The organism is Streptomyces sp. NPDC102270 (assembly GCF_044766405.1).
Taxonomy (GTDB): Bacteria; Actinomycetota; Actinomycetes; order Streptomycetales; family Streptomycetaceae; genus Streptomyces.
Genome location: NZ_JBIWLX010000006.1, coordinates 171,183 through 224,914, shown reverse-complemented (window position 1 = coordinate 224,914; position 53,732 = coordinate 171,183). Strand labels below are relative to the sequence as shown.

At 70.8% G+C, this 53,732-nt stretch carries 57 protein-coding genes and 4 pseudogenes (1 of these 61 only partly in view); 28 read left to right on the top strand and 33 right to left on the bottom strand.

The window, feature by feature from the left end; translation table 11 throughout:
• Positions 1 to 376 precede the first annotated feature (376 nt).
• Positions 377 to 721 carry an ANTAR domain-containing protein gene (locus ACIRP7_RS13740; RefSeq protein WP_403657703.1) on the top strand — a complete coding sequence of 115 codons (345 nt, stop codon included), beginning with the start codon at positions 377 to 379 and terminating at the stop codon, positions 719 to 721.
• Between the two features lie 22 nt (positions 722 to 743).
• On the opposite strand, the gene ACIRP7_RS13735 is transcribed toward ACIRP7_RS13740, so the two are convergent.
• Entirely contained in the window at positions 744 to 1,223 is a 480-nt protein-coding gene (locus tag ACIRP7_RS13735; protein ID WP_403657700.1) for an ATP-binding protein, read from the bottom strand.
• A gap of 150 nt (positions 1,224 to 1,373) precedes the next feature.
• Between ACIRP7_RS13735 and ACIRP7_RS13730 the strand changes: the two genes are divergently transcribed.
• The 3 genes from ACIRP7_RS13730 (at position 1,374) to ACIRP7_RS13720 (ending at position 3,542) form a co-directional block, all read left to right on the top strand.
• Entirely contained in the window at positions 1,374 to 1,751 is a 378-nt protein-coding gene (locus ACIRP7_RS13730) for an STAS domain-containing protein (protein WP_403657697.1), read from the top strand.
• Between the two features lie 731 nt (positions 1,752 to 2,482).
• Positions 2,483 to 2,887 carry an ATP-binding protein gene (locus ACIRP7_RS13725; RefSeq protein ID WP_403657694.1) on the top strand — a complete coding sequence of 135 codons (405 nt, stop codon included), beginning with the start codon at positions 2,483 to 2,485 and terminating at the stop codon, positions 2,885 to 2,887.
• Between the two features lie 391 nt (positions 2,888 to 3,278).
• A complete protein-coding gene (locus ACIRP7_RS13720) occupies positions 3,279 to 3,542 on the top strand; it encodes a hypothetical protein (protein ID WP_403657691.1) in 264 nt (87 codons plus the stop codon).
• Between the two features lie 123 nt (positions 3,543 to 3,665).
• On the opposite strand, the gene ACIRP7_RS13715 is transcribed toward ACIRP7_RS13720, so the two are convergent.
• From ACIRP7_RS13715 to ACIRP7_RS13705, 3 genes are all read right to left on the bottom strand, one after another.
• Positions 3,666 to 5,246 carry a hypothetical protein gene (locus ACIRP7_RS13715; RefSeq protein WP_403657688.1) on the bottom strand — a complete coding sequence of 527 codons (1,581 nt, stop codon included), beginning with the start codon at positions 5,244 to 5,246 and terminating at the stop codon, positions 3,666 to 3,668.
• A gap of 285 nt (positions 5,247 to 5,531) precedes the next feature.
• Positions 5,532 to 5,723, bottom strand: a complete 192-nt coding sequence (locus ACIRP7_RS13710) for a hypothetical protein (RefSeq protein WP_403657685.1) — start codon at positions 5,721 to 5,723, stop codon at positions 5,532 to 5,534.
• Positions 5,720 to 5,929: a hypothetical protein gene (locus ACIRP7_RS13705; RefSeq protein ID WP_403657682.1), complete on the bottom strand. Its 210-nt coding sequence runs from the start codon at positions 5,927 to 5,929 to the stop codon at positions 5,720 to 5,722. Before ACIRP7_RS13705 ends, ACIRP7_RS13710 begins: the two co-directional genes overlap by 4 nt.
• 146 nt (positions 5,930 to 6,075) lie before the next feature.
• On the opposite strand from ACIRP7_RS13705, the gene ACIRP7_RS13700 reads away from it, so the two are divergent.
• On the top strand, positions 6,076 to 6,666 hold the full coding sequence (locus ACIRP7_RS13700; protein WP_403657679.1) for a helix-turn-helix domain-containing protein: 591 nt from the start codon (positions 6,076 to 6,078) through the stop codon (positions 6,664 to 6,666).
• Between the two features lie 78 nt (positions 6,667 to 6,744).
• Here ACIRP7_RS13700 and ACIRP7_RS13695 read toward each other — a convergent pair whose 3' ends face one another.
• Positions 6,745 to 8,259, bottom strand: coding sequence for a recombinase family protein (locus tag ACIRP7_RS13695; protein ID WP_403657676.1), 1,515 nt, complete (start codon positions 8,257 to 8,259; stop codon positions 6,745 to 6,747).
• An 18-nt stretch (positions 8,260 to 8,277) separates the two neighbouring features.
• Here ACIRP7_RS13695 and ACIRP7_RS13690 point away from each other — a divergent pair.
• From ACIRP7_RS13690 to ACIRP7_RS13675, 4 genes and pseudogenes are all read left to right on the top strand, one after another.
• Positions 8,278 to 8,463 (top strand): annotated as a pseudogene (locus ACIRP7_RS13690) (MBL fold metallo-hydrolase); the annotation flags it as partial.
• A gap of 300 nt (positions 8,464 to 8,763) precedes the next feature.
• Positions 8,764 to 9,648 carry an ABC transporter substrate-binding protein gene (locus ACIRP7_RS13685; protein WP_403657673.1) on the top strand — a complete coding sequence of 295 codons (885 nt, stop codon included), beginning with the start codon at positions 8,764 to 8,766 and terminating at the stop codon, positions 9,646 to 9,648.
• Complete coding sequence (locus ACIRP7_RS13680; protein ID WP_393599010.1) at positions 9,645 to 10,535, top strand: amino acid ABC transporter permease; 891 nt, start codon at positions 9,645 to 9,647, stop codon at positions 10,533 to 10,535. The genes ACIRP7_RS13685 and ACIRP7_RS13680 overlap by 4 nt, the downstream gene beginning before the upstream one ends.
• On the top strand, positions 10,532 to 11,284 hold the full coding sequence (locus ACIRP7_RS13675) for an amino acid ABC transporter ATP-binding protein (RefSeq protein WP_403657669.1): 753 nt from the start codon (positions 10,532 to 10,534) through the stop codon (positions 11,282 to 11,284). The genes ACIRP7_RS13680 and ACIRP7_RS13675 overlap by 4 nt, the downstream gene beginning before the upstream one ends.
• Before the next feature lie 36 nt (positions 11,285 to 11,320).
• Here ACIRP7_RS13675 and aroQ read toward each other — a convergent pair whose 3' ends face one another.
• Positions 11,321 to 11,794 carry a type II 3-dehydroquinate dehydratase gene (gene aroQ, locus ACIRP7_RS13670; protein ID WP_403657666.1) on the bottom strand — a complete coding sequence of 158 codons (474 nt, stop codon included), beginning with the start codon at positions 11,792 to 11,794 and terminating at the stop codon, positions 11,321 to 11,323.
• A gap of 84 nt (positions 11,795 to 11,878) precedes the next feature.
• On the opposite strand from aroQ, the gene ACIRP7_RS13665 reads away from it, so the two are divergent.
• Positions 11,879 to 12,925 (top strand): S66 peptidase family protein, encoded by a 1,047-nt coding sequence (locus ACIRP7_RS13665; protein ID WP_403657663.1) that lies wholly within the window; start codon positions 11,879 to 11,881, stop codon positions 12,923 to 12,925.
• 29 nt (positions 12,926 to 12,954) lie between these two features.
• Here ACIRP7_RS13665 and ACIRP7_RS13660 read toward each other — a convergent pair.
• From ACIRP7_RS13660 to ACIRP7_RS13630, 7 genes and pseudogenes are all read right to left on the bottom strand, one after another.
• A pseudogene (locus ACIRP7_RS13660) lies at positions 12,955 to 13,121 on the bottom strand (ionic transporter y4hA); the annotation flags it as partial.
• Between the two features lie 138 nt (positions 13,122 to 13,259).
• Positions 13,260 to 13,562 carry a hypothetical protein gene (locus tag ACIRP7_RS13655; protein WP_403657660.1) on the bottom strand — a complete coding sequence of 101 codons (303 nt, stop codon included), beginning with the start codon at positions 13,560 to 13,562 and terminating at the stop codon, positions 13,260 to 13,262.
• 131 nt (positions 13,563 to 13,693) lie between these two features.
• Positions 13,694 to 14,695, bottom strand: a complete 1,002-nt coding sequence (locus tag ACIRP7_RS13650; protein WP_403657657.1) for a TerC/Alx family metal homeostasis membrane protein — start codon at positions 14,693 to 14,695, stop codon at positions 13,694 to 13,696.
• 225 nt (positions 14,696 to 14,920) lie between these two features.
• Positions 14,921 to 17,017, bottom strand: a complete 2,097-nt coding sequence (locus ACIRP7_RS13645) for a TerD family protein (protein WP_403657654.1) — start codon at positions 17,015 to 17,017, stop codon at positions 14,921 to 14,923.
• Between the two features lie 50 nt (positions 17,018 to 17,067).
• A complete protein-coding gene (locus tag ACIRP7_RS13640; RefSeq protein ID WP_403657651.1) occupies positions 17,068 to 17,646 on the bottom strand; it encodes a TerD family protein in 579 nt (192 codons plus the stop codon).
• A gap of 133 nt (positions 17,647 to 17,779) precedes the next feature.
• Entirely contained in the window at positions 17,780 to 19,915 is a 2,136-nt protein-coding gene (uvrB, locus tag ACIRP7_RS13635) for an excinuclease ABC subunit UvrB (protein WP_403657648.1), read from the bottom strand.
• 73 nt (positions 19,916 to 19,988) lie between these two features.
• Entirely contained in the window at positions 19,989 to 20,858 is an 870-nt protein-coding gene (locus tag ACIRP7_RS13630) for an MHYT domain-containing protein (RefSeq protein WP_403657645.1), read from the bottom strand.
• A 280-nt stretch (positions 20,859 to 21,138) separates the two neighbouring features.
• Between ACIRP7_RS13630 and ACIRP7_RS13625 the strand changes: the two genes are divergently transcribed.
• Both ACIRP7_RS13625 and ACIRP7_RS13620 read left to right on the top strand, forming a co-directional pair.
• On the top strand, positions 21,139 to 22,008 hold the full coding sequence (locus ACIRP7_RS13625; protein WP_403657642.1) for a glycerophosphodiester phosphodiesterase: 870 nt from the start codon (positions 21,139 to 21,141) through the stop codon (positions 22,006 to 22,008).
• Between the two features lie 56 nt (positions 22,009 to 22,064).
• Complete coding sequence (locus ACIRP7_RS13620) at positions 22,065 to 22,619, top strand: methylated-DNA--[protein]-cysteine S-methyltransferase (protein WP_403657639.1); 555 nt, start codon at positions 22,065 to 22,067, stop codon at positions 22,617 to 22,619.
• Between the two features lie 210 nt (positions 22,620 to 22,829).
• Here the strand turns inward: ACIRP7_RS13620 and ACIRP7_RS13615 are convergent, their stop codons facing one another.
• A complete protein-coding gene (locus tag ACIRP7_RS13615) occupies positions 22,830 to 23,258 on the bottom strand; it encodes a VOC family protein (protein ID WP_403657637.1) in 429 nt (142 codons plus the stop codon).
• A gap of 99 nt (positions 23,259 to 23,357) precedes the next feature.
• Here ACIRP7_RS13615 and ACIRP7_RS13610 point away from each other — a divergent pair, with 99 nt between their 5' ends.
• Both ACIRP7_RS13610 and ACIRP7_RS13605 read left to right on the top strand, forming a co-directional pair.
• Entirely contained in the window at positions 23,358 to 24,266 is a 909-nt protein-coding gene (locus tag ACIRP7_RS13610) for a pseudouridine-5'-phosphate glycosidase (RefSeq protein WP_403657635.1), read from the top strand.
• Positions 24,263 to 25,201 carry a carbohydrate kinase family protein gene (locus tag ACIRP7_RS13605; RefSeq protein WP_403657632.1) on the top strand — a complete coding sequence of 313 codons (939 nt, stop codon included), beginning with the start codon at positions 24,263 to 24,265 and terminating at the stop codon, positions 25,199 to 25,201. The genes ACIRP7_RS13610 and ACIRP7_RS13605 overlap by 4 nt, the downstream gene beginning before the upstream one ends.
• 171 nt (positions 25,202 to 25,372) lie before the next feature.
• Here the strand turns inward: ACIRP7_RS13605 and ACIRP7_RS13600 are convergent, their stop codons facing one another.
• Positions 25,373 to 26,167, bottom strand: coding sequence for a methyltransferase domain-containing protein (locus ACIRP7_RS13600; RefSeq protein ID WP_403657629.1), 795 nt, complete (start codon positions 26,165 to 26,167; stop codon positions 25,373 to 25,375).
• Positions 26,168 to 26,420: 253 nt separating this feature from the next.
• Here ACIRP7_RS13600 and ACIRP7_RS13595 point away from each other — a divergent pair, with 253 nt between their 5' ends.
• Positions 26,421 to 27,548 (top strand): magnesium and cobalt transport protein CorA, encoded by a 1,128-nt coding sequence (locus tag ACIRP7_RS13595; protein ID WP_403657626.1) that lies wholly within the window; start codon positions 26,421 to 26,423, stop codon positions 27,546 to 27,548.
• A 22-nt stretch (positions 27,549 to 27,570) separates the two neighbouring features.
• Here the strand turns inward: ACIRP7_RS13595 and ACIRP7_RS13590 are convergent, their stop codons facing one another.
• Together ACIRP7_RS13590 and ACIRP7_RS13585 are read right to left on the bottom strand one after the other, a co-directional pair.
• Positions 27,571 to 28,002, bottom strand: coding sequence for a CBS domain-containing protein (locus ACIRP7_RS13590; protein WP_403657623.1), 432 nt, complete (start codon positions 28,000 to 28,002; stop codon positions 27,571 to 27,573).
• A 158-nt stretch (positions 28,003 to 28,160) separates the two neighbouring features.
• Positions 28,161 to 28,793 (bottom strand): uridine kinase, encoded by a 633-nt coding sequence (locus tag ACIRP7_RS13585; RefSeq protein WP_403657620.1) that lies wholly within the window; start codon positions 28,791 to 28,793, stop codon positions 28,161 to 28,163.
• Between the two features lie 82 nt (positions 28,794 to 28,875).
• Between ACIRP7_RS13585 and ACIRP7_RS13580 the strand changes: the two genes are divergently transcribed.
• The 3 genes from ACIRP7_RS13580 (at position 28,876) to ACIRP7_RS13570 (ending at position 31,862) form a co-directional block, all read left to right on the top strand.
• Entirely contained in the window at positions 28,876 to 29,583 is a 708-nt protein-coding gene (locus ACIRP7_RS13580) for a DUF2293 domain-containing protein (protein WP_403657617.1), read from the top strand.
• Between the two features lie 144 nt (positions 29,584 to 29,727).
• On the top strand, positions 29,728 to 30,207 hold the full coding sequence (locus ACIRP7_RS13575; protein ID WP_403657614.1) for a DUF1772 domain-containing protein: 480 nt from the start codon (positions 29,728 to 29,730) through the stop codon (positions 30,205 to 30,207).
• A 167-nt stretch (positions 30,208 to 30,374) separates the two neighbouring features.
• Positions 30,375 to 31,862 (top strand): glutamate synthase subunit beta, encoded by a 1,488-nt coding sequence (locus tag ACIRP7_RS13570; protein ID WP_403657611.1) that lies wholly within the window; start codon positions 30,375 to 30,377, stop codon positions 31,860 to 31,862.
• A gap of 72 nt (positions 31,863 to 31,934) precedes the next feature.
• On the opposite strand, the gene ACIRP7_RS13565 is transcribed toward ACIRP7_RS13570, so the two are convergent.
• Positions 31,935 to 32,414, bottom strand: coding sequence for a carboxymuconolactone decarboxylase family protein (locus ACIRP7_RS13565; protein ID WP_403657608.1), 480 nt, complete (start codon positions 32,412 to 32,414; stop codon positions 31,935 to 31,937).
• Between the two features lie 46 nt (positions 32,415 to 32,460).
• Between ACIRP7_RS13565 and ACIRP7_RS13560 the strand changes: the two genes are divergently transcribed.
• Complete coding sequence (locus tag ACIRP7_RS13560; RefSeq protein ID WP_403657605.1) at positions 32,461 to 33,885, top strand: PLP-dependent aminotransferase family protein; 1,425 nt, start codon at positions 32,461 to 32,463, stop codon at positions 33,883 to 33,885.
• A 98-nt stretch (positions 33,886 to 33,983) separates the two neighbouring features.
• Here ACIRP7_RS13560 and ACIRP7_RS13555 read toward each other — a convergent pair whose 3' ends face one another.
• Both ACIRP7_RS13555 and ACIRP7_RS13550 read right to left on the bottom strand, forming a co-directional pair.
• On the bottom strand, positions 33,984 to 34,238 hold the full coding sequence (locus tag ACIRP7_RS13555) for a DUF397 domain-containing protein (protein WP_403657602.1): 255 nt from the start codon (positions 34,236 to 34,238) through the stop codon (positions 33,984 to 33,986).
• Positions 34,239 to 35,099, bottom strand: a complete 861-nt coding sequence (locus tag ACIRP7_RS13550; protein WP_352382661.1) for a helix-turn-helix transcriptional regulator — start codon at positions 35,097 to 35,099, stop codon at positions 34,239 to 34,241.
• 269 nt (positions 35,100 to 35,368) lie between these two features.
• On the opposite strand from ACIRP7_RS13550, the gene ACIRP7_RS13545 reads away from it, so the two are divergent.
• From ACIRP7_RS13545 to ACIRP7_RS13535, 3 genes are all read left to right on the top strand, one after another.
• The gene (locus ACIRP7_RS13545) at positions 35,369 to 36,028 is read left to right on the top strand and encodes an ATP-binding protein (RefSeq protein WP_403657599.1); all 660 of its coding nucleotides are present in this window, start codon (positions 35,369 to 35,371) and stop codon (positions 36,026 to 36,028) included.
• Positions 36,019 to 36,474, top strand: a complete 456-nt coding sequence (locus ACIRP7_RS13540; protein ID WP_403657597.1) for a hypothetical protein — start codon at positions 36,019 to 36,021, stop codon at positions 36,472 to 36,474. The genes ACIRP7_RS13545 and ACIRP7_RS13540 overlap by 10 nt, the downstream gene beginning before the upstream one ends.
• A gap of 183 nt (positions 36,475 to 36,657) precedes the next feature.
• Positions 36,658 to 38,601: an ABC transporter ATP-binding protein gene (locus ACIRP7_RS13535; protein WP_403657595.1), complete on the top strand. Its 1,944-nt coding sequence runs from the start codon at positions 36,658 to 36,660 to the stop codon at positions 38,599 to 38,601.
• Positions 38,602 to 38,603: 2 nt separating this feature from the next.
• Here ACIRP7_RS13535 and ACIRP7_RS13530 read toward each other — a convergent pair whose 3' ends face one another.
• From ACIRP7_RS13530 to ACIRP7_RS13515, 4 genes and pseudogenes are all read right to left on the bottom strand, one after another.
• Positions 38,604 to 38,789: a hypothetical protein gene (locus ACIRP7_RS13530; RefSeq protein WP_403657592.1), complete on the bottom strand. Its 186-nt coding sequence runs from the start codon at positions 38,787 to 38,789 to the stop codon at positions 38,604 to 38,606.
• 172 nt (positions 38,790 to 38,961) lie between these two features.
• Entirely contained in the window at positions 38,962 to 39,651 is a 690-nt protein-coding gene (locus ACIRP7_RS13525; protein WP_403657589.1) for a DUF899 domain-containing protein, read from the bottom strand.
• 329 nt (positions 39,652 to 39,980) lie between these two features.
• Entirely contained in the window at positions 39,981 to 40,196 is a 216-nt protein-coding gene (locus ACIRP7_RS13520; protein ID WP_403657587.1) for a hypothetical protein, read from the bottom strand.
• Positions 40,197 to 40,311: 115 nt separating this feature from the next.
• Positions 40,312 to 40,521: pseudogene (locus ACIRP7_RS13515) on the bottom strand (amidohydrolase); the annotation flags it as partial.
• On the opposite strand from ACIRP7_RS13515, the pseudogene ACIRP7_RS13510 reads away from it, so the two are divergent.
• Positions 40,520 to 41,430, top strand: a pseudogene (locus tag ACIRP7_RS13510) (endonuclease/exonuclease/phosphatase family protein); the annotation flags it as partial. The pseudogenes ACIRP7_RS13515 and ACIRP7_RS13510 overlap by 2 nt on opposite strands.
• Before the next feature lie 3 nt (positions 41,431 to 41,433).
• Here ACIRP7_RS13510 and ACIRP7_RS13505 read toward each other — a convergent pair.
• Positions 41,434 to 43,350 (bottom strand): FUSC family protein, encoded by a 1,917-nt coding sequence (locus ACIRP7_RS13505; protein ID WP_403658420.1) that lies wholly within the window; start codon positions 43,348 to 43,350, stop codon positions 41,434 to 41,436.
• A gap of 219 nt (positions 43,351 to 43,569) precedes the next feature.
• A complete protein-coding gene (locus tag ACIRP7_RS13500) occupies positions 43,570 to 44,334 on the bottom strand; it encodes a nucleotidyltransferase domain-containing protein (protein ID WP_403657584.1) in 765 nt (254 codons plus the stop codon).
• 107 nt (positions 44,335 to 44,441) lie between these two features.
• Here ACIRP7_RS13500 and ACIRP7_RS13495 point away from each other — a divergent pair, with 107 nt between their 5' ends.
• The 3 genes from ACIRP7_RS13495 to ACIRP7_RS13485 all read left to right on the top strand — a co-directional run bounded on the left by ACIRP7_RS13495 (position 44,442) and on the right by ACIRP7_RS13485 (position 45,929).
• Positions 44,442 to 44,984, top strand: a complete 543-nt coding sequence (locus ACIRP7_RS13495; RefSeq protein ID WP_403657581.1) for a hypothetical protein — start codon at positions 44,442 to 44,444, stop codon at positions 44,982 to 44,984.
• Positions 44,985 to 45,069: 85 nt separating this feature from the next.
• Positions 45,070 to 45,483, top strand: a complete 414-nt coding sequence (locus ACIRP7_RS13490; protein WP_403657578.1) for a RidA family protein — start codon at positions 45,070 to 45,072, stop codon at positions 45,481 to 45,483.
• On the top strand, positions 45,480 to 45,929 hold the full coding sequence (locus ACIRP7_RS13485; protein ID WP_403657575.1) for a GNAT family N-acetyltransferase: 450 nt from the start codon (positions 45,480 to 45,482) through the stop codon (positions 45,927 to 45,929). Before ACIRP7_RS13490 ends, ACIRP7_RS13485 begins: the two co-directional genes overlap by 4 nt.
• A gap of 8 nt (positions 45,930 to 45,937) precedes the next feature.
• Here ACIRP7_RS13485 and ACIRP7_RS13480 read toward each other — a convergent pair whose 3' ends face one another.
• Both ACIRP7_RS13480 and ACIRP7_RS13475 read right to left on the bottom strand, forming a co-directional pair.
• Complete coding sequence (locus ACIRP7_RS13480; protein WP_403657572.1) at positions 45,938 to 46,657, bottom strand: aspartate/glutamate racemase family protein; 720 nt, start codon at positions 46,655 to 46,657, stop codon at positions 45,938 to 45,940.
• Between the two features lie 2 nt (positions 46,658 to 46,659).
• A complete protein-coding gene (locus ACIRP7_RS13475; RefSeq protein ID WP_403657569.1) occupies positions 46,660 to 48,132 on the bottom strand; it encodes an NCS1 family nucleobase:cation symporter-1 in 1,473 nt (490 codons plus the stop codon).
• A 175-nt stretch (positions 48,133 to 48,307) separates the two neighbouring features.
• On the opposite strand from ACIRP7_RS13475, the gene ACIRP7_RS13470 reads away from it, so the two are divergent.
• A complete protein-coding gene (locus ACIRP7_RS13470) occupies positions 48,308 to 48,976 on the top strand; it encodes a GntR family transcriptional regulator (protein WP_403657566.1) in 669 nt (222 codons plus the stop codon).
• Here ACIRP7_RS13470 and pip read toward each other — a convergent pair.
• Both pip and ACIRP7_RS13460 read right to left on the bottom strand, forming a co-directional pair.
• Complete coding sequence (gene pip / locus ACIRP7_RS13465; protein WP_403657563.1) at positions 48,973 to 49,941, bottom strand: prolyl aminopeptidase; 969 nt, start codon at positions 49,939 to 49,941, stop codon at positions 48,973 to 48,975. The genes ACIRP7_RS13470 and pip overlap by 4 nt on opposite strands.
• 9 nt (positions 49,942 to 49,950) lie before the next feature.
• Positions 49,951 to 50,682, bottom strand: coding sequence for a uracil-DNA glycosylase (locus ACIRP7_RS13460; protein ID WP_403657560.1), 732 nt, complete (start codon positions 50,680 to 50,682; stop codon positions 49,951 to 49,953).
• Positions 50,683 to 50,814: 132 nt separating this feature from the next.
• Here ACIRP7_RS13460 and ACIRP7_RS13455 point away from each other — a divergent pair, with 132 nt between their 5' ends.
• Positions 50,815 to 51,498, top strand: coding sequence for an RNA-binding S4 domain-containing protein (locus ACIRP7_RS13455; protein ID WP_403657557.1), 684 nt, complete (start codon positions 50,815 to 50,817; stop codon positions 51,496 to 51,498).
• 122 nt (positions 51,499 to 51,620) lie between these two features.
• Here ACIRP7_RS13455 and ACIRP7_RS13450 read toward each other — a convergent pair whose 3' ends face one another.
• From ACIRP7_RS13450 to ACIRP7_RS13440, 3 genes are all read right to left on the bottom strand, one after another.
• Positions 51,621 to 52,088: a DoxX family protein gene (locus ACIRP7_RS13450; RefSeq protein WP_403657554.1), complete on the bottom strand. Its 468-nt coding sequence runs from the start codon at positions 52,086 to 52,088 to the stop codon at positions 51,621 to 51,623.
• A 110-nt stretch (positions 52,089 to 52,198) separates the two neighbouring features.
• Positions 52,199 to 52,912, bottom strand: a complete 714-nt coding sequence (locus ACIRP7_RS13445; RefSeq protein ID WP_403658417.1) for a class I SAM-dependent methyltransferase — start codon at positions 52,910 to 52,912, stop codon at positions 52,199 to 52,201.
• Positions 52,913 to 52,974: 62 nt separating this feature from the next.
• On the bottom strand, positions 52,975 to 53,732 hold the 3' portion of the coding sequence (locus ACIRP7_RS13440; RefSeq protein WP_403657551.1) for an acyltransferase domain-containing protein. Its footprint extends 142 nt past the window's final position; 758 of the gene's 900 nt are visible here — the last part of the coding sequence; its start codon lies beyond the right edge, outside the window — the gene reads right to left on this strand; the stop codon is at positions 52,975 to 52,977.

The window sequence follows — 53,732 nt, the reverse complement described above, 5'->3', positions numbered from 1 at the left end:
CCAGCCAAACGCGGCGCTCGGATCTGTGCTTCGCAAGAGCCCCCGAACGGGTGGCCTCCCCTGGGGCACGAGGTGAAGGCCCAGCCCCTCTGGAAGTGCTCATGCCTGAAACGGGGCAGTTCCTGATCGGCGACAACCCGGCAGTGACCATACGCACGGAACCGCCACCCAAGGCTCATATCTGCGCTTGATTGCCCCAGATGCAGGTGGTGACTCGTTCCCAGTGGGGTTGGGAAGCAAGCCCCGCCGCGGGGTCCTCCGGAAGCAACTGCCGGGGGGCTCACGCGTTGAAGCGCTGGAACTGGTTGGATGCCGACACGGAACGAGGGCAGGCGTTTGAAAGTGCCCCTGTCCGCTGTCTTTCTCGGTGATTGCCTTGACCTCATCCGTCCATCCCCGTCCGCAGTCCCCGTCGACGGCGGCCGATGAGCTGGTGGAAGAGCTGGAACGGCTGCGCTCGGAGAACCGGCAGCTGCAGCAGGCCCTCGCCTCGCACGCCGTCATCGACCAGGCCATCGGCGTCCTGACCGTCCTGGGGCAGATACCCCCGGCCGACGGCTTCGCGGTGCTGCGGGAGATCTCCCAGCACACCAACATCAAGCTGACCCAGGTCGCCGAACACATCCTCGAACACGGTCAGGGCGCGGCACTGCCCGATGTCCTGCTCGGGGAACTGCACTCCGCGCTGGCCCGCCATATCGCGGGCTCGCGCCCAGTCTGACCGGGGGCGGCCCCGAGTTGTCCTACCGGGGCCGGGGTCCGGTGAGGGCGTCGCCGGGGTCGTCCTGGAGGGCGATGCGGGCGGTGATGCGTTTGCCGACCGGTTCCCGCTGGGCTTCGAAGCCCTGGGCGATGGCCATGACGATCTCCAGGCCGTGCTGGCCCACCCGTCCCGCGTCGGCGGCCCGGGCCACCGGCAGTACCGGATCTCCGTCCCACACCACCACCTCCACCGCGTCGCCGACGATGCGCAGGTCCAGCAACACCGGGCCCGGCGCGTACTTGCGGGCGTTGGTGACCAGCTCGCTGACCACCAGCTGGGTCAGGTCCATGGCACGCTGCGAGACCGGTATACCGTGCTCAGCCTGGACGCGCGTGAGGAAGCCAGCGGCCAGGTGGCGGGCGCGGGCTATGCATCCGCCGTCGCCCTCCAGGGCCACCGTGGTCTGTATGACCTGCTCATCCGGTACCCAGCTGTCCTCACCCACCGGGGCCGGTTCCATCGCGGCTCGCTTCTGTTACCCCGTTCACACCCCCGCGCCTACCCACGCATGGGTGGTACACGCTTTTACGCCCTGCTCGCGAGGGCATTACCTACTCTGTGCCAGGGCAGCACTGCAGGTGAGGGGTCGTGGTGTGCCAGTATCACCGACATGACCGAGGGAGAGATGGCGGACACCGGACACGCCATGCAGCCGGGCCCGCTGTCGGTCGTTTCCACCGCCACCGACGGCATCCGTGTGCTGACCCTGGCGGGAGAGATCGACCGCGACACCGGTCAGACGCTCCGTGAGGCCCTGGACGCCTCCGGCATCCCCCGCCCCCGCATCGTGGTGAATCTGAGCCGGGTCACCTTCATAGACTCCACCGGCATCAACATCTTCATCGCCGCCCACCGCAGCCTCACCGGGGCCGGCGGCTGGATACGCCTGGCCGCACCGACCGAGGCCGTGCTGCGCACCCTGCAGATCGTCGGCGTCGACACCGTCATCGACTGCCACGAAACCCTCCACCAAGCCCTCAGCAACTGACCGACCCGGGGGACCGGCTGGCCTGCCCGACCGGCTCAGTGCTGACGGTGATCGCGCTGGGACAGGTAGAGGGGACTGAGCCGGCGCCAGTAGCCGTGCACAAGGTCTTCGGCCTCGCGCACAACCCGCTGAGCACGTGCCGCGTCCGCCAGCCAGCCCTGTGCGGTCGGGGCCCCGGCTGAGCCTGTGCGCAGACCATCCCTCAGCGCCGTTCGGCGCAAGGCACGACGGGATACCCCAGCAGTACGCGGCCTGCCACGTCGGCCCGCCAGGCACCATCGCGTGAGCAGTACCGCGGCCACCACCGACAACGCGCTGGCGGCATAGATCTCATGACCGGCCACTGGCTTCCTCCTGCCGGACACCCGCATGGACCGTGCCCGGTTCATCTGCCCCGGCATCCCAGCGGCAACGTCACCACTGGGCTAAGAAACCCTCACAGGCCATTACCGCGTGGTGAGGAGGCCAACCCCGAGACGGTGCGGCCCGCTCACCCCGGAACGTCACGCTGGCGGAAAGGTGCCGAGTTTCCTGCTCAACCGGCCGGTCTCCTCGGCGTGGTCGTCAGGAGGGTGAGGGGAAGCGGACGGCCTTCACAGGATCAACCCGTCCCCTGAGGGACACAGAAGGTTCACCACGCAGGCAGGGGTAACCCGACAGACGACTGCCACCGGTTGTACAGAATCGGTCGGCGGCAGAGCAGGGCCGCCACCCCAGGCTGGAGGAACCTCGTGAACGGCGAACAGACCACCCCATCCTGCGAGTCGCGTTTCTCCCCTGTCACGGCGAGCATCGCGGCCGCCCGTCACTGGGTCCACGACTGCATCGAAGGATTCGGCAGCCCACTGCGCCGGCACCCGATCATCCAGACCGCCGAACTGCTCGTCTCCGAACTGATCACCAACGCCATCCGCCACGGCACCGGCCCACCCCTGATCCGGCTCTCCTGGAACGGCCGACTGCTGCGCATCGCGGTCAGCGACGACAGCGACCACCGGCCGTGCCTGCGTGCCACCAAGAACACGGAGCCCGGCGGCTTCGGCCTGCAGCTCCTCGAACGGCTCGCGTACCGCTGGGGCGTCACCCCACGCCACCCCGGCAAAACAGTGTGGGCCGAACTCAACCTCACCCCCTGAGACCGTCAAAACTGAGCTCACTGTCCGCATGAGCGGACCACCTCTGATCACCGGCAGGGTCCGGCCGTGTTGGATGGGCCCATGAGCCAGACAGCTGCCCTGGCCTGCGGCAGGCTATCGCCCGGACCGAAGACGCAACACGAGAACGTATCCCCATCGGGCGCCGCCCAGAGGAAGCCGACGATCTACTGGGCACCTTCGCCACCGACGGGGCACTCGGCTTCGATCCCTTCCCCTTCCTCCAAGCGATCCATGCCGCCGGTTCGCGCGCGGTCGTCATCGGTCAGGTCGCCGGCATCATGCACGGCTCCACCGAACTGACCGGGGACCTCGACCTGCTCTGGGAGGGCACCCCTGACGAGGCGCACACCTTGCGCGACGCCCTGCCCCGGTGCGGTGCACCGAACTGCCCGATCTCGCCCGATCACAGGTGGGGTACCGGGTCACCTGTGCCAGCGGAGACCTGTGCACTCCCGAGCTGCGCTGGGGTGCCATGGATGTCACCCCCTGCCTGACCTCGGCGGAGACCACCCGTGACCCCGCAGGGTTCACCATCCGCTACGCCGCACTCGACGACCTGATCCATATGCGGTGGTCCCTCGGCCGCCCGAAGGACCACCGTCGCGCAGACGAACTCACCCGGCTAAGCACCTGACTTGGTACGACCAGCTCTCACAGCCGTGCTAACAGGACGCCGTCTGCGTGGCCCGAGACCCGGGGGCCGGGACCGTCCTTGTGCGGGCCACAGGCTCCGCCTGCGGGCGAATCCGGCAGGGTCCTAGAACGGGACGGCGGTGGTGCGGGCGGTCTTGGCTGCCGCGATAGCGGCGCGTGCCTCGTCCAAGAGCTGGTCGGCGGCGGGAGCGGTCGGGTACCGGGCGCCGCTGCCGTATCCGGCGAGCGCCCTGTTCTCGGCGGGGATCCGCTCCCGGAGCCGGACCGTCTCGGCTGCCTCGGTCGCGAGGCGGTCAGCGAGTAGGCGGGCCTGCTCCTCGTCCTCAGCTGCTGCTTGCTGCTGTCCCTGGCCGGCCAGGGCGGCGGCCTCGGCGGCCCGTTGGTCGGCGCGTTCCTGCTCCTCGGCGGCCCACTGCTCGGTGAGGGCCTGGAAGGCTGCGGCGGCCTCGGCGGTGCACCGAGTGCATACGGTCCCCTCCGGGGTTCCGGCCGGAAGGGGGCGCTGGCAGTCGGCGCACTCCACGATCGGGGCGTGCCGGGTGGCGCGCCCGGTGGGTACCGGCAAGCCCTTGCGGCGGGCGTCGCGGCGGTCGCGGCGGCGCATGACGCACGCGGTGCACTCCGCCTTGCCGCCGAGGTGGCCGTCCTCGATGCCGTCCTCACAGGACGGGTCTGGGCAGTACGGGGTGGGGGCAATCAGCTCCAAGGCGACGCCGACCGGGGAGCGCAGGCGCTCGTCGTGGAGGGCGACTTCGTAGCGGTAAGTCAGCCAGCGGCGGGCCGCGCGGTGGGCAAGCTGCTGCGGGGTCCGGGAGTCGAGGGCATCCAAGACCGCCTTCCGGTTGCGCTTCGGGATGTGCCCGTACGGCAGGAGAGCGACGAGGGCGGCCGGGAGACCGGCCTCCACCTCACGGCAAGCCGCGGCTTTGGCAGCGGCCTGGGCGTCACGCGGTCCCGGTACGCGCGCCTTCCTACTGCCCTTCCCCGATGACGAGCTGGCCTCTCCCGTCGCGGCGGAGCCGCTTTCCGTCTCGCGCGCGCTACTACCTGCACCAGTCCTACGGACGTCAGCGGCGCTACGCGCCGAAGGCGCTGTGCCGTCTGAGGAAGTTTCGTATGGGTGAGGTTCGTCTGTAGAAGGACCCCCATTTTCGGCGGGCTGGTGTCCCCCATTTTCGGGGGCCTCGTGTCCCCCAGAAATGGGGGACACGGACTGACCTACGGCTTTGCCCTTCCTCCGGGCTTCCTTCTCCTGCCGCTCCGCGATCCGGACCGCACGCGCCGCCCGCCGCTCCTCTTGCCAGTCCTGGACCCGGAGGTGACCGGCGAAGCCGGGCGGAGGGTTGAAGCGGACGACGTAGCGAGTGATCGGGATCTTGCGGACCGCGTCCCACTCCTCGATCACACTGACGGCCCCCAGCTCCTCCAACTCGGTGATGTACCGGCGGACGCGGTACGGGTGGGACGCGAGGCCGACGACGGCCGCGAGGTCGGCCTGAGTGATGACCCCGGTCAGCCGCGTTCCGGTGTCCCGGCGAAGGTGTGCAGCAAGAACGCTGTAGATCCGGTGCGCCCTGTCGCTGAGCACGGAGAAGGTCACCCACTCCGGGACCATCGTGAAGAAGGTGGGCCAGTCCTCGGAGTCGACCCGGGTCTCTCCCTCTACCTTGGGGCGCTTCGTCATCGGCTACCCCCGGCGAGGGAGGCGCCGACCGTGGCGGCGGGGTGGAAGGCGGGCAAGTGCGTCATGCTGGGGGCCTCCAGTAGGAAGCCGCTCGGCCTGATCCCCAGGCCCCCGGAGACGATGGGCCGAGCGGTGTTCGTACCGGCGGCCCAAAACCAGCCCGGATTGTTGGCGCGGACTACGGGGCCCGCTAGGGTGTGGCGCATTGAAGGCGCTCCTGCGGAGTGCTTGGAGAGGCCCGGCGACTGTGAGAGGGAGCCGGGCCTTTCGCATGTCTGCGTGCGGTTAGGCGGCATCGGTGTCCGCCTCGGAGGCCGCGCACTGCGCGACCTTGGCCAGGGCGGGCCGGAAGATCGCGCGCAGTTCGGTTATCTCCGCTCCGGTGAGCGGGGGCCGGGACGCGACGAACTCGGCGATGAACGCCTCGGGACCCTGACCTGCGGCCGGTGAGCACCAGCCATCCGGGGTGACGTTCACGCGGCGACCGCCACACCCAGCAGGGCCTCGACGTCCGCGCGCCGGTACCAGATGCGGCCGGTCGGGAGCTTGATGTAGGGCAGGCCGATCCCGAGGGAGCGGTTGTTCGCGAGCGTCTGGAGGGCGTAGTGCGTCGCCGCCGACACCTGGCGGGGCGTCATCCACTCGCCCGACCGAAGCGTCTGAGGCGCGGGCAGGTGCGACATAACCTGGACTCCTGTCGATGTAATCGAGACAACTCACTCGGTAGAACTGGTAAGTGTCAGAATTACAGCGACACTAGCAGCGATCTTCATTCGTCGCCACAACGCAGACGCACACCTCGGAAATCTCGACAGATATTGTCGCGGTTATGGCGACTGGACCCATGGACCTCGGCCCCACCTCCCGCGCCGTCGCGGACAATCTCCGCAGGCTGCGCGAGGCGCGAGGGCTGAGCCTCCGCGCACTCTCAGCCGACCTCAAGCGCCGCGGCCACAACCTCAGCGCCGACGCCCTCAACAAGATCGAGAACGGGCGGACCCCCGAGGCCGGCGCCGAACCGGCGAAGAATGTCCGGCGCATCGACGTCGATGACCTGACCGCCCTCGCGGCGGCACTCGGCGTGAACCCCAACGCCCTGCTGCTCCCCCACCAGGGATCAGGCAGCATCACCCTGACCGGCACGGGGAACGTCGACGCGACGATCGTGTGGGCATGGGCTGAGGGCCACCGCCCGCTCACCGTTGCCGAGGGTGACGACGGGACTGCGAACGCCGACTTCCAGCGCTACGCCCGGCCTCTCGGCATCCGCAGGTACGACCGCTCACCCGCCAGCAGGGCGGCACACTTCGAGGACTCCGGCGGTCGCGGGTACTACCAGCGCGGCCGGGACGGGAAGCTGCACGAGGTCAGCACCGGCGAGCCGGTCGAGTTCGACCAGCACGGCAACCACGACGACTGAGCAACCCTCCGACCTCGGCCGGAACGACGACGTGGCCCCCGGGACATCGGGGGCCACGCTCGTACGGCATCCGCGCGCTCAGTCGCCCGTCCGCGCCCACTGGAGCTCAATGGTGCTCTGGTCGAACCCGGGGCCGCGCCGCGCCACCGGGTGCACCCTCAAGCGCAGGCCCAGGCCGTCCAGGACCCGCCGCTGCTGCGGCACTTCGAGCGCTTCCCATGTCTCCGCCGACCGAGGCCCCACAAGGCCGTCGAAAGCGTCGAGGCCGAAGGCCGGCCGCAGCCGCCGGGCCTCGTTCTGCGCGTCCGTGATCTGCTTCGCCAGCTTCGCCGTGATACGCCGCAACTGCTCACGGGTGATGATCCCGTCCGCGTAGTCGTCCGCCGCCGCCTCCTGGCGCGCCTTCAGCCCCTCCGCCCGCTCCAGGGCCGCCAGGGCCGCCGAGTCGTCCCCGCGGAACACCTCGGCCGCCTCGGGCCGCGACAGCACACCCACAACCACCCGCCCCACGTAGAGGTCGAGCGCTTCCTCATTCCGGCCGACGCAGCCTCCCGCGTCGCAGACGTACGTCGGCTGCTTCTTGCCCCGCTTGGCGTTCCCCTTCAGAGCAACCCGGAGCACCGACCCGCACGGCCCGCACGTGGCGACCTCGCCCCACGTCAGCAGGTGCTTCCGCGCCCCCGGCAGCTCCCGCACCACGGCCCGCTCCGCGAACAGGTTCCGCAGCTGCGCGTACTGCTCCTCCGTGATGAGCGCCGGCCATGCCGCCTTGTACTCCACGCCCTGGTGCACACGGAGCCCCACGTTCGCCGGCCGCAGCGCGAGCTTCTTCACGCTGGTCTTGTTCCACAGCGACCCGTCCTCGTTCTGCCCGACCGCCCGCCGCTTGAGCTGTATCCCGGCACCGGGCGACGGCACACCACGCTCGTTCAGGTCAGCCGTGATGCCGATGAGACTGCCGCCAGCCAGCAGGCGGGTGACGATCTCCCGGACAATCCCGGCCTGCACCGGGTCCTCGAGGTCATGGAATCCGCTCACCTGGCCTCGCGCGTCGTACTCGTACTGACGCCGCCACCCGTATGCCACGGCGCCGTTCGCCCGGCCCTCCTGGGCGCGCTCCAGGGCGGCCCGAGCCACCCGCTCACTCTTCACCTCGGACTCGGCGGTGTCGGACTCGCCGAGGTTGGCGAGCTGCGACCGGTCCGACGCCTTCGCCATGTTGAACAGGCCGCCCGACTCGAACGCGACCCAGCACCCCGCGTGCCGCAAGTCCTCGATCGCCTGCGCACGCTCAACCCGGCGCCGCCACACGCGCGACGGGTGGTAGCCCGCGACGATGACCCGGACACCGGGTTCGCGGGCGGCCTCGATGGCGTCGGCCATCAGCCGGTCGTACTCGGGGCGTTCTTCGCCCGAGTGGGCGGAGACGTCGTTCTCGATGTACTCGCCGCCGACCTCCCAGCCGTTCCCCTCGGAGAACGTGCGCAGGTCGCTCATCTGCCGGTTGACGCCCCGTCGGCGGTCGCGGGGGTCCTCGGAGATCCGCGCGTACAAAAAGACGAGGGTACGGCGCGGGAGCGTCTTAGTGTTCACGGGAGAGGACCCTAGGGCTTCCCGGGAGGCGTGGGCAACACCCGCAAGGACCCCAAGGCGTTCGCCAGCCTGATCCACGACGTCGAGACGAAGATCTTCGACGTGCTGCCGGACGAGACCTGGGTGTACCCGGGACACGGGAACGACACCACGCTGGGGGCGGAGCGGCCGCAGTTGCCGGAGTGGCGCGCACGGGGGTGGTGAACTCGTGGGCATGCGCCCCGCGCTTGCCCCTTCGCACGCGCCCCGTGTGAACTCTTCGCACACGCCGGTGTCACACACGCGCTCCCGGCGCACATGGTTGCGCAGTCAACTGGGAGCAGCCCCGCACAGGAAGACGGCTCCTGCGCGGTACGGGCCGCCGGTCTTTCATCCCCGCCCTCGACCGGCGGCCCGGCACCCTGTCTGGAAACAGTTCACAAAAATGCAACACCCGTTCCCAATATGCGGACAATTGCCGTCGTGACCTCGACAAACGGGACAGTGGACTGTCACTCTCCCGCCATGCATCCTGCCCCCCGCGCACTGCGCAGCGCCGTCGCCGCGGCATCCATTGCCCTGCTCGCCACCGCCGTCGGCTGTGCTCCGCAGCCTGACGACGCCGCGACCGCCAAGGCCTCGGGGTCGACCGGAACCACCTGCGCCCCGGGCAAGCTGGCCACCAAGACCTCCGGCAAGCTGACGATCGCGACCGACGAGCCGGCGTACGAGCCGTGGTTCAAGGACGACAAGCCCGCGAACGGCAAGGGCTTCGAGTCGGCGGTCGCTTATGCCGTGGCGAAGCAGCTCGGCTATGACAAGAGCGCCGTCGTCTGGCAGAGCGTCCCCTTCAACAAGGCCTTCGCACCCGGGGAGAAGACCTTCGACTTCGACATCAACCAGGTGTCGATCAGCGCCGAGCGCAAGAAGGCCGTGGACTTCTCCTCCGGCTACTACGACGTGCGCCAGGCCGTCATCGCGCTCAAGGGCACCAAGGCCGCCAAGGCGACGAGCATCGCCGACCTGAAGGGCCTCAAGCTGGGCGCCCAGGTCGGCACCACGAGCCTCAACTACATCGAGGACGTGGTGAAGCCGACGCAGCAGGCCGCCGCGTACGCCAAGAACGACCAGGCCAAGTCCGCGCTGGAGAACAAGCAGGTGGACGCCATCGTCGTCGACCTTCCGACCGCCTTCTACATCACCGCGGCCGAGGTGACCGACGGCACGATCGTCGGGCAGTTCGAGAACCAGGGCGGCACGCCGGAGCAGTTCGGGCTCGTGCTCGACAAGGGGAGCTCGCTCACCTCCTGCGTGACCGGCGCCGTGGACGCCCTGCGCAAGGACGGCACGCTCGCCGAGCTGGAGCAGGAGTGGCTGTCGGACGCCGTCGACGCACCGGTGCTCAAGTGACGCTCACGAAGGACGAGGCCGGCCAGGAAGGCGCCGGTGGCTCCTACGCGCCGTCGCAGCGGCGGATCGAGCGGGAGCGCCTCAAGCGCACCCGCGCCCGCCGCGCGACGGCGATCGCCGCGGTGTCGACGCTGGTCACCGCCGTCGTCCTCTACCTGGTCGTCGTCAACGCGCCGGGTTGGCCGCGCACCAAGGAGACGTTCTTCAGCGGGCAGTACGCGCGCGAGGCGTTCCCCAAGGTCCTCGAAGGGCTGTGGCTGAACGTCCGGCTGCTGCTGATCTGCGGTGTCGCCGTGCTGGTGCTCGGCATGCTGATCGCCATCGCGCGCACACTGCGCGGCCCGGTGTTCTTCCCGCTGCGCTTCCTGGCCGCCGCCTACACGGACTTCTTCCGCGGGCTTCCGCTCATCATCAACCTCATGATCGTCGTCCTGGGCGTCCCGGCGCTGCGGCTCCAGGGGGTCACGGTCGACCCGGTGCTGCTGGGCGGTACGGCCCTCACGTTGACGTATTCGGCGTACGTGGCCGAGGTGTTCCGCGCCGGCATCGAGTCGGTGCACCCCTCGCAGCGCGCCGCGGCCCGTTCGCTCGGGCTCTCCAACCGGCAGGCCCTGCGGTACGTGGTGCTGCCGCAGGCGGTGCGTCGCCAGGTGCCGCCCCTGCTGAACGACCTGGTGTCCCTCCAGAAGGACACCGGTCTGGTGTCGATCGGGGGCGCGATCGACGCCGTACGGGCCGCCGACATCATCGTCGGCCGGAGCCTCAACTACACGCCGTACATCGTCGCGGGCCTGGTGTTCGTGGCGCTGACCATCCCGATGACCCGCTTCACGGACTGGGTGACGGCACGGATGGACCGTCAGCGGGCCCAGGGAGGTACCACATGAGCGACGCACCGGTGCTGCGGATGGAGTCGGTCCGCAAGACCTTCGGCGACACGGTCGTGCTGCGGGACGTCGACCTGGAGGTCGCCCCGCATACGGTGACCGCGCTGATCGGTGCCTCCGGCTCCGGCAAGTCGACGCTGCTGCGCTGCGCCAACCTCCTGGAGGAGATCGACGACGGCGCCATCTGGCTGGACGGCGAGGAGATCACCGATCCGCGCGCCGACCAGGACGCGGTACGGCGCCGTATCGGCGTGGTCTTCCAGGCGTACAACCTCTTTCCGCACATGACGGTGCTGGAGAACATCACGCTGGCCCCGCGCCGCGTGCACGGGGTGGCCCGCGCGGAGGCCGAGGAGCACGCCCGTGAGCTCCTGGAGCGACTCGGGCTGGCCGGCAAGGCCGGCGAGTACCCGGACCGGCTCAGCGGTGGTCAGCAGCAGCGGGTGGCGATCGTGCGGGCCCTCGCCGTACGTCCGCGTCTGCTCCTGCTCGACGAGATCACCGCGGCCCTCGACCCGGAGCTGGTGGGCGAGGTCCTGAACGTCGTGCGCGACCTGAAGGGCGACGGGATGACCATGATGCTGGCCACGCACGAGATGGGCTTCGCACGCGAGGTCGCCGACCAGGTGTGTTTTCTGGACTCGGGTGTGGTCCTTGAGCGCGGGACCGCCGCGCAGATCTTCGGCGACCCGCAGCAGGAGCGCACCCAGCGCTTCCTGCGGCGGATCGTGGAGGCGGGGCGGTTGTAAGGGGTGCCCGCCATTGCGAGCGGGCCTTACAACCCCCTACGCCTCGGCCCGTGCCGGTCCCACCAGTGCCGCGACCCGCTCCACGCCGAACACGTATCCCTGCACACCACATCCTGCGATGACCCCGTCCGCCCGCAGCGAGACGTAGGAGTGGTGCCGGAAGGACTCGCGCTGGTGGATGTTGGAGATGTGCACCTCCAGCACCGGCAGTCCGTCACAGGTGTTGAGCGCGTCCAGGATCGCGACCGACGTATGTGAGTAGGCGCCGGGGTTGATGACGATCCCGCAGTGGTTCAGGCGCGCCTCGTGGATCCAGTCGACCAGTTCGCCCTCGTGGTTGGACTGCCGGAAGTCCACGGTGCCGCCGTGCGCGGCCGCCGCCTTGGCGCACAGTGCCTCGACGTCGGCGAGGGTGTCCTTGCCATAGATCTCCGGCTGACGCTGGCCCAGCAGGTTCAGGTTGGGGCCGTTGAGGACCATGATCGGGGCGTTGGCCAGGGTGCGGGGCACGGTTCCTCCGGTCGGTGACAGCGGGCTGCTCGGACCCGGTTTATCACGGTGCGCCGCGCGCGATGCGGCCCGTACCCTCCGGGCATGACGACGATCTCGTACCCACCCAAGCCCGTACCCGGCGACCGTATAGCCGTCATCTCCCCCGGCGCAGGCCTGCCGGGGCTCTTCCCGCGCCCCTACGAGCTCGGGCTCGAGCGGCTGCGCAAGGAGTACGGGTTGGAGCCGGTCGAGTATCCGTCGACCCGCAGGATGGGCTCGACGCCCCAGGAGCGCGCCGCCGACATCCATGCCGCGTTCGCCGACCCGAGCGTCAAGGCGGTCATGGCGTCCATCGGCGGTGACGACCAGATCACCGTACTGCCGTACCTGGACCGGGAGTTGATCCGGGCGAACCCGAAGCCGTTCTTCGGGATGAGCGACAACACCAACCTGCTCGCGTATCTGTACAACACGGGCATCGTCGGCTACCACGGCGCGACCGTGATGACCGCGCTCGGGCGGCCGGTCGCCATGAGCGCGCTGACCGCCGACTCCCTGCGGGCGGCCCTGTTCACCTCGGGCGCGTACGAACTGACTCCCGCCGCCCACTGGCGGGATGTCGACCGTGACTGGGCGGACCCCGCCACCTTCGACTCCGAACCGGAGACCCGTCCCGGCAACGGCTGGACCTGGGTGAACGCCGACCGGGTTGTGGAGGGCCGGGCCTGGGGCGGTTGCCTGGAGATCCTGGGCTGGCTGCTGATGGCCGACCGCGAGATCGCGCGTGACCTGAGTCGGTACGACGGCGAAGTGCTGCTCCTGGAGACTTCGGAGGAGATGCCAAGCGACGTCGAAGTCTTCCGCACCCTGCGCAACATGGGCGAGCGCGGGCTCCTCCAGCGGTTCTCCGCACTGCTGTGGGGCCGCCCCAAGACGTGGTCCTTCGAGCGCCCCAACAGCCCGGAGGAGGCGGATCGTTACGCCGCCGACCAGCGCGAGGCCGTACTGAGGGCCATGCGCAGCTATGCCCCGCACACCACCATCGTCTTCGATGTGGACTACGGCCACACCGATCCCCAACTCGTCATCCCCTACGGCGGTCTCGTGCGCGTCGACGGTCCCGCCCGGCGCATCACCGTCACGTACTGATCAGGCCGAGCCTGCTCTGGATTGACCCGCTACGGGTTGACCGCCAGTTCGAGGTAGGCCGCGAACACCACCAGGTGGACGCCGCCCTGGAGCGGTGTGGCCCGCCCCGGAACCACCGTCAGGGAGCTCACCACCACCGTCAGGGCCAGCAGCACCATGTGGGTGGAGCCGAGCCGAGGACGAGCGGGCCGGAGAGATCGCGGCCCCAGGTGAACGCCAGCAGGACGACCGCGAGCACCGGCACGACGGACGTCCAGCTCGTGGTGAGCGACCTGAGCCGAGCGATCATGCTGCGATCGTCGCAGAGGCCGCCCGGCACCGCACCACTCCGGGGCTACTTGATTTCACCCGACTCCAGGACGTCGCAGTTGGTGTAGACGCGCTCGCCGATGCTCAGCGCGCTCAGTTGCTCCGCGAGTTTGTTCGTCTCGGGGTCGTCGCTGTTGCGCATGGCCTCGTCGTACGAGTCGAACTCGATCACCGCCAGATAGTGGTTGGGCTTGTCCCGGTCCTTCAGGAGCATGCTGTGGGTCGGGCCGCCCGTCCGGCCGGCGCTGCGCTGCCCCGCCTCCTGCAGCACCTGCCGCATCTCCTCCAGGCGCTCGGTCTCGAAGCCGATGATCTGCACGAACGTCATGGGTGTCTCCAGCCGGCCACGGCGCCCCCGGGCCGGGGGACGCGCACTGGAACCAAACAAGCACCGGGAGCGGTACCCGGCAATTCGCCGCGCTCCGCTCCCAGTGGTGGTTCTTCCTACGTCGGCCGTGGTCAGGCCTCGATGCTGTCCTTCGGAGCGCCTTCGCCCTCCGCCTGCGCCGCCTCGGCCGCCGCCCGCTTCCTGGTGGCCATGAGACTGGTGATCGTGGTGACGATCAGGACCGAGCAGATCACCCCGAGCGAGACCGGGATGCTGATCTCGGGGACGTGGACGCCGGACTCGTGCAGGGCGTGCAGCACCAGCTTGACGCCGATGAAGCCCAGGATGATCGACAGGCCGTAGCTGAGGTGGACCAGCTTCTTCAGCAGGCCGCCGATGAGGAAGTACAGCTGGCGCAGGCCCATCAGGGCGAAGGCGTTGGCCGTGAAGACGATGTACGGGTCCTGGGTCAGGCCGAAGATCGCGGGGATCGAGTCGAGCGCGAAAAGCACGTCGGTCGAGCCGATGGCGAGCATCACGACCAGCATCGGGGTCATGACCCGCTTGCCGTTCTCCACGATCCACAGCTTGGTGCCGTGGTAACGGTCGGCCACACCGAACCTGCGCTCGACGGCCTTGAGTAGTTTGTTCTCCTCGAACTCCTCTTCCTCCTCGTCCGCCCGGGCCTCCTGGATGAGCTTCCAGGCGGTCCAGATGAGGAAGGCGCCGAAGATGTAGAACACCCAGGCGAAGCTGGCGATGATCGCAGCGCCGGCGGCGATGAAGATCGCGCGCAGCACCAGGGCTATGAGGACCCCGACGAGAAGCACCCGCTGCTGGTACTGCGAGGGCACCGCGAACTTCGCCATGATCAGGACGAAGACGAAGAGGTTGTCCACGCTCAGGGACTTCTCGGTGATGAAGCCCGCGAAGAACTCTCCGCCGGCCTGGCCTCCGCCGAAGACGAGCAGACCGAGCCCGAAGAGGCCGGCCAGGGCGATCCAGACAACCGTCCAGATGCCCGCTTCCTTCAGAGACACGTCGTGCGGCTTGCGGCCGATGAAGAAGTCGACCGCGATGAGGGCGGCGAGGCCAACGATCGTCAGGACCCACAGGGTCATGGAAACGTCCACAGTTCCTCCGGCAATACGTAACGGCAAGTAACCAGCGTCGTCGCGCTGCCGGAGGTCTCTTCCACCCACGGTGGGCCGGCGCCCCGGGATCAGGCCTGATCCGTATTGACGGGTACGCCGCGGTCGACAGGGAGTACTCCCCTCCGTGCCACCAACCGTACCCAATCACCAAGGAAAGGTAAAGCGATTGGCAAAAGAAAGGTCAAAATACCTGGTGGGCAGCCTTTACGTGTACTTGGTGCGAGCCTGGGCGACCTGGTTCAGGACCTGCTGGAGGACCTGGCTGCCGGGCGGGACGAGCGCGGGCTCGTAGGTCCAGGCATGCCCGACCCACGGGTCGGCGAGGTGGTCGTCGGGCACGGGCGTCAGCCGCATGAGCGAGCGCCACAGGGGGTCGAGGAGGGGGCCGTAGGCGGAGGCCTCCTCACGGTCCGCGACCATCATCAGGTGGACGCCGACGGACGGTCCCTCGTCCGCCAGGTAGCGCAGCTGGGTCACGGCCCGGTCGTCGAAGCCGTGCGGGAAGTCGTTGACGATCAGGAGCTGTTCGGAGGTGTCGAGGCCGGGCGGGAGGGAGTCGGCCGCGCCGCCGCGCACCGCCATCTGCACGAGGTCGACGCGCTCGGTGAGACGGGCCAGGACGTCCGCCACGCCCGCGGCGCCGACGGCGGGCGGAGCCGCGAGCACGCCGGTCCACACCAGCGGGGCGAGCGCCTGCGCCCCCGAGCCGGCCGGGTCGATGACATGCAGGGTGTAGTCCCCGGCGGGATGGACGGCGAGGAGCCGGGCCGCGACCGCCACGGCCGTGTCCATGGCGAGTCGGTGCAGTTCGTGGGCGTCGAGGAACGAGCCGTCGAGCGATCCGGCGGCTCCGCTGTCGATCCACAGGCCGCGTTCCAGCGGCAGCCGGACCAGCATAGGGATGCGCAGCTCGGCGCACTCGGGCAGATGCAGGTCGCCCAGGCGCACGGCCATGGGAACCTCGAACGGCACCCGGTAGCCGTGCCAGACGGGGTTGTCCCAGCGGGCGTACGCCGGCGGCAGGGCGGGTTCGACGACCTCGGACTCGGCCGTGAGCTGGCCGAGATCGCGGTCGTAGACCGCACGGGCCTGTTCGACGAGCTGGGAGTACTTGGTGCGGGCGGCCTCGCGTGCGGCCTCGCCCTGTCCGCCGATCCGGTTGCGCGGGTCGGCGAGGGCGGCGTCCAGCTCCTTCTCCATGCGCGAGTCGGCGAAGTCGACGGCACTGCGGTACGCGGCCGTGGAGCGGGCCAGGTCCTCGAACATGCCCCACACCTGGTTGTAGAGCCGCTCCTCCATGGACCAGCCGGTCGCGTCCCCGGCGACGGGCCGCGCGGGCTGCCCCGGCCGGGCGGGGGGCGCGGCGGGCGGAGGAGGCGGCGCGGCGGTGTTCTGCCGTCGGGGATGGCTGTAGTCGATGGGACCGCCCACGGTGGGCGGCTGGGCGGTGGTGTCCGCGGGCCCCTGGACATACCCGGGCTGCGATGCACCGGTCACCGGGGTGCCCTGCGTGCCGTAGGGAGAGGCGGGCTGCGGCGTGCCGGCGGCCGGGCCGCCCTGCGGGGACATCGGCTGCGGTGGGGTGCCGGGTGGCTGGGTGCCGTACGGCGACGCCGGCTGCTGCGGTGGTACGGCACCGGGGGCGGCCTGGGCCGCGGGCGAGCCCTGGTCCGGGCCCGGCGTCGGCGTGGCCGTCTGCCGGGGGCGGTCGCCGTCCGCCATGAGCGGCGGTGGCATCGGCACCGCGCGGGACAGGCCCCGGGCCACCGCCTCATGGATGTCGTGGGCGAGCTGCCGGGCCTGGGGCAGGCCCTGGTCGGCGAGGAGTTCGGGGAGGCCGCCCGCATAGCCCTGCCCCACGGCGCGCACCTTCCAGGCGCCCTGGCGGCGGTAGAGCTCCAGCGCGACGACCGCGGACTCGGCGTCCAGGCCGGTGATGGTGTAGCCGGCGAGCTCGGTGCCGTCCAGGCCCGTGACCGCGACGAAGGGGGCGGCGACGGCGCCGAAGCGCACGGGGCCGCCCGCCGCGGGCAGCGCGAGCAGCACATGGACCCGGTGGACGGCCTCGGGCACCGCGCCCAGATCGACCGCGAGGCGGTGGTCGGCGGCCGCCTGCCGGGAGACCTCCAGACCCGGCAGGGTGGGCGCGCCCGGATGGACGACCCACTCCACGCCGTGCACTGTGCCGTGCTCGTCGCCGAGCGTGGCCCCGGCCACGACCGGCGTACCGGCCGCGATCCGGATCTCGAGTCGGGCCTGGGAGAGCGGATGGTTCTGCCCCCGCACCAGCTCGGCCGTCATCGCCTTCTCCCCCTGTGTCGTGGTGTCGGTCGGTGCCGCTCGGCGGCCGGCTACAGGTGCGGCAGGATCGCCGGCATCAGGTCCTGGAAGGTCCGGCCGTTGGCCGGGGTGCCGAGGGCCGTCATCGTCCAGCCCGCGCCCGTCCGGTGCACCTTCGCCATGATCTGGGCGGTGTAGGCGCCGCCGCCGGCGAGGGTGTAGCGGGCCAGCTCCTGGCCGTTGGTCTCGTCGACCAGGCGGCAGAAGGCGTCCTGGACCTCCTGGAAGGTCTGGCCCGTGAAGGAGTTCACGGTGAAGACGATCTGGTCGACGTGGACCGGGACGCGGGCCAGGTCGACGAGGATCGCCTCGTCGTCCCCGCCCTGCCCGACGCCGCCGACGAGGTTGTCACCGGTGTGCTTGACCGAGCCGTCGTCGCTCACCAGGTGGCGGAAGAAGACGACGTCGACGGGCTGCTTGTCCGCGAACAGGACGGCGGAGGCGTCGAGGTCGATCTCCCGCGTGCGCGAGCCGAACAGGCCGCGCCGGGGAGCCGCCTGCCAGCCGAGGCCCATGCGCACCGCGGTCAGGCTGCCTCCGTCGCTCTTCTGCAGACTGATGGCCTGACCCTTGGTCATGTTGACGGTCACGCGCCGAACCCCTCTCGCTGCTGTCCCCTGTTGCCGCGGCCCCCGCGGTTGTCCCGAACCCTACGCAGGGCCGCTGACGGTGACGCACCCTGAAGCGCACTTTGTGTCGGTCTTGCAACACAGCGCGATGCGGTCAGGCCAGGCCCGCTTCCTTCATCTGGCGCAGCTCCTTCTTCATCTCGGATACCTCGTCGCGCAGCCGGGCCGCGATCTCGAACTGGAGGTCGGCGGCGGCGGCACGCATGCGTGCCGTCATCTCCTCGATCTGCCCGGCCAGTTCGGCCGCGGGCCGGTCGGTCGGGACGGTCTCCTTGGCCTTGCCCTTGGCGGCCTTGGTACCGGCCGCCTTGCCGCCGAGGGCGGGCACGGGCGCCTTGGCCGCCTTGCCGTCCTTGCCCTTGCGGTAGCCGGAGCCGAGAAGCTGCTCGGTGTCCACGTCCTCGCGGGCGATCTGCGCGACGATGTCGTTGATCTTCTTGCGCAAGGGCTGGGGATCGATGCCCCGCTCCTTGTTGTACGCGACCTGCTTCTCCCGGCGGCGGTTGGTCTCGTCGATGGCCTTCTCCATCGCCGGGGTGATCTTGTCGGCGTACATGTGGACCTGGCCGGAGACATTGCGTGCGGCGCGGCCGATGGTCTGGATCAGGGAGGTGCCGGAGCGCAGGAAGCCCTCCTTGTCGGCGTCGAGGATGGCCACCAGGGACACCTCGGGCAGGTCGAGGCCCTCCCTCAGGAGGTTGATGCCGACCAGGACGTCGAACTCCCCGGAGCGCAGCTCGCGGAGCAGCTCCACGCGGCGCAGGGTGTCGACGTCGCTGTGCAGATAGCGGACCTGGATGCCGAGCTCCAGGAAGTAGTCGGTGAGGTCCTCGGCCATCTTCTTGGTGAGCGTGGTGACCAGGACACGCTCGTCCTTCTCGGTGCGGGTGCGGATCTCGTGCACCAGGTCGTCGATCTGGCCCTCGGTGGGCTTGACGACGACCTCGGGGTCGACCAGGCCGGTGGGGCGGATGATCTGCTCGACGACGCCGTCCCCGCGCGAGAGCTCGTACTTGCCGGGTGTCGCCGACAGGTAGACGGTCTGGCCGATGCGCTCCGTGAACTCCTCCCACTTCAGAGGGCGGTTGTCCAGGGCCGACGGGAGGCGGAAGCCGTGGTCGACGAGGGTGCGCTTGCGGGAGGCGTCGCCCTCGTACATCGCGCCGATCTGGGGCACGGTCACGTGCGACTCGTCGATGACGAGCAGGAAGTCGTCCGGGAAGTAGTCCAGCAGCGTGTTCGGCGGGGAGCCGGGCAGGCGGCCGTCGAAGTGCATCGAGTAGTTCTCCACACCGGAGCAGGAGCCGATCTGGCGGAGCATCTCGAGGTCGTAGGTGGTGCGCATCCGCAGGCGCTGGGCCTCCAGGAGCTTGCCCTGCTTCTCCAGCTCGGCCAGGCGCTCCCCGAGCTCCTTCTCGATGTCGTTGACGGCCCGCTCCATGCGCTCGGGCCCTGCGACGTAGTGGGAGGCCGGGAAGACGTACAGGTGCTCGTCGTCGCTGATGATCTCGCCGGTGAGCGGGTGGAGCGTCGAGAGGGCCTCGATCTCGTCGCCGAACATCTCGATGCGGACGGCGAGCTCCTCGTAGACCGGGAAGATCTCGATGGTGTCGCCGCGGACCCGGAAGGTGCCTCGGGTGAAGGCCAGGTCGTTGCGGGTGTACTGGATGTCCACGAAGCGGCGCAGCAGCTGGTCGCGGTCGATCTCGTCGCCGACCCTGAGGGGGACCATGCGGTCCACGTACTCCTGGGGAGTACCGAGGCCGTAGATGCAGGAGACGGAGGCGACCACGACGACGTCGCGGCGGGTGAGCAGCGAGTTGGTCGCGGAGTGGCGCAGGCGCTCGACCTCCTCGTTGATCGAGGAGTCCTTCTCGATGTAAGTGTCCGACTGCGGGACGTAGGCCTCGGGCTGGTAGTAGTCGTAGTACGAGACGAAGTACTCGACGGCGTTGTTCGGCAGGAGCTCGCGGAACTCGTTCGCCAGCTGGGCGGCCAGCGTCTTGTTCGGGGCCATCACCAGGGTGGGGCGCTGGAGCTTCTCGATCATCCAGGCGGTGGTGGCGGACTTTCCGGTGCCGGTCGCGCCGAGCAGGACGACGTCCTTCTCACCTGCCTCGATGCGCTTGGCCAGCTCGGCGATCGCCGCCGGCTGGTCACCGCTGGGCTGGTAGGAGCTGACGACCTCGAAGGGCGCCACCGTACGTTCGATGTGGGAAACGGGCCGCATGGTGTCCACCGTACGACTCCCCACTGACAACGCGGCCCGATCAAGGGTTCCGGGCGCCCGCGGCCACGGTCGGTCAGCGGTTCTGCGGGGTGCGGACGTCGTGGTGGGTCACGTCCCGGTGGGGGCGGAGCGAGGGGCGCCGGGCGGGCGGGTGGTCGACGAGTTCGCGGGCCGGGACGCCGGGCTTGTGCTCGGCGGGCGACCAGACGGGCTTGCCCATGACCATCAGCGGATCGAACAGCACGACGACGCCCGCGAGCAGCAGGAAGGACAGCGGGCCGACCATCATCGGCGCGAGCAGGGAGGCGGGCGAGTCACCGGAGACGGGGGCGGACGTGCCGTGCAGATGGACGCTGAGGGCGGCCATGCCGGTGTAGTGCATGCCCGTGACGGCCAGGCCCATGATCAGGCTCGCGCCCACGCTCCACAGGAACCCTCTGACCTGGCCGGCGGCCCACAGGGCGGCGGTGGCGGCGACGACGGCTATCACCACGGAGATCGCGACGGTGACCGTGTTGTACTCCAGCTGCCCGTTCAGGCGCATGCCGGCCATGCCCAGGTAGTGCATCGAGGCGATGCCCAGACCGGTGACGGCACCGCCGGTCATCAGGGGCGTTCCGGTCGCGCCCCAGTAGCCGACGATGAAGACCCCGATGCCCACCATGACGATGGCGACGCCCAGGCTCGCGAAGGTGATGGCCCTGTCGTAGTGGATCGGCGCCTCCCGGACCTTGAACCCCATCATCGCGACGAAGTGCATGGTCCAGATGCCGGAGCCGATCGCCGCCGAGCCGAGGACCAGCCAGCCGGGCCGCCAGGACCGGCTGACCAGCATGGATCTGGTGGTGCAGCGCAGGCCGAGGGCACCGCCGAGGCAGGCCATGAGGTAGGCCACCAGCGGTGTGACGAGTCCGTAGCTGAATCCGTCGACCGTGCCTTGCATGCGCGGCTGCCCTTCCGCCCTCTTACGTCCTGGAATTCCCTGAAATGTGCCCCTGCCCAGCACCGCGCGAGCGGTCGGGGTCGAGGCAGAGAGTATGACCGCCACCGGAATGGTCGAACGATTTTCCGGCAAAGAAACACGCCCTTGCCCCAGTTGTGCGACACCAGTGAGCGGACTTGGGACACGCCCATTCAGGATGTGTCCATTCTGCACCCCGGTGCCGTTGACGCGGTGCTGTCACAGTTGTGCTGTACGTGATGGCTCGACGCGAGGAGTACGTATGCACGCGCGCTCCGTGACCGCCCTGACCACCGCGCTCCTGGGGACCGTCGCCCTCCTGCTTCCCGCAACCGACGTCCGGGCCGTCGAGGACGGCACGCCACCCGTGGTCATCGCCCACCGGGCCGGCTCCGCCTACGCCCCCGAGAACACCCTGGCCGCCGTCGACAAGGCCGCCCGACTCGGCGCCCTCTGGGTCGAGAACGACGTCCAGCGCACCAGGGACGGCGAACTCGTCGTCCTGCACGACGACAGCCTCCGACGCACCACCGACGTGGAGCAGGTCTTCCCCGGCCGGGCGCCCTGGAAGGTGAAGGACTTCACCGCCGCCGAGATCGCGCGCCTGGACGCGGGCCGCTGGTTCTCCACCGCCTACGCGGGCGCGCGCGTGCCGACGCTGAAACAGTATGTGCACCGCGTCGATCTTCACCATCAGAAGCTGCTTCTCGAACTCAAGAACCCGGAGCTGTACCCGGGCGTCGAGCGGGAGACCCTCAAGCTCCTCGGGAACGAGGGGTGGCTCGACCGGGAGCACCGGAACCGGCTGATCGTGCAGAGCTTCAGCGCGGACAGTCTGCGGACCGTCCACGATCTCGAGCCCGCGGTGAAGACCGGCTTCCTCGGAACGCCGTCCGTGGGGGACCTGCACGCGTACGCGGCCTTCGCCGATCAGATCAACCCGTCGTACACCTCCGTCTCCAGGGCCTATGTCTCCGCGGTCCAGGCCTTCACCGGCCCGCACGACAAGCCTCTGGAGGTCTTCACCTGGACCGTCGACACCGCGGCCGCCGCACGCGGGGTCGCCGGGTACGGCGTCGACGGCATCATCACCGACAAGCCGGACGTGGTGCGGGACGCGCTGCGCGAGTAGCGGGGTGTTCGCGCAGGTCGCGGCGGGTTGTCAGTGGCGGCTCGTACGGTGGTCGCATGAACAGCCATGGGCAGGACGAGCAGCGGATCGTGTGGACCGTCGTCGGCACGGACATCGGCCCGCTGCTGCTGGCCGCGACCGACGAGGGTCTGGTCAACGTGGTCTTCCACGCCACCGACGCGGTCCGGACCAAGGCGCTGGAACGGCTCGCGTCCCGGCTGGGCACCGAGCCCGTCGAGGCGCCCGGCTCTCCGCTGCTTGCCGAGGCGATACGCCAGGTCGAGGCGTACTTCGCGGGCGAACGGCACGACTTCGAGCTGCCCCTGGACTGGTCGCTGATCTCGGGATTCAACCGGCAGGTGCTGCGCGAGCTGGCGTCCGGCGTGCGGTTCGGCCAGGTCGTCGGGTACGGCGATCTGGCCGGGCGGGTCGGCCAGCCGGGTGGTGCGCAGGCCGTGGGGGTGGCCATGGGCTCCAATCCGCTGCCGGTGGTCGTGCCCTGCCACCGGGTCGTCGAGAGCCACGGCGGCATCGGCGGGTTCGGCGGCGGTCTGGAGACCAAGCGGAAGCTGCTCGCGCTGGAGGGCGTACTGCCGGAGCCGCTGTTCTGACGTGACCGGCTTCCCTTGGTGAAGGGCCGGGCGCGACGGCCGGCCGGAAGGCCGACGCGGTAGCAGACCCCGCCGTGCGCACAGTCACCGGCATCCGAGGGCTCGGAGCCGAAAGGACGGCGATCAGACAACCAGAGATGATGGCGATCCTGCACGGCCTTGTGAACATCACCAAGGCGGTCAAGCCGGTCTGAGACGTCGCGCGCGAGGTCAGTCGTAGTGGCGTGCCTCGAACACGTTCCCGTCCGGGTCGCGGAAGTAGAAGCTGCGCCGGGCCATTCCGCGGGCGCCGAAGGAGTCGTGGGAGAAGTCCGAGACGGGCACGGACCGTTCCTCGAGGCGGGCGCGGAGAGTCTCGAAATCGTCGGCGGGCAGGGCCAGGCAGACATGATTGACGGGGTGTCCCGCGCTCTCGGCAGCGCCGGGGACCATTTTCATGCCGTCCGCCAGGGTGAGCGGCATGAGGTCGAAGACGGTCTCGTCGTTGAGCCGTACGGAGGGGAAGGACACCGCCCCGGCGGCGAAGTCGGTGAGCCTCACGGGCTCCATGCCCAGGGTCTTCTCGTAGAAGTCGGCCGATGCCACCGGGTCGCGCACCCAGAGGACGACATGGTCAAGACGTGTCGAGTTGTCCGTCATGCACCCCAGGCTGGTGTCGTCCTCCACAGCCCGCAAGGGTTTGACCGGACGCGCCGCCCGCCAGACATGAGGGAAGACCGATCGACAGGAGGCAGGCCCGTGGTGCTGGTGATGTCCGAAGAGGTGCGCGAGGCGATCGACGCGCGTCGACCCGTGGTGGCCCTGGAGTCCACGATCATCGCGCACGGGCTGCCGCGTCCGCGCAATCTGCAGGTGGCGCTGGAGCTGGAGGACGTTGTTCGGCAGGTGGGGGCCGTACCGGCGACGATCGCCGTACTGGACGGGCGCCCCCGGGTCGGCCTGGACAAGGAGCAGTTGGAGCGGGTCGCGAACGAGGACGGGATCCGCAAGCTGGGCCACCGGGATCTGCCGCTCGCGGTGGCCGCGGGGGTGAGCGGGGCGACCACCGTGTCGGCGACGGCGCAGCTGGCGGCCCTGGCCGGGGTGGAGGTGTTCGCGACGGGCGGGCTCGGCGGGGTGCACCGGGAGTGGACGACGACCCAGGACGAGTCGGCCGACCTCGGCCTGCTGGCGCGTACCGCGATCACCGTGGTGTGCGCGGGCGTGAAGTCCATCCTGGACGTGCCCGCGACGCTCCAGCGACTGGAGACCCTGGGAGTCGCGGTCGCCGGGTACGGAACGGACCGCTTCCCCGGCTTCTATCTGTCCGACTCCGGCCATCCCGTGGAGTGGCGGCTGGACTCCCCCGAGCAGGTGGCGGAGGTCATGCGGGCGCGGCAGGCGCTGGGCGCGCCCGGCTCCGCGCTGATCGTGGCCAACCCCGTGCCCGAGGAGGAGCAACTGGATCCCGGGTTGCACGCGCGTGTGCTCGCGGAAGCGCTCCAGGCCTGTGAGGAGGCGGGAGTCACCGGCCAGGGGGTCACGCCGTTCCTGCTGGGCTACCTGGTGCGGCACACCGACGGCGCCTCCCTGAGCGCCAACCTGGCGGCGGTGCGGGGCAATGTGCGGCTGGCGGCCCGGATCGCAGCTGCCCGGGCCGGGGCGTGACGACGGACGGGCACGGTGCCGCCGCGGCCGTCCGGGGCGGTGCCCTCCTGGTCGTCGGGGACGTCATCACGGACGTCGTCGCCCGGCATCGGGGACCGCTCGCCGCCGGTACGGACACCGCTGCCGCGATCCGTACGGTGCCGGGCGGAGCGGGGGCGAACGTGGCCTGCTGGGCCGCCCGAGGGGGCGGTGCGCAGGTACGGCTGCTGGGCCGGGTGGGCGCGGACGCGGCCGCGTGGCACGAGCGGGAGCTGGCCGCCTGCGGAGTACGGCCGCAGCTGGTCGTCGATCCGCAGGCGCCGACCGGGACGGTGATCTGCCTCGTGGACACGGGGGAGGCCGGCGAGCGGACGTTCCTCACCGACAGCGGCGCGTCACTGCGGCTGGAGCCGGACGACTGGTCGGACGCCCTGCTCGACGGGGTGGCGAGGCTGCATCTGTCGGGCTATCTCCTGTTCTCGGAGCCGAGCCGGGCGCTGGTGGCGGTGGCCCTGGAGTCGGCACACGCGCGTGGTGTTCCGGTGAGCGTCGACCCGGCGTCGGCGGCCTTCCTCCGGGAGCTGGGGGTGAACCGTTTTCTCTCGCTGGTCGAGGGGGTGGACGTCCTGCTGCCGAGCCTGGACGAGGCGTGCCTGCTCACCGGGTTGCCCGATGTGGCGGACGCGGCGGCCAAGTTGAGCCGCCACGTCCCGCTGGTGGTGACCAAGCAGGGGGCGCGGGGAGCCCTGATCGCCCGCTCGGGCACCGTGTACGCCCGCGTGCCCGCCGTAGCGGCGACGCCCCGGGACACCACCGGGGCGGGGGACGCCTTCACCGGCGCCTTCCTCGCGGCTCTGCTGGCGGGCGCCGCACCCGAGGAAGCGGCGGCCGAAGGATGCCGGGCGGGCGCGCTGGCGGTCGAGCGGGTGGGCGGAAGGCCGCCGGTGCCGGACTGACGGCCGGTCGCGAGCACTCCGACCGGACGGGATCGACGGCCGTCACGCGCACCCCGGGCGGCCGTTGCCGGCGCCGCCGCCGGGCTTCGGGCTCGGCAGCAGGGCCCGGCGGGCGCCTCTCCGGGCTCCCGACCGGCCACCGGCGCCCCGACTTCCGCTCCCCTGCCACTGCTACGCCTTGCGCCCCCATGCCGAGATCAGCGGGGCCGTGGCCAGGTCCATGGTGCCGGTGGCGACGTTGGCGAGGTGGCGGTCGATGTCCTCGTCCGTGGCAAGGCCCGCCGTGACCAGCCGGCCGCGGATCTGGCGGATCGTGGCGGACTCCAGGGCGGCGCAGGCCGTCGAGGCGAGCGGGAAGTAGGCGTCGGCGGCGACCTGACGCAGACCGGCCTCGCGGAGCAGGCGCGGGAGGGTGCGGCCGTAGGCGAGGTCGGCACCGCGGTCGGCGAGCAGCCGGCGAAAGCCCTGGCGCAGCCGGTTCGCCAGTTGCTGCTCGGGGCCGTACTCGTCGGGGCAGGTCAGGGGTTGCAGGGCGGGATCGCCGTCCTCCAGCAGGAGCCGGCCGCCGGGACGCAGGGAGTTGATCATCGACTGCAAGGCCCGTTCCCGGTCCGGCACATGGACCAGGACGAGCCGGGCGTGCACCAGGTCGAAGCCCTCCCCGGGGGGTTCCTCGGCGCTCACGTCGTGGACCAGCACGTCCACCGGCGGGCGGGCGACCGCTGTGAGAAGCGTGGTGTCGATGTCCGTCGCGACGACCTTTCCGGTCGGACCGACCTTCTTCGCCAGCCAGGACACCACGGACGTGCCGCCCGCGCCGACCTCCCAGCAGCGCCAGCCGGACCCGATGCCGAATCCTTCGATGTGCCGGAAGGTGGTGGGGTCGAAGAGGGTGGCGAAGGCGTTGAAGCGCTCCCTCGCCTCCGCCTGCTGGTTGTCGAGGAGATACCCGTCGGGTCGTGTCATGGCGCGATGATCCCAGTCGTCGGGCGGTCCGAAGCGGACGACGCGATTCCTACGAAGACAGATACGAAGACAGAGATGCCGTCCGTCGGTCGGGCGACCGGCACCGAAGCCGGTGCGGACCGGTTTTCCACAGGCGGGAACCAAGCGGAACCTCCCCTGTCCACAGGCTCACCCGGGGCTTGCGCCGACCTGGCAAACTGGCGCGCCAGGACGCAGAAACGCGTCGCACGGAGATCCACGCGAGGAGATCCAGATGTCCATGGCAGGGAATCTGCGAAAGGTCACGAGCCTCGGCAGGGTCGGCGGCCTGCGCAAGGTGGCCCGGCTGGCCCGGCGGCGCCCGCGCGTCGACCTGAGCCACCACGCCCGCTCCCCGCTGGGCACCTCGGTCGTCAACTGCGTGACCTACAAGGAGGGGGCCCGCGTCCCGGTCGACGGTGATCTGGTCGACACCGTGGAGCGGGTGCGCAGCAGCCGCGACGGTTTCGTCTGGCTCGGCCTGCACGAGCCGTCGGACCATGAGTTCGAGGGCATCGCGGACCTCTTCGACCTGCACCCGCTGGCCGTCGAGGACGCGGTCGAGGCCCATCAGCGCCCGAAGGTGGAGCGCTACAGCGAGACGCTGTTCGCCGTATTCAAAACGGTCTGCTACGTCGAGCACGAAGAACTCACGGCGACGAGCGAGGTGGTCAACACCGGCGAGATCATGGTGTTCGTCGGCGAGGACTTCGTGATCACGGTGCGGCACGGCAGCCACGGGTCGCTGGGCCCGCTGCGCGAGGAGCTGGAGTCCGACCCCGGGCAGCTCGCCAAGGGACCGGCCGCGGTGCTGCACGCGATCGCGGACCATGTGGTCGACGACTATCTGGACGTCACCGATTCCCTGCAGTCGGACATCGACCTGGTCGAGACGGCGGTCTTCGCGGACAACGGCGCGCGGGTCGACCCGGGCCGCATCTACCAGCTCAAGCGTGAACTCCTGGAGCTGAAGCGGGCCGTGGCCCCGCTCAGCCGCCCGCTGGAGGAGCTCTCCACCCGGCCGATCCAGGTCGTCGCCCCGGAGATACAGGCGTACTTCCGCGATGTCTCGGACCATCTGCTGCGCGCCAAGGAGCAGATCGCCGCCTTCGACGAACTGCTCAACTCGATCCTTCAGGCCCACCTCGCGCAGGTGACGGTCGCGCAGAACGAGGACATGCGGAAGATCACGGCCTGGGCCGCGGTGATCGCCGTGCCGACGATGGTCTGCGGTGTGTACGGCATGAACTTCGACCACATGCCCGAGCTGCACTGGACGTTCGGCTACCCGTTGGTCATGGGCGTGATAGTCGTCGCCTGCGGTGTGCTGTACCGCGGCTTCCGGCGCAACGGCTGGCTGTGACCGGGTCCGTCCGCGGGAAGGGTCAGTGGGTGGTGGAGGAGCGCGCGTAGACGCTCTCGGCCCAGCCGGCGATCTGCTCGTCCGTCAGGTGCCGGGCCAGGTCGGATTCGCTGATCATGCCCACCAGACGCTTGTTCTCGATGACGGGGAGCCTGCGGATCCGGTGCGCCTGCATCTCGTGCAGGACGTCGGCCACGTCGGCGCCCGCGTCGATCCAGCGGGGCGTGCCCTGAGCCATCTCACCGGCGGTCACCTCGGCCGGGTCGCGGCCCACGGCCACACAGCCGATGACGATGTCGCGGTCGGTGAGTATGCCGCAGAGCCGTTCGTTCGCGTCGCTGATGGGCAGGGCTCCGACGCCGAGTTCACGCATCAGCTGGGCGGCACGGTCGAGGGTCTCGTGGGCGGGGATCCACTGGGCTCCCCGGTGCATGATGTCTCCGGCGGTGGTCATGGAGTACCTCCCGGTGCCGGACGGCCGGCGCGGCGCGGACGGCACCGCAAGTCCCGGCGCCCTACATTCTCGCCGCGCCACCGGTGGCCCGCACCCGGAACCCGAGGGCAACGGCGCCCGGCCTCAGCAGCGCCGAGTCGGCCCTCCGATCCGCAGGATCAGCCGGTCCACGCGGGGTGGCGGGGATCGTCGGCGCGGACCAGGACGTCGGCCGTGCCGGCCGGGTCGGTCTCGTCGGCGTAGCGCTCGTAGGCGGGAAGGGTCCAGTGGTCGGGCTCGGGAGTACGGCGACGAAGGGCGCCCTCGGAGAGGAGGACGTGGACGGTCAGGTCGAAGGGGAACCAGTGGCGCAGCAGGAGGGGGCCGTGGAGCAACAGGACGCCGCCGGGCGGGAGATGGACGTAGGGACTGCGGGTGGCGCGGTCGGTGGCCGGGTCCCACAGGTCGGGCAGGAGTCGGCCGTCGCCACCGGGTTCGAGGGGGCCGAAGACCTCGCGCCACAGAGCGCCGGTGTCGAACCAGCCGTCGTAGTAGGCCTCCAGGTCGTGGTGGCCGTATTCCAAACGGAGAGAAGCCGGGCGCAGGAAGCCCTCCATGCCGACGACGAGCGAAGGCCGGCCACGTATCCGCAGGGCCTCACCGATCCGTTGGGCGAGTTCGCCCGGGCGGGCTGCCGGGGCACCGTCGAGGGCGACGCGGGGCCAGGGGCTGCCGTCGGCCGGCTTCAGGTCGAGGAGTCGGTCGGCCAGCCGCTCGCCGAGCCGGTCCCAGGTGATCGCTTCGAGTCGCACACGGCCATGATGCGTCAGCCGACGTCGAGGACGCGTTGCACGCGGGTGGCGGAGAGGGGTGTGGTCGGGGAATGAACCCCTCATGACAGGCCTCGCGACTCCCCCGGACCGTGGCGGACTTGTCGTTGTCCAGCCATTGCGGAGGCGGCACTGTGCGGAGTGCCGGGGCGGGCCGTTGCCACTGCTCGTCGTGGAGGGCGGGGCGCCGCGGTGTCTCGACTGCGCCGACCTCGGACACCTGGTGTTCCTGCCGCGTGGGGACACGGCGCTCACGCGTCGGTCGCGGGAGGAGAGCGCGCTGTCGGCGGTCGTCGTGCGGTTCAACCGGCGCAAGGGGCGTTACGAGCGGCAGGGTGTCCTCGTCGAGGAGGCGGGGCTGGCGCGGGCCGAGGAGCGGTGCCTTGCCGACGCGGAGGCACGACGGAGACGGCGGGTACGGGACGCGCGGCGGCGGGCCGTGGAGGACGTGCGGTTCGCGGAGGCGTTCGCTGCGGAGATAGCGCGGCTGTTTCCGGGGTGTCCAGAGGAGCGGGCGCGGGCCATCGCCTCGCATGCGTCCCTGCGAGGCAGTGGGCGGGTGGGGCGGAGTGCGGCGGGGCGGGCCTTGTCGGAGGGGGCGGTGGTGTCGGCGGTGGTGGCGTCCGTGCGGCATGTGGACACGCCGTATGACGCGTTGCTGATGGACGGGGTCGCACGGCACGAGGCGCGGCGGCGGATCTCGGGGCGGGTGGAGGCGGTACTGAGGGGGTGGCGAGGGCTGGGGATGGTGGTGCGGGAGGAGGCGGGCTGACGCTCCCGACCACGACACCCACCCCCTCACAGGATGGACGGTTGCTTATGGGGGTGCGCGCAATGGCCATGGTTGGAGGGGCGGGGGCGGGATTCACTGGTGGGGACGGGTGGTGCTGGGCCGGAGGCGGGAGCTGGTGTTGAGATGATCGATGGGCCTTACTTCGTGCTGGTCGTGCTCGGGGTGCTCGGGACCGGGCTGGTGGCCGGGGTGTTCTGCGCGTTCTCGACGTTCGTGATGAGGGCGCTCGCCGCGTTGCCGCCCGCGCAGGGCGTCGCCGCCATGAACGCGATCAACGTGAGCGCGGTGCGGCCGCCGTTCATGGCCTTGTTCGCGGGCTCCGCGGTGCTGTCCGCGGTGATCGCGGTGGTGACGTTCGTGCTGTGGCCGGACGAGGGGACCGTGGAGCTCCTGGTGGGCAGCGCGCTGTATCTGTTCGGCACGTTCGGGCTGACGATGGTGGCGAACGTGCCCCGCAACGACGCCCTGCTCGGGCTGGACCCGGGCACCCCGGAGGCGACGGCGTACTGGCCGGCGTACGTGCGCGAGTGGACGGTGTGGAACCACGTCCGCGCACTCGCCTCGGGCGCGGCGGCCTTGGCGTACGTACTGGCCCTCACGTGAGCGCGCGGAACCTGGCGAAAGCGCTGTCCCGACGGATTACCCGGCACTCTGCGCGAGTGGCCGAGGAGTCGTATCGTGGCCGAAAGAAGTTCCGCAGGAGTGCCGCCCGATGACGCTCGGCCATGTCGGACGCGTCAGCGTCACCAGCGTGAGCGAGGAAGACGGCCATGGCCGATCCCAAGGGATTCATGACCACCCCGCGCCAGGACTGGCCCCGTCGGCCGGTCGAGGAGCGGGTCCGGGACTGGGACGAGGTGTACGTCCCCGGGGCACTGCTGCCCATCATCACCAAGCAGGCGGACCGCTGCATGGACTGCGGGATCCCGTTCTGCCACGAGGCGTGTCCGCTGGGGAATCTCATCCCCGAGTGGAACGACCTGATCTCGCGGGAGGACTGGCGGCAGGCCGCCGACCGGCTGCACGCGACGAACAACTTCCCCGAGTTCACGGGTCGGTTGTGTCCGGCGCCGTGCGAGGCGGGGTGTGTGCTCGCCATCAACCAGCCGGCTGTGACCATCAAGAACGTCGAGGCGGCCGTCGCGGACCGGGCCTGGGAGCTCGGGTTCACGCCACCGCGACCGCCGGACCGGCTCTCGGGGCGGACCGTCGCGGTGATCGGGTCGGGGCCGACCGGGCTCGCCGCGGCACAGCAGTTGACGCGGGCGGGGCACACCGTCGCCGTCTACGAGAAGGACGACCGGATCGGCGGGCTGATGCGGTACGGCATCCCCGAGTTCAAGATGGAGAAGCGCCATCTTGAGCGGCGGATCGAGCAGATGCGGGCCGAGGGGACGAAGTTCCGTACGTCCACGGCGGTCGGGCGGGATGTCGGAGCGGCGGAGTTGCGGACGCGGTACGACGCGGTGGTGATCGCCACGGGGGCCACGGCATGGCGTGAACTGGACGTGCCGGGACGGGAGTTGGCCGGGGTCCAGCAGGCCATGGAGTACCTGCCGTTGGCCAACCGGGTGTGCGAGGGGGAACTGGCGGTGTCCCCCATGTCGGCCGCCGGGAAGCATGTCGTGATCGTGGGTGGGGGTGACACGGGAGCCGACTGTCTGGGGACCGCGGTGCGTGAAGGGGCCGCCTCCGTGACCCAGTTGGACATCTACGCCCAACCGGGGAGCGAGCGGGACGAGGATGTCGAGCCGTGGCCCACCTACCCGAAGATCTACCGCTTGTCGGCGGCGCACGAGGAAGCCCGTGATCTGGAGACGTCGCCCTCGGCCGATGCGGACGCGCGGTTGTTCGCGGCGTCGACGCTGCGCTTCACCGGGGACGAGGACGGGCATGTGCGGTCGCTGCATCTCGTCGAGGTGGACGCGGTGCGGCGCCCGGTGCAGGGCTCGGAGCGGACACTTCCCGCCGACCTCGTGCTGCTGGCGCTCGGGTTCTCCGGGCCGGATCGGGGGGACGGGCTCGTGGAGCAGCTGGGCCTGGAGATGGAGCCTCGGGGGACGGTCGCGCGGGATGCGGGGTTCGCCACGAACGTGCCGGGGGTGTTCGCCGCGGGGGACGCCGCTCGGGGGCAGTCGTTGATCGTGTGGGCGATCGCGGAGGGGCGGGCGGTCGCGGCTGCGGTCGACCGTTACCTGACGGGGAGTTCACGACTGCCGGCGCCGATCGGGCCGTACGACCGGCCGATGACGGTGTAAGGCGGCACGGGAGGATCCCGGGCAGGGAAGTTCCATACGCCGACCCCACCCACCCACCGAACCCCCGCCCACTCACCCTCGCTCGTCCGTCCCCGCCACCTTCGCCGTGGCCAGGGCCACCCGGTTCCACGTGTTGATCGTGAGGATCAGGGACAGTACGTGGGCCAGTTCCTGCTCGTCGAAAACAGCCGCGGCCTGCGCGTAGACCGTGTCGGGGACTCCCCCGTCGGCCACCAGCGTCACCGCCTCCGTGAGGGCGAGGGCCGCCTGTTCCTTCTCCGTGAAGAAATGGCGGGCCTCGCGCCAGACCGGGACCATGTGGAGGCGGTCCTCCGACTCGCCGGCCTTGCGGGCGTCGTTGGTGTGCATGTGGAGGCAGTACGCGCAGTGGTTGAGGTGGGAGGCGCGGATCTGGATCAGCTCGACGAGAGCGGGATCGAGGCCCTCACGCGCCGCCGTGTCGAAGCCGACCAGAGCCCGGAACACCTTCGGGGCGGCCTTGGCGAGGTTCAGTCGAGCCATACCTGTCACGTGCGTGTTCGTCGTGGTCATGCAATCAACCTACGGGGCGGAAAGACCGGCTGTAGGGTGCATTTCCGTGGCGGAACCATGGGTCAATTACGCGGAGCGGATCGGCTCCGACCTGCACCTGGAACTCTCCGGTCCGGGGAGCAGACGGGCCGCGCTCATCGGGGCGCTGCGGGACGCCGTACGCAGCGGGCGGCTCGCCCCGGGGACCCGACTGCCGCCCTACCGCTCGCTCGCCGCCGATCTCGGCCTGGCCCGCAACACGGTGGCCGACGCCTACGCCGAACTCGTCGCCGAGGGCTGGCTCACCGCCCGCCAGGGCTCCGGCACCCGCGTCGCCGAACGGACCGGGCCGCTCCAGCCGGCCGTACACGCGGGGGAGCCCGTGCACCGGCCCCGTGCGCGTACCGCCCGCCACGACCTCCGGCAAGGCACCCCCGACGTCTCCGGCTTCCCCCGGTCCGCCTGGCTGGCCTCCTACCGCCGGGCACTCAACCGGGCACCCAACGAGGTCTTCGGTCCCGGCGACCCCGCAGGACGGCCGGAGCTGAGGGCGGCTCTCGCGGCATACCTCGCACGCGCGCGTGGCGTGCGGACGGAACCGAACCGGATCGTCATCTGCTCCGGGTTCGCCCACGCCCTGCGGCTGCTCTTCGGGGTGTTGCGCGGTCCGCTCGCCGTGGAGGCGTACGGACTGCCCTTCCACCGGGAGCTGCTCGCGGCCGAGGGCGTACGGACCGTGCCGCTCCCCCTCGACGAACACGGCGCGCGGGTCGACCGGTTGGCCCGCGAGCGGGCCGTACTGCTCACGCCGACCCACCAGTTCCCCACCGGAGGTCCGCTGCACGCGGAGCGCCGGGCGGCGGTGGTCGACTGGGCACGCGCGCGTGGCGCGGTGGTGCTGGAGGACGACTACGACGGGGAGTTCCGCTACGACCGCAAGCCCGTCGGCGCCCTGCAGAGCCTCGATCCCGAGCGGGTGATCCTGATCGGCTCGGTCAGCAAGAGCCTGTCGCCCGCGGTGCGGCTCGGGTGGATGGTGCTGCCCGAGCGGTACGTCGGCGACGTACTCGCGGCCAAGGGCGAGCGCGAGGCCTGGGCGAGCGTGCTCGACCAGCTGGCCCTCGCCGACCTGATCGTCTCCGGGTCCTACGACCGTCACGTACGGCGGATGCGACAGCGCTACCGGAGCCGCCGGGACCGGCTCGTCGCCGCGCTGGCCGAGCACGCGCCGCACATCGAGGTCAGCGGGGTCGCGGCGGGGCTGCACGCGGTGCTGCGGCTGCCGCCGGGCAGCGAACGGTCCGCCGTCGAGGCCGCGGTCCGCCAAGGGGTCGCGCTCGACGGGCTCGCGGAGTTCCGCCACCCGGACACGGACATGCCGGCCCACGACGGTCTGGTCGTGGGGTACGCGACACCTTCCGAGCATGCCTACGGAGCGGCGCTGGAGGCGCTGTGCGGGGCACTGGCGCCGGGTGGGCCGTCAAGGTTGTGAGTGTGCCTCCGAGCTACGAGTCGTACATCCGCGCGGGATGCGGCTTGATGGTGTTCATCTCAATCTTTAAGTGACTACCGGGCAATTCAGCACTGCGGTCAGGAGAGCAGGAAGTCGGCCACCCCCGCCTTCGCGCCCTCGATGAACGCGGTCATCTCGTCGGTGGTGTAGATCAGCGCCGGTCCGTCCGGATCGGTGGACTGGCGCACGGCGATCCGGCCGTCGGCGAGCTTCATCGCCTCCAGGCAGTTGCCGCCGTTGCCACCGCTCCACGGCTTGTGCCAGCCCTCGCTCCCCAGCTCCCGGGCGGGCATGCCGTTGTAGACGGCGAGGCATGGCTTGATGCGGTTCATTCACAGCTCCTTGCGGAGATCCCGGAGGATCTCCTTCGTGCGATGTGCCGTAGCGGCCTGTGCCGCCATGCGGTCCATGACCTCGAGGTGGGTCGCCACCTCGACGCGCGCGTCCAGATAGATCGCGCCGGTCAGGTACTCGCTGTAGACCATGTCCGGAAGTTCGGGCACGGCGAATCGGAAGAGCACGAAGGGCCCGTACGTGCCGGGGTGCGGCCCGTTGGCGAACGGGGCGACCTGGAGCGTCACATTGGGCAGCTTCGTTGCCTCGAGCAGTTTGTCGATCTGCGCACGCATCACCTCCGGGCCGCCGACGGGGCGGCGCAGCACGGTCTCGTCCATGACCACCCACAGCCGGGGCGCGTTCTGACGGGTGAGCAGTCCCTGCCGTTCCATGCGCAGGGCCACATGGCGTTCGATGTCCTCGGGGCTGGTCTGGCCGATGGCGCCCGAGCGCAGGACGCCACGCGCGTAGTCCTCGGTCTGGAGCAGACCGGGCACGAAGTGCGGCTCGTACTCGCGGATGAGCGCGGCCGCTCCCTCCAGGCTGACGTGCATCGAGAACCAGCCGGGCAGCACGTCGTGGAAGCGCTGCCACCAGCCGGGCCGGTTGGCGTCCTCGGCGAGCTGGACGAAGTCCTCGGCCTCCTGGTCGGAGACCCCGTAGGCCTTCAGCAGCAGCTGGAGGTAGGGGATCTTGAGCCCCACCTCGGCCATCTCCATACGGCGGACGGTGGCGGGGGCGACACGGAGGATGCGGGCGGCCTCCTCGCGCTTGAGCCCGGCGCGTTCCCGCAGGTCCAGCAGGCGCCGACCGAGGACGACCTGGCCGACCGTCGGCGCGGACCGCGGTTCGCTCACGCTCCACCTCCACTGAGTCATGTACGGGCGTCGACGTCATGTACGGGCATCACGGCCACCAGCATGCTGACAGCCCAGCGGCGCCATTCGAAGACCTGATTCGAAGATTTGTACGGGTGCGAAATACCGCTGCGTACGGATCTCCGGTGATCCCAACTGGCGCCGCTCAACATGCTGTTGCGAGCAGTGTGCCACGGCCCCTCACCGCGTCACACAGCACTCTGCATTTTTCAGAGTGACACTTGCCAAGTGTTCACGACGGGGCGATAGTGGCAAGCGTGATTCCGTCCCCGCCCTTAGGAACAGACGCTACCGAAGGCCACCCCCAGGGTCTCGGTGTCGCGGGACCGGGGCCCGACAGGGCCGCCGCCCGGCGCCGGTTCCGTTTCGAGCTGGCCGCGCATCCGGGTTCTCCCGCGCAGGCCAGACGCCTGACGAGGGCGCGGCTGACCCATTGGTCGGTCTGTGAGGACACCTGCGACTCGGCCGCCCTCGTGGTCTCCGAGCTGGTGACCAACGCCATCGTGCACACCGCGAGCAGCCGTGTGGTGTGCGAGCTGCACGACAACGACGACCTGGTGCGGATAGCCGTACGTGACGAGGGCTGCGCGCCGGGTCAACCGCACCCGTCCCCGCAGCGCGGCGAAGAGGAGCACGGGAGGGGACTGCTCCTCGTCGACTCCCTCTGTCACGCGTGGGGCGCCCATGAGCACGGCCCGGGTCTGCTGGTCTGGGCGGAGCTGCCGCGCAAGGCGGACGTGCCCCGCGAGGACCCCGGCCCGCGCAACGACCTGGGGTGGGGGGCCCGCCCCAAGCCGACTCCCTCCGGGGAGCCGGGCCCGGGGGACGAGGCCGAGGAGCATCACAGAGCCGTGCCCGAGGGGGAAGCTCGCGAGCACGGAGCCGGGGGCGCGGGCGGATGGGCGTGAGCAGCGGCTCCGGCGGCCAGGTGCTGACCCTGGACACGCTGGTCCGCCTCGGACGCGGACTGCGGACGCCGGGGACGCCGGGGACGCCTCACAAGCTGACCGTGCCGGAGGGGATGACGGTGCCGCTGGGCTGCGACGCCGTGGGAGTGCCCGTACGGCTGGGCGAGCAGCTGGCGTCCCGGTTGCCGCGGGTCGGGTGCGTGTACACCGATGCCACGCACTGGTGGTGGCTCGTCCCCGCCGACTCCGACTACGCGCTCGAGTGGCCCGCGCCTGCCCAGTACGCCACCGGGGCGGTTGTTCCGGACGCCCCGGTGGCACCCGCTTTGGTGCGTCGGGGCGAGGGGACGCTGCCGTACACATCGCCGATACCGTTGTACTTGGCGTTGTGCCGGCTGACGGGGACCACTCCTGCCTGGTCCCGGCCGGTCAGTTCTGCTGGTTAGGTCGTCTTCCGAGTGCGGCCGAGTGGGGGCTTGTCACGCAGTTCCCCGCGCCCCTGAGTGGGTCACCGCACCCGGCGCTCGAAAGTGTGCGCCCGCGCGTGCTGCGAAACCTTCCTCTGCGCCCTCCCTCCCCACCGCCCACCCCGCCATAGTTGCCCCGTCCACGATCGGGGGAGGTCCGCGGTGGGGAAACGGCGTGGCACCGAGCAGCCCGGGGTCTCCGAGTCGGAGCGGCTGCTCTTCGGGGGGCCGTTGCGGTACGACGCGGGGTGGAACTCGCACTCCGACGCGTTTCTGGAGCTGGGGTTCCGGGCCATGGTGGGGCGGTTGCCGTCGCTGCTGTCGGGGAGTCTCCGGCTGGCCTGGCAGGCCGACCGGCAGGCCGCGCGGATCGTGCTGGTCGCCGAGGTCGGCCGGGGACTGACGCAGGCCGTGAGCCTGCTCGCCGTCAACAGTGTGCTGGGGCGGCTGATCGGCACAGGTGCGCTGGAGGACCGGCTGCGGGGTACCGTGCCCGCTCTGGTGACGATGGCCGCCGTCCTGCTCGTGGGGGCGCTGTTGCGGGCGGCGTCCACGTTCGCCACGGGACGCCTTGAGCCCAAGGTCGAGCGGGTGGCGACCGAGCGGTATCTGGAGCGGGCGGCCACCGTGGAGCTGGCCGCGATCGAGGACCACGCCTTTCACAAGCTGCTGGACACCGCGCAGTACGGCGCCACGTCGGCCCGCCGGATGATCTCGTTCGCGATACGTGTGGTGAACGGGATGATCTCGCTGATCGCGGCGGCGGGCGTGCTGACCGTGCTGCACCCCGCGCTGCTGCCGCTGCTGGTCACGATGACGATCCCGAGCGGCTGGGGCGCGCTGACGATCGCGCGCCGCCAGTACGAGTCCTTCCACACCTGGGTGCAGCACGTGCGGGCGGGCCGGCTGCTCGGTGCCCTGCTGATCGAGCCGGAGTCGGCGCCGGAGATCCGGGTCCACGGCGTCGGCCCGTTCCTGCTCAGGCACTACCGCGCGATGGCGGAGACGGCGGAGGCGGAGCAGGCCCGGCTGGCCCGGCTCGCGGCCCGCACGGGGCTGATCGCGGCGGCCTGGACCGGCCTGGCGACGGTGGCGACGTACGCGACACTGGGCGGACTGCTGCTGGGGGGCGCGATGGCCCTGTCGGTGGCCGGAACGGCCGTGATCGCCGTGCGCACCGGCTCACAGAGTCTGAACACCCTGGTCATCGAGATGAACACGCTGCACGAGGAGGCCCTGTTCGTCGGCGACCTCCAGCGGCTCCACGAGGAGGGGGCCAAGTGGGCGATCCCGGCGGGCGGGGCCGCGCTCCCGGACGATCCGCGCGAGATCCGCTTCGAGAACGTCACCTTCGGCTACCCGGGTGACACGACCCGCCCCGCGCTCGACGACGTGACGCTCACCCTGCCGCTCGGCAAGATCGTCGCACTGGTCGGTGAGAACGGCTCGGGAAAGACCACCCTGGTGAAGCTGCTCGCGGGGCTGTACACCCCGGACCGGGGCCGCATCCTGTGGGACGACGTGGACGCGGCGCACGCGGACCGGCAGCTGCTCGCCGAGCGGGTGGCGATGGTCGCCCAGGACTTCAAGCGGTGGCCGTTCACCGCCCGCGTCAATGTGGCGGTGGGCCGTTCGTCGGTGCCGCTGACCGACGAACGGGTGTCCGGTGCGGTCGTGGAGGCCGGGGCCGCGGAGGTGCTGGCCGATCTGCCGCGCGGCCTGGACACGCTGCTGGCCCGCAACTTCAGCGGCGGACACGAGCTCTCGGGCGGGCAGTGGCAGCGGCTCGGAATCGCCCGGGCCGCGTACCGGCGCGGGCGCATCCTGATCGTGGACGAGCCGACGGCCGCCCTGGACGCCCGGGCCGAGCTGGAGGTCTTCGACAAGATCCGCGCCCTGGCCGGCACCGGTCAGACGGTCGTCCTGATCACCCACCGGCTGGCGTCCGTACGCCACGCGGATCTGGTGCACGTCCTGGAGCAGGGGCGGCTCGTGGAGTCGGGCACGCCCGACGAGCTCCTGGCCTCCGGTGGTGTCTACGCGGAGCTGTATACGCTCCAGGCCGAGCAGTTCGCGGCAAAGGTGCCCGCCGAGGAGGCGGGCTGACCTCATGCGACAGCGTCGATCGCTGCCTCTCCGCTGCGGACGATCACCAGGAACGTGTCGGTCGCGAGGTCCATGACAACCTCGGCCGGCAGTCCTTCGAGACGCCTCTCCTGCGCGAACTCCTCCGCCGGCCACGATCCACGCGGCCCGCCAGCGGGAAAGCGTTCGAGCACTGTTCGCCCGTTCACCACCCTGCACCTCCAGAAAGCGTTGCGCTCCCCGTAGGAGCGCTTGTAGGAGTTAACGCCTTCCGGGGCCGAAAAGCCTCGGTGAGTTGCCGTACTGAGACGTAGTTGACACGAGTTCAGCGCGAAGCGTGAGAGTTTGATTACTCAACGGTCACTTTACTAACTCAATGTGTCAGTCTTCGTACTCATCGTGATACCGGATGCGTGCGCTCCCCGCAGGCGCCCCCAGAGCGGACGCACGCCCCTTGGGTTCCTCCCACTCCTCCTGCCGTCCCAGCGCGGTGAGATCGAGGAAGCTGGTGGTCGAGCCGAGTCCGTCCAGGCCGCGGTCATGGGTCGAGTAGGTGTGGAAGACCCGGTCGCGGTCGCGCAGGAAGCAGCTGACGCCGGGCCGCTCGGCCGGCTCCCCCTCGATGTCCACGGTGGCCTCGAAGTCGCGGTTGAAGTCGCTGCCGCAGGACGAGTACCAGGGCACGGTCCATCCCATCCGCGCCTTGAACGGCAGGATCTTCGTGTACGGCGCTCTCGACACGGCCGCGAACGTCGTCCCCCGTGCCTTGAGATGGGCCAGGTGCCCGATCTGGTCCAGGAAGGCGGAGCAGCTGCGGCAGCCCGCGTCCCACTCCGGCGCGAACATGAAGTGGTAGACGACGAGCTGGCCGCGTCCCTCGAACAGGTCGAGCAGGGTGGCCTTGCCGTCGCCGCCCTCGAAGACGTACTCCTCCTCCACCTCGACCATGGGCAGTCTGCGCCGCTCGGCATTGAGTGCGTCCCGCGCACGCGTGGCCGCCTTCTCCCTGACCAGCAGCTCCTCGCGCGCCGCGCGCCACTCGTCCCGCGAGACGATCTCCGGAAACGCCATGGGGTCCCTCCTGTGCAACGGTCCGTCAGGGGTGGTGACCGTGGGGAGGGGCGGAACTCATCGCTGTCGGAGAGATTTCTTCCGAGCCGCAGGGTGCGGAAACCGAGCATCCCCACGACCGCTTCCCCGACGACCCACGCACGATGAGGTCGGTCATCCATGGTCGCCGAGCGCACCGGGGAGCGGTCGGCGATGGACCGGATCCGCGGCAGGTCGGCGTCGAGCGCGGGCGGCAGCGAGAGTGACCATCCAGGCGGGCGTCCACGTCGTACGGCTGGTCGAGACGGCCCTCAGCAGGGCCCGTGCGGATCTGCCCAGTGCCGGCGCGATCACGGACTGCCCGACGCCGTGACCCCCTGCGCGAGTTGGCCCACGACGTCCAGGACGCCCTGGCCGAAGGCGGTCGGGGCGACCAGGATGCCGAGGACGAGCACGATGGCCACGGTCAGCCACTGGTCGGAGCGGCTTCGGGCCTGCACGCGGCGGCGAATCCGCACGAAGACGATGACAGCGAGCAACACCGCGACATTGATCGTCAGTTCCACCCTGCCGGCCCCCTCGGACAGACGAGTCCCGGCTTTCCTGTGTAGCGTGAACCGACCTGCAGTGTCCCCGCGGTCACCGTCAGTTGGCGCCAAAGCGCTCTTCGGGGGCCGGATTTCAGGTGTTGTAGTCCTGGATCCGTCTGCCATGGCTGCGGTCCAGCAGCGTGGGCATCCGCTCGCCCAACTCCCTGACCACCGCGTCCACGTCGATGGTCAGCAGCTGCCGGTCCCGCATCAGTACACGGCCGTCGACGATCGTTGTGCGGACGTCGGAGGAGCGGGCGCTGTGGACGAGGGTCGCGGCGAGGTCGTGGACGGGCTGGAAAGTGGAGGCCCTCGCCTCCGTGATCACCGCGCTCGACCCGGCGCTGCTGGGCGTCCAGGAGGTCGGACAGGAGGAGACGCTCGCCGACCTCGTCAAAGCGATCGGCGGGCAGTGGCACACCGCGCTGTCCCGGCACGCCGACCACCGGGGCATCCGCGTCGGCTTCCTCAGCCGTACCCCGCTGCGGATACGGCGGGACACCCATGCGTTCGCGGACGGGCTGCGCCCCGTGCAGGTCAACGACCCCGACGAGCCGGACGTGCAGGACGTGCAGGACGTGCAGGTGAAAGAGACCAGCCGCGGCTTCCTCGCCGTGGAGACCGACGCCGGCACGGGGTGCTCCAGGTCGCGGTCGCCCAGCTCAAGTCGAAGCTGCTGTCGTATCCGGGCCCCGAGGGCAGGAGCCGATTCCAGCCGGAGGACGAGGTCGAACGGGCCCGCTACGGAGCGTACGCCCTCTACCGGCGGGCGGCCGAGGCGACGACCCTGCGCGCCCTCGCGGACTTCCTGCTCGAAGGCGCCGGGACCGAACGGGACGTGATCGTCCTCGGTGACATGAACGACGTGGTGAACGCCGCCACCACACAGATCCTGCTCGGCCCGCCCGGCTCTGAGCTCGACAGACCGCGCGCGTTCCACCAGCCCGACGCGGGTGATCCGTTCCGGCTGTGGGACATCGCCCCCTGCATACCCGAGAAACGGCGCTTCTCCCGGGTCGACTTCGGGCGCCCCGAGCTGATCGACCACGTCCTGGTGAGCCACCGTCTGGCCCGCCGCATCGCGGAGGCGGGGACGGGTCTGCCCGAACATCGGGACGACACCCTCGTACTGCCGTCGGTGGACGAGGATCCGCGCAAGCGGGTGGGGACGCCCGGCTCGGACCACGCCCCGGTGTGGGTACGGGTGTAACTCCTAACCGGCGAGGGGGACTTCGGGCAGCCGGATCTCCACGCGCCCCCGCCCCCCGTCGAGCCGGCCGAGTTCGTCGAGCAGTTCGGTGAGCCGGTGGACCTGTTCGGGGGTGAGCCGCCCGGAGTCGTCGAGGTGGACGGCGCACGCGGTGGTCGTGTCGACGATCCGTTCGAGCACGGCGACGATCTCGTCGGCGCCCTCGGAATGCCGGGCGAGCGAGGGGAGTTCGGCGGCGGCGAGGGCGATGGCGGTACGGGCCTCGGCGAGCGCGCGGTAGGCCTCGCGCCGAAGGGTCCAGCGCAGGGCGCGGGTGTCTTCGGTGGGCGTGTCCTCGGTGCGGGTGTCTCGTACGGCGGACCCGGCGCCTCGGGGGACGGGCCGCTCGGTCTCCCGCAGAACGTGCGCGAGGTACGCCTGCGCCGCCCCGCCCGCCGCGGCCAGCCGGGACCGTACTCCCCCGCCCCGCTGACCCGGCATCGGCAGATGCCCCACGATCAGCACGATGGCGCAGGCGAGCAGGGTCTCGGTGATCCGGCCGGCGGAGGCCTGCGGCTCGCCGCCGACCATCACGAGGGCCAGGACGAGGACCGTGACGACGGCGGTCTGCGCGGCGAAGTGCCGGGTGGCCACGGGGATGAGGGCCCCGCTGACGGCGACGAGCGCGATGAGCCCTTCGGGCCGCGGCAGCACGAGCGCGAACCCGGCGAAGACCAGTGCGCCCAGGACGGTCCCGGCGGCCCGGCACAGCACCCGGGAGACGAGCGGTCCGAGGTCGGGCTTGACGAGGAAGACGGCGGTGGCGGGCAGCCAGTACCAGTGCTGGTGCTCCCCGTACCAGTGGGAGTGGTGCAGGGCCTGGGCCACGGCGGCGCTGGCCCCGAAGCAGAGGGCGACCCGCAGCCCGTACTCCCGCCCGCCGGCCCCGAAGACGGACCGCACCAGGTCCCGCACGGTGAGCCGGCGTGTGTGCAGATCCCCGCCCCGTCCGCGGTCGAAGGCCTCGGCGGCCCGCAGCAACGCGTCGTCGAGCGCCCGCAGCGCGGGCCCGGAGCGGCCCGGCGCGGGCAACGGCCCGGTGTGCGTGTTCTCCCGTACGGCGGCGGCGAGCCGCCGGGGCCCCGTGGCGGCCCGTCCGGGCACCGCTTCCTCCGCCCAGGCGAGGGCGGTGGCGGCCTCGGCGAGCGGCAGCGCGGCCGCGTACTGCGCGTGCAGCCGCCGCTCGGCGGCCGAGCTGGCGTACCGCCGCAGCCGGGGCCCGGCGAGCGCGTCCTGTGCGTGATCGAGAGCGGCGGTGAGCGCGACGCGGCGGGCGATGGCGTGCTCGGTGCCCGCTGCGGCGAGCAGGTCGGCCACGGCGTCGTACACCTCGGCGACGGCCTCCCGCTCGCCGTCGAACCGGAAGTCCCCGGCGAGGGCACCGGGGGTGGGCAGCACGAGCCGCAGCCCGAGCAGCCAGCAGGCCCCGCCGAGATAGGCGAGGGCCCGCAGCCACCCTTCCTCCGGCAACGGCATGCCCGCCCCGATCGCCGAGGCGACGAGCACCTGCGTACCGGCCCCTGAGGCGACGGGCCCGACGGCGCTGATACCGCCGGCGACCAGCCCGACGAGGGTGAGGACGACGGTGAGGGGCACGGCCCCCACGTACTCCCCCGCATACGTCCCGACGACCATGCCGACCGCACCCGCGAGCGCGGGCACCCCGATCCTCTTCACGGAGACCCGCCGGCTCCCGGGCCGGTCGTTGATCCCGGCCAGCATGGCGGCGATGGCGGCGACGACACCGAGGGAGGTCTGATCGACGAGGACGGCGGCGAGAAGGAGGGGCCCGGCGGACAAGGCTCCCCGCACCACGGCGCTCCAGGGAATCGGTCCCCGCTGAGCACGGAGAGCGTGCGCGAGCCAGGGCGGTAGGTGCATCCGTGGGGCGGGGCGGGACACGGGGCTCCTGTCGTCGGGGCGAGGCGAGGGTGTGCCTCCGGGCGACGGCGGCCGGGCGTTGGGCTGTGTTCCTACGGTAGATCGGGTTCCCGGACGGTCCGGGGCACTTGTGTTACCCGCGTGTGAAGATGCATGCAAAAGCCACGTTCTTTATGAACGCAACCCGGGGACGTGAGTCGGCGGAGGCTTTGCGGCCGTTCAGCCCGCTCGGTCGAACAGCTCCCGCACCTCCGTGACCGCACGGACGGCCGATCCGGGTGATGCCGTCAGGGACTGGACGATCCGGTCGACGTCCCGCAGCCCCGCCCGCTCCAGCAGCCGCTTCTCATTGGTCACCCATTCCCCCCGGGCCGCCAGCACCGAGTGCCCCATCTGGACGGCGGCCGTGGCGAGCGCGCCGGCGGTCTCGGTGAGGCGGCCGGCCGGTGCGTGGTTGGCCTCGGTGTAGGCGAGGGTGAGGTGGGCGGTGTCCCGCCAGCGGGCGGCGGCGGAGCTGCGGAGCCTGGCCGGGTAGGCCGCCGGGCGTGGCAGGTCACCCCTGAGAACCCGGTTGATCGCGAGTTCGGCCACGATCAGATAGGTGGGGATTCCCGCGAGGTGGAACAGCAGCGGCTCGACCCGGAACCGTCCCCCCTCCGCCTCCGTCAGTTCGCGTTCCACCACGTCGAGGTCCCGGTAGTGGACGTCCACCCGGCGGCCGTCGATCGTCAGCCACGCGCCGCCGTTGAACACCCCGCCGCCCCAGCCGCCGATCTCGGACACCTCGCCCTCCCAGCCGACGGCGCGGAGATCGGCCGGGTCGAAGGCGCCCCGGTAGTAGACCGCCAGGTCCCAGTCGCTGTCCGGCCGGGCGGTCCCCTGGGCGCGGGAGCCACCGAGGGCCACGGCGCGGACGGCGGGGAGTACGGCGAGGCGGTCGGCGGCGGTGTCGAGGAAGACGTCGTCGGAGAGCGTGGAGGACATGGGCTCAGCGTACGAAGGTGCCGCGCGAGGGCCCATTGTCAGTGCCACGCGCTATCAATGAAGTCGTCACTCAGTGTTACGGCGACGGGGGAATCGGCGATGACGACGTGCGGGCGCGCGGCTGGACGGCCGGGATGATCCGCCGACTGCTCGGCGAGCCGGATCTGCGCCGGCCCAACCCGTTTCTCCGTACGGCCCCGCCGAGCCGTCTCTACGGCGTCGAGCGGGTCGAGGCGGCTGAGCGGAGCGAGGAGTTCAGGGCCGCTTCGGCGGTTGCTGCCCGGCGGTCCGCCGCGGTGAAGGAGGCGTCGCGCAGGCGGCGGGAGGTGCTGGCCAGGATCGCGGCGGAGCCGATCGAGGTGCCGGTGCTCGCCCCGGACCGGTTGGCGGCGCCGGCCGTCGCGTACCGCGATCGCCGGGAAGGGCCACCACAGTCCCCGCCCGGCTGCTCGGACCTCGACCGCCGGACGGTCGACTACCTCCGTCATCGGCCGGCCCGCTACGACGACATCCTCGACGAGCTGTCCGGCCGCACCGGACGCGCGGCCGCGGAACACCTGCTGCGGCGCAGGGTCTACGCGGCCATCTCCCAGGCGTACCCCGACCTCGCCCAGGAGTGCGAGCGCCGGTGCGGCCTCCCGGACCGGTGACGTGGGCTCCCGGAAATTCAGGTGCGGTCCCGTCCCCCGGCCCCGGATGATCGGAAGTCGTCCGCCGCTCGCCACAGGAGTCCACGTGATCCAGCGCGTCACCGTCCCTGCCCTCTTCCCGCCGCCGACCTACTCCCACGCCTCCGTCGTCGAGGCCGGCACGAAGCTCGCGTTCCTCGCCGGGTCCGTTCCGCTGGACGCCAGGGGGAACCTCGTGGGTGAAGGGGATCCCGCGCGGCAGGCCGAGCAGGTGATCGCGAACCTTCGAGAGCAACTGCACGCGGTGGGTAGCGACTTGGAGCACGTGCTGGCCACTGACGTGCACGTCGTGAGCAGCGAGCCGGCGGTGCTGTCCGCCGTGTGGGAGGTCGTGGAGGCGTCCGGGCTGAGCACCGGCCCGCACTCGTCGACGCTGATCGGGGTCGCCTGCCTCGGCTACACGGGCCAGTTGGTGGAGATCACGGCCACGGCCGTGGTGCCCGAGAAGGCCTCGCGATGAGCACGGTCGTCATCCGCCGGGCCACCGCGTCCGACGCCTCCGCCACGGCCGACGTCTATCTGCGTTCCTTCGCCGCCGCGTTGCCGACGGTGCTACGGCCCCGGTCTGACGACGAGGTGCGCGCCTACATCCGGGATGTCGTGGTGCCGTCGCGGGAGACGTGGGTGGCTGTGGCGGAGGAACAGGTCGTGGGTCTCATGGTGATCGCCGGCGATCTGCTGTCCCAGCTGTATCTCGACCCCGACTGGCGGGGACGCGGCATCGGCGACCGGTTCGTCGCGCTCGCCAAGGAACGCAGCCCGCTGGGGCTGAGCCTGTGGACCTTCCAGGTCAACAAGCCGGCCCACCGCTTCTACGAGCGGCACGGCTTCGTCGAGGCCGAACGCACCGACGGCAGCGGCAACGAGGAGCGGGAGCCGGACGTGCGGTACGTCTGGCGGCCCTGAGCACGCGGTCAGCGCGACCGCGGTCCCCACACCCGCCTCTTCGGCACCGGCTTCGCATAGCCGCCCGCCCGGCTGGTGTTCAGCCCCAGCCCCACCAGCGACTCCGCCAGCTTCACCGCCGCCCCCACCCCGTCGACGACAGGAAGCCCCAGCTTCTCCCCCACCGTCCGCTGCAGCCCGGTCATCCCCGCACACCCCAGCACCAGGACCTCGGCGCCCGCCTCCCGTACCCGCTCGGCCGCCGCCACGAAGGCGGCCTCCGTGCGGTCGGCGTCGCCCAGGTCGAGAACGCCCAGTCCGGTCCCGACGACGGCGGCGCAGTTGCGCCCCACCCCCGCCAGCTCCAGGCTGTCCTCGATCTGCCCGCAGGACCGCTCCAGCGTGGTCACCACGCCGTAGCGCCGGCCGAGCAGACAGGCCAGATGGGCGGCGGCCTCGGTGATGTCGACCACCGGTACGTCCACCAACTCCCGGACGCCCTCCCGTCCGTGCTCGCCGAAGCCGGCCATGACGACGGCGTCGTAGGAAGGCCCCTCGTAGGTGCGCAGCAGGTCGATGACCGCCGCCGCGGAGAGGTAACTGTCCAGCCAGCCCTCCGCGGACTCGGGACCCCACGCGGGGGTGAGCCCGAGCACGGTGGTGCCCGGGCCTGCCGCGGCCCGGGCACCTCGTACGATCTCCTCGGTCATCTCCTGCGTGGTGTTGCAGTTGGTGACGGCGATCCGCACGTTTATCGGACCTCCACAGCCTCGGGGACCTCAGGAGCGGCTCGCTCGCTCCGGCACAGCAGCGCGTACAGGCCGGCCGCGAGGGCCGTCCCGATGAACCAGGAGTACGGGGCCACGTCGCTGAAGGTCTTCACCAGGGCGAGGACACCCGCGACCGCGGCCGCCGGCAGGAACGCCCACAGGGCCTTCGGGTTGACGCCCTTGCGGTAGTAGTAGCGGGAGCCGGGCTCGGCCCTGAACAGCTCGTCGACGTCCACGCGGCCCTTCTTGACCCAGTAGTAGTCGAGCATGATCACGCCGAACAGCGGGCCGAGGAAGGCGCCGAGGCCGCCGAGGAAGTAGTTGACGACCGTGGGGTTGGAGAAGAGGTTCCACGGGGTCACGACCAGGGCCGCGACCGTGCTGATCATGCCGCCGACCTTGAAGGTGATCTTCTGCGGCCAGACGTTGGCGAGGTCGTACGCCGGTGAGACGAAGTTGGCGACGATGTTGACGCCCATGGTGGCGACGGCGAAGGTGAGCGCGCCCAGGACCATCACCCAGGTGTTGCCGACCTTGGCGACGAGTTCCGCCGGGTCGGTGATGGCCTGGCCCCAGACCTCCAGCGAGCCGGCGGTGACGATCACGGAGACGACCACGAAGGCCGTGGAGTTGATGGGCAGGCCCCAGAAGTTGCCGCGGCGGACGGTCTTGTAGTCCGGGGCGAAGCGGGAGAAGTCGCAGAAGTTGAGCATCAGCGTGCCGTACGTGGCGAGGATCAGTCCGATCGCGCCGAACCACTGCCGCCACTGCTCGCCGACGGAGACCGGGTGTGGGGTGCTGGTGAGCGAGATGCTCCAGCCGGCCTTGGCCAGCACCCAGATCGCCAGCGCGATCATGACGAGCCAGATCGCCGGCCCGCAGAAGTCCTGGAACTTCCTCACCGACTCCATGCCCTGGCTGATGATCAGCGCCTGGATCAGCCACAGGGAGAGGAAGGAGACCCAGCCGAGCGCGTCGAGGCCGAGGAAGGAGCTGTGCGTCCAGGACTCCAGGCCCGGCCAGGCGGCCAGCAGCATCACGTTGACCGCGACGGAGGCGAGGTAGGTCTGGATGCCGTACCACATGATGGCGATCACGGCCCGGATCAGGGCCGGGATGTTGGCGCCCCACACACCGAAGCTGATGCGGCTGACGACGGGGAACGGCACGCCGTGGCGCTGGCCGATCTTCCCCATCCAGTTCATGCCGATGTAGATGATCACGAAGCCGACGAGCAGCGACGTGAAGACCTGCCACACGTTCATGCCGAGGACCAGCAGACCGGCCGCGAAGGTGTAGTTGCCCAGGTTGTGGACGTCGGACATCCACATGGCGAAGAGGTCGAAGACCTTCCAGTTCCGCTTGCCGGCGGGCGCCAGGTCTTCGTTGGTGAGCCGGGGATCGGGGACGAACGCTGGTGTGCCGGTGGCTTCGACACTGTCGGCGAGGGACACAGGGCCTCCAAGGACGGGGGACAGGAGGATGGCGGCCGCCTGGCATCCAATTTTGGTATACCAAACTGCGGACATGGTCTCCCCGTCAAGAGATCCGACCGATGTCGCGTTCGTTAAGGCTCCGTAAAACAGCTCCGGCGCCGACGACGGCTCCGGTGTCGGAGAAGATGGCTCCATGAGCTCCACGACGAACATCGAGCCTCTCGGCGCCGTCCGCGAACGCGTCCTGGCCACCCTGCGCCAGGAGATCATCGCGGGCGGGCTGCGCCCGGGTGACCGGCTGGTCGAGCGGGAGCTCGCCGACCGTTTCGGGGTCTCCCGGGTACCGGTCCGCGAGGCGATCCGCGCGCTGGTCGCCGAGGGCTTCGTCCACTTCGAGACGCCCCGCCGCACGGTCGTACGGCGCCTGACCCCGAACGACGTCAAGGAACTCTTCGAACTGCGCGAGGCGTTGGAGGTGTACGCCGCCGGTCTCGCCGCGGCCCGAGCGACTCCGGAGGATCTCGCCGAGGTGGAGCGGCTCCTCGACCTCGCGGCGACCGCGACCGAGGCGGGCGACGCGGAGACCATCACGGACGTCAACAGCCGCCTGCACGACAGCATCGTGGCGATGGCCCGCAACAGCCTGCTGGTCGAGGCCCTGGAACCGGTTGCGGGACGGCTGCGCTGGATGACCCGGCGCAACGAGGAGTGGCCCCAACTCCTCGTCGAACACCGCGACCTGTACGAGGCGATCGCCTCCGGCGATCCGGACCGGGCCCGTGCGCACGCCCTGGCGCACGTGCGCACCAACTATGAGTCGACGGTACGGCAGTTGTTCGGGGACTCGGCGGAGATGATCTAACGGGTCCAGCCGCGCGCGTACCTGTCCGTCGCCGCCACCATCGCGTCCACACCCCGGTCCCCCGCGAAGTGTGCGCCGTCGTCGATCACCGTCAACTCGCTGCCGGGCCAGGCGTGATGGAGCCGCCAGACGATGCCGAGGAGGTTGCCGAAGTCGAGGCTGCCCTGGACGAGGGTGCCGGGGATGTCCTTGAGGAGGGGCGCGTCGCGCAGGACGACGCCCTCGTCATTGCCCGCGCCCAGGAAGTGGTCGTTGCCCCAGTAGTGGGTGACGGTACGGGCGAAGCCCTGGCGGAAGACCGGGTCCTCGTAGCGCGGCACCGACCGCGGCGGCGCGGACTCGATCGCGGTCTCCCAGTCGGTCCACGCCCGCGCCGCCCGCTCACGCACCTCGGCGTCGGGCGACTCCAGCAACCGGTTGTACGCGGCGGCCACGTTCCCGGCCCGCTCCCCGGCCGGCACCTCGCCGACGAACCGCTCGAACGCCTCCGGGAAGATCTTCCCAAGTCCCCTGGTCATCAAGGCCACTTCGGGGTTCGCGCCGGTCGCGACCCCGGTCAGCACCAGCTCCGTCACGACCTCCGGATGCGTCTGCGCGTACCGCAGCCCTAGCACCGACCCGAAGGAAATGCCCCACACCAGCCACCGCTCGATCCCCAGATGCCGCCGCAGCAGTTCCAGGTCCCGGATGAGATGCGGGGTCGTGTTGACGCTCATGTCGGTGTCGTACGCGCTCGCGTGCGGCGTCGACCGCCCGGCGCCCCGCTGGTCGAGGAGCACGATCCGATACGCAGCGGGGTCGAACAGCCGACGCGCCCACGGCGTGCACCCGGACCCCGGCCCACCGTGCAGCACCACCGCGGGCTTGCCGTCCGGATTCCCGCAGGTCTCCCAGTACACGCGGTTGCCGTCGCCGACGTCGAGCATGCCGTGGTCGTACGGTTCGATCTCCGGGTAAAGAGGCATCCGGCGACCCTAACCGTCGTACGGGAGCCCCGCCGCCTCGTTTTCGGCGCTACGGCCCCGCAGTCCCGCGGCTTTTGCCGCCGTGCCCAGCACCCCCCGCAGCATCTCGGGCGTGAGCTTGCCGGTGAAGGTGTTGCGCTGGCTGACATGGAAGCAGCCGAAGAGTTCCAGGCCGTCGAGCGGGACACGCACCCCGTGTCCGAAGACGGGCCGCGGCCGGGGCACGCTCCAGCCGGCCTCCGCGAATGCGGGCAGCGCGGCCTGCCAGCCGAAGGCGCCGAGCACGACCACGGTACGGAGCGTGGGCCGCAGCAGGTTCAGCTCCTGGACCAGCCAGGGCCGGCAGGTGTCGCGCTCGCCGGGGGTGGGCTTGTTGGCGGGCGGGGCGCAGTGCACGGGCGAGGTGACCCGCACGCCGTACAGTTCCAGTCCGTCGTCCGCGGTCAGGGCGGTCGGCTGCGAGGCGAGCCCGATGTCGTACAGCGCCTGGTACAGCACGTCCCCGGAACGGTCTCCGGTGAACATCCGCCCGGTACGGTTCCCGCCGTGCGCGGCCGGAGCGAGCCCGACGATCAGCATCCGCGCGTCCGCCGGGCCGAAGCCGGGCACCGGCCGCCCCCAGTACGTCCAGTCGGCGAACGCGGCCCGCTTGGTCCGGGCCACCTCCTCCCGCCACTCGACCAACCGCGGGCAGGCACGGCAGCCCGAGATCCGACGGTCGAGATCGGCCAGCGCGTCCATGGCCCTACGGTACGGGCAGGTCGCCGGGGCGGTGGCAGGGGTGGCCGGGGCAAAGCTGGTCGGACCGTACGACGGGCACCGCCCCGGAAAACCCACCCGGTGCACACGGCCCCGGGTACTAAGGTCGGAGCCATGGCTGTGGAACCTACGGACGACAACGAGACCGGTGGGACGGGCCAGGCCGGCACGACGGCCGACGGTCCAGGAGCGAACGCCGCCGACCCGGACCCGAAGATCGCCGCCGCCGTCGCCGCCGCGGAGGCCGCCGGGCCGCAGAACGGCGAGACCGTGCGGATCGACAGCTGGATCTGGTCCGTACGCCTGGCCAAGACCCGTTCCGCGGGAGCCACCGCCTGCCGGGGCGGGCATGTGCATGTGAACGGCGAGCGCGTGAAGCCCGCCCACTCCCTGCGCGTCGGCGACGAGGTCAGGGTCCGGCAGGAGGGCTGGGAGCGGGTCGTCATCGTCAAGCGCCTGATCCGCAAGCGGGTCGGCGCCCCTGTGGCCGCCCAGTGCTACGTCGACAACTCTCCCCCGCCCCCGCCCCGCACGGCCGTCGCCCCCGCCGGCATCCGCGACCGCGGCACCGGCCGCCCGACCAAGCGCGACCGCCGCGAACTGGAACGCCTGCGCGGCCTCACGGAAGGCAGCCGCCGGAGCCGCTTCGCCGGACCGGGCGGCCCGGGCGACCTGAGCGGCCCGACCGGATCCGACGGTCCGGAAGGCGCAGGCGGCGCGGACCCGGCAGGGGCCTCGGACAAGGCACACCGTTCGGGCAGGGGCGGGAACTCAGGCAGAGGCGGGCGCTCCCGCTGAGCACGAACACCGGGCGCCCTGACGGCACCCGGCACCCCGCCACGGTCACCGCACTGAGGCCGGCCCCCTCCCCGAAGGACAGGGCGCCGACCTCAGTGCGGTGACCGTGGAGGCCGCTCTCCTCACGCCCGTCGTCGCACCAGCCGCAGCAGGTCCGCGTTGAGCCGACGCCGGGCCCAGGCGATCAGGACCAGCGGGACGATCAGGATGAGCGGAGTCGCCGCGTTCTCCCCGTCGAAATAGGTCAGCTGGACGACGAACGCGCCGACCATCAGCCCGCTGAGCGCCACGGCCGCCACCGACTGCAGCACCGGGATCAACAGGGCGATCCCGCCGGCCAGTTCGAGTACGCCGATGGTGTACATCCCCGCGCTGCCCCAGCCCATCTTGTCGAAGCCCTCGGCCGCCGAGGGGTGCGCGATCAGCTTGGGGAGCGCGCTGGCGATCACGTAGAAGAGGGCGAGCACGACCTGCAGGGTTCGCAGGGCGATCCGGGCCCGGCGGCCGCGGGCGGTCGGGGATTCGGCGATGACCGGGGAGGCAGCGGTGGAGGCGGCGGTGTGGGTGACGGGGACGGTGGTCTCGGACATCGGGGTCTCCTGTGGGAAGCGGTCCGTGTTGCTGTCACAGAGGTAGACCCGCGCCCGCACCCGAACTCATCGTCGCCACGCGACCTGATTTTTCCCGCCGGAGCCGGGCCTCAGTCCGTCACCGACGGCGGCACCGACACCGGCACCGCCCGCACCCACATCCGGTCCTCCGTGAGATACCGGTCCACTCTCAACCCCGCCTCCTCCAGCGCCTCCTCGAACTGTTTCCGCGTCAGGGGGCGGGCCCTGAACGTCTGGGTCCAGGTGGCGTCCGGGAAGTCGTACTCCACATGCACCGAGTGGACGCCCTCCGCCACCGGTTCCGACGACACGATCCGCACGGTCAACCCGCCGGGGTCGATCCGCTCGCGCGGCACACGGGTGTGGTAGTCCTCGCCCTCCCGCTGGATCAGCACACAGCCGCCCGCCGCGACATGCCGGGCGCAGGCGCGCAGCATCCGGCGCCGCACGTCCAGGTCGGCGTTGTGCACGAGGAACGACGCGAGCAGCACCACGTCGAACGTCTCGCCCAGGTCGAGGTCCTCGATGGGACCGCATATCCTGCGCGCCCCCCGCACGTGTTCGAGCATCTCGGCGGACTCGTCGACCGCGGTCACCGTGAACCCCCGCTGCAGCAGCGGGCCTGTCATGCGTCCCACGCCACTGCCCAGCTCCAGGATGTGCGCTCCCACCGGCACCGCCCCGGCGATGATCTCCGGTTCGTCTCCCACGGGGAGTCGCTTGTACAGCTCGACCGCGCATCCGTCCGGGGTGATCGGCCCCGGTCCCGTCCCTTGGTGTCCCGCTCGCATCTTCAGCTCCATGCCCGTCCAACGGCCCATATCCGCACGGCCGTTCCCCCATCGCACAGGTTCACCCGTCCGAGCTACAGGGGAAACCAGCCGTGCCCGATGTACCAGTGCCGCCCGGCCCGCAGGTGGTCGCCGACGGCCCGCTCCAGCGCGGTCCGCCGCGGCAGGCTCTCGACCGGCAGTTCCGGGTCCCCGAACACGAACTGCACGGGCTCCTTGTCCTCCGGCTCCAGGTCCTGGGGGGCCAGCCGGAAGCGCTCCTGGAAGCGGACGATGTTGGAGTCGGCGGACAGGTACTCCTTCAACTGGGGGTCGAGCAGCCAGGAATGGCACAGCGCGGCGCCGTACGGCTCTTCCGGGAAGTGCCGGGCGAAGAACTCGGCGGCCAGGGCCAGCGAGCGATCGCAGGCCTGCGGTGACAGCGGGCCGAGGAAGTCGGGGATGTGCAGGCTCAGACAGGGCGTGCCGGGAGCGAGGTCGAGTCCGGCCGCCCCGAACGTCCGGTTGTTCCACGGCCCGTACCGCGTCCGCTCGTACTGGAGTCGGCCCAGTTGGTACAGCTCGCCTCGCGAGTGCCGGGTCAGCCAGCGCGGTGACTGCACGCCCGTCCTGCCGTACCGCCTGCGGTGCACGGCCATGTTCCGGCCGAGGTCGGCGAGGGTGTGCCAGGACACCTCGGCCGGGATGCCGCGTGAGCGGTGGTACGCGCGCGTGTGGGGCAGCGCCGCCACGAACACGTAGACGGGGAAGCAGCGTTGGAGGGCGCCGGCCGGCCAGTCGAGCTCGGGCAGGACGACCGGGTCGTCGGCCCTGCCCATGTCCCGGACCAGTT

Excerpts from the sequence above, each read along its gene's own strand:
- ACIRP7_RS13645 (WP_403657654.1), bottom strand. The coding sequence starts at position 17,017 with ATGACGGCCGAGCTGGTGCGGGGGCAGAACCATCCGCTCTCCCAGGCC.
- ACIRP7_RS13595 (WP_403657626.1), top strand. The coding sequence starts at position 26,421 with ATGTCCATGGCAGGGAATCTGCGAAAGGTCACGAGCCTCGGCAGGGTC.
- ACIRP7_RS13675 (WP_403657669.1), top strand. The coding sequence starts at position 10,532 with ATGAGCGACGCACCGGTGCTGCGGATGGAGTCGGTCCGCAAGACCTTC.
- ACIRP7_RS13575 (WP_403657614.1), top strand. The coding sequence starts at position 29,728 with ATGATCGATGGGCCTTACTTCGTGCTGGTCGTGCTCGGGGTGCTCGGG.
- ACIRP7_RS13580 (WP_403657617.1), top strand. The coding sequence starts at position 28,876 with ATGACAGGCCTCGCGACTCCCCCGGACCGTGGCGGACTTGTCGTTGTC.
- ACIRP7_RS13620 (WP_403657639.1), top strand. The coding sequence starts at position 22,065 with ATGAACAGCCATGGGCAGGACGAGCAGCGGATCGTGTGGACCGTCGTC.
- ACIRP7_RS13600 (WP_403657629.1), bottom strand. The coding sequence starts at position 26,167 with ATGACACGACCCGACGGGTATCTCCTCGACAACCAGCAGGCGGAGGCG.
- ACIRP7_RS13470 (WP_403657566.1), top strand. The coding sequence starts at position 48,308 with ATGAGCTCCACGACGAACATCGAGCCTCTCGGCGCCGTCCGCGAACGC.
- ACIRP7_RS13735 (WP_403657700.1), bottom strand. The coding sequence starts at position 1,223 with ATGGAACCGGCCCCGGTGGGTGAGGACAGCTGGGTACCGGATGAGCAG.
- ACIRP7_RS13665 (WP_403657663.1), top strand. The coding sequence starts at position 11,879 with ATGACGACGATCTCGTACCCACCCAAGCCCGTACCCGGCGACCGTATA.
- ACIRP7_RS13500 (WP_403657584.1), bottom strand. The coding sequence starts at position 44,334 with ATGTCCTCCACGCTCTCCGACGACGTCTTCCTCGACACCGCCGCCGAC.
- ACIRP7_RS13685 (WP_403657673.1), top strand. The coding sequence starts at position 8,764 with ATGCATCCTGCCCCCCGCGCACTGCGCAGCGCCGTCGCCGCGGCATCC.
- pip (WP_403657563.1), bottom strand. The coding sequence starts at position 49,941 with ATGCCTCTTTACCCGGAGATCGAACCGTACGACCACGGCATGCTCGAC.
- ACIRP7_RS13485 (WP_403657575.1), top strand. The coding sequence starts at position 45,480 with ATGAGCACGGTCGTCATCCGCCGGGCCACCGCGTCCGACGCCTCCGCC.
- ACIRP7_RS13730 (WP_403657697.1), top strand. The coding sequence starts at position 1,374 with ATGACCGAGGGAGAGATGGCGGACACCGGACACGCCATGCAGCCGGGC.
- uvrB (WP_403657648.1), bottom strand. The coding sequence starts at position 19,915 with ATGCGGCCCGTTTCCCACATCGAACGTACGGTGGCGCCCTTCGAGGTC.
- ACIRP7_RS13570 (WP_403657611.1), top strand. The coding sequence starts at position 30,375 with ATGGCCGATCCCAAGGGATTCATGACCACCCCGCGCCAGGACTGGCCC.
- ACIRP7_RS13505 (WP_403658420.1), bottom strand. The coding sequence starts at position 43,350 with ATGCACCTACCGCCCTGGCTCGCGCACGCTCTCCGTGCTCAGCGGGGA.
- ACIRP7_RS13655 (WP_403657660.1), bottom strand. The coding sequence starts at position 13,562 with ATGACGTTCGTGCAGATCATCGGCTTCGAGACCGAGCGCCTGGAGGAG.
- ACIRP7_RS13540 (WP_403657597.1), top strand. The coding sequence starts at position 36,019 with ATGGGCGTGAGCAGCGGCTCCGGCGGCCAGGTGCTGACCCTGGACACG.
- ACIRP7_RS13565 (WP_403657608.1), bottom strand. The coding sequence starts at position 32,414 with ATGACCACGACGAACACGCACGTGACAGGTATGGCTCGACTGAACCTC.
- ACIRP7_RS13455 (WP_403657557.1), top strand. The coding sequence starts at position 50,815 with ATGGCTGTGGAACCTACGGACGACAACGAGACCGGTGGGACGGGCCAG.
- ACIRP7_RS13715 (WP_403657688.1), bottom strand. The coding sequence starts at position 5,246 with ATGACGAAGCGCCCCAAGGTAGAGGGAGAGACCCGGGTCGACTCCGAG.
- ACIRP7_RS13615 (WP_403657637.1), bottom strand. The coding sequence starts at position 23,258 with ATGACGGACAACTCGACACGTCTTGACCATGTCGTCCTCTGGGTGCGC.
- ACIRP7_RS13630 (WP_403657645.1), bottom strand. The coding sequence starts at position 20,858 with ATGCAAGGCACGGTCGACGGATTCAGCTACGGACTCGTCACACCGCTG.
- ACIRP7_RS13460 (WP_403657560.1), bottom strand. The coding sequence starts at position 50,682 with ATGGACGCGCTGGCCGATCTCGACCGTCGGATCTCGGGCTGCCGTGCC.
- ACIRP7_RS13450 (WP_403657554.1), bottom strand. The coding sequence starts at position 52,088 with ATGTCCGAGACCACCGTCCCCGTCACCCACACCGCCGCCTCCACCGCT.
- ACIRP7_RS13625 (WP_403657642.1), top strand. The coding sequence starts at position 21,139 with ATGCACGCGCGCTCCGTGACCGCCCTGACCACCGCGCTCCTGGGGACC.
- ACIRP7_RS13705 (WP_403657682.1), bottom strand. The coding sequence starts at position 5,929 with ATGTCGCACCTGCCCGCGCCTCAGACGCTTCGGTCGGGCGAGTGGATG.
- ACIRP7_RS13555 (WP_403657602.1), bottom strand. The coding sequence starts at position 34,238 with ATGAACCGCATCAAGCCATGCCTCGCCGTCTACAACGGCATGCCCGCC.
- ACIRP7_RS13525 (WP_403657589.1), bottom strand. The coding sequence starts at position 39,651 with ATGGCGTTTCCGGAGATCGTCTCGCGGGACGAGTGGCGCGCGGCGCGC.
- ACIRP7_RS13590 (WP_403657623.1), bottom strand. The coding sequence starts at position 28,002 with ATGACCACCGCCGGAGACATCATGCACCGGGGAGCCCAGTGGATCCCC.
- ACIRP7_RS13445 (WP_403658417.1), bottom strand. The coding sequence starts at position 52,912 with ATGGAGCTGAAGATGCGAGCGGGACACCAAGGGACGGGACCGGGGCCG.
- ACIRP7_RS13700 (WP_403657679.1), top strand. The coding sequence starts at position 6,076 with ATGGCGACTGGACCCATGGACCTCGGCCCCACCTCCCGCGCCGTCGCG.